Genomic DNA, 57,671 nt, shown 5'->3' with positions numbered 1-57,671 from the left:
TTTTCCCCGAACCTCCTACAACCTGGGAAGAAATCGTAGCTTTTGCCGATACGTTTAACGATCCTGATAAAAATAAATACGCCATCATGTGGGAGTTCGTCGGCTATTATACATATCCCTTCATCGGCAGCTATGGCGGCTATATGTTTGGCGACAACAATACGAACGCCTCCGATATCGGACTGAACAAGGGCGATACCGTTAAAGGATTCGAATATATGCGCACACTCAAAAAAATACTGCCAATGAATGCCGGCGACATCACGTACGATGTCAAAACACAGCTATTCAAGGAAGGCAAGCTTGCGCTCAATATAGACGGACCATGGTCGGTCGCTGCATTTAAAGACAGTATGAATCTAGGCGTGGCGCCGCTGCCGAAATTTCCTAACGGCAATGATTCTATTTCCTTCTCTGGCGTAAAATCCTACTATGTCAACTCTTATAGCGCTTATCCCGTGGCTGCCCGATTGTTTGCCAACTTCGCAAGCAGCAAGGAAAATCAACTGCTCAACTATGAGCTGACCGGTGCGATTCCAACTAACAAGCAAGCAGGCGAGGATCCTCTCATCAAAAATGATCCCATCACAAGCGGGTTCTTCCAACAGTTCAGCAATTCCGTACCTATGTCGTCCGTTCCCGGCGTCGATCTCGTATGGGAGGCCTTGAAAGCAACCTTCGTGGCGCTTTGGGATAATCCAAGCCTCGATATTAAAACTACGCTCGACAACATGGTCAAAACGATTGAAGACGGTCTAAAAGCAAGATAATCGCTGACGAGCCACTGGCAGCGAACAATAATGGACTTCACCCTCCCATCAGCGGCCCGGGTGAAGTCCCTATCTTTTGAAGAGGAGAGGTTATAACCTCATGAGCAGCAAAAGCAAAGCCGCAATCCTGTCCATCCTATTCATGGGTCTTGGTCAACTATACAACCGGCAATGGCTAAAGGGCTTGCTGTTTTTGGCGGCAGGCATGCTTGGCATCTATTTTTTTATATTTGAGCTCTACGATTATATCCATGGCCTCATAACGCTTGGCGATACGCCGAGCGGCTTTGTGAAGGTAGGCAAAATGACGAAGCTTGTTGAAGGCGACCACTCGATCTTTATGATGATTAAAGGCTTGGTCGCTCTGCTCGCTGCACTGCTTATGGCCGCTTACTACATTCTCAATATTCGAGACGCTCATATCGTAAGTGCAGAAAGAGCGCGGGGCAAGCGCCCCAATTCATTCAAACAATCGTTGGTTATGCTTGAACAGAAGCATTTTGCCTACCTCGTACTTTTGCCGCCTTTTATTGCTATCGTTTTTTTGAGCATATTGCCATTAATTTTCTCAATTCTTATCGCTTTTACCAATTACGCTGATCCCATCTTGCCTCCCGCCAATCTTGTGGACTGGGTAGCCTTTGACAATTTTTCGAAAATGATAAACATCAAGGCCTGGAGCACAACTTTCACCGGCGTCCTGCAATGGACGATCGTATGGGCAATTTTGGCTACCGTAACGACTTATATCGGTGGTGTGCTCGTTGCCATCCTCATTCATCAGCCAGCCATTCGCTTCAAAAAATTTTGGCGCACAGCGCTAATCATTCCTTTTGCCATACCGAATATGGTGTCACTGCTTGTCATGCGCAATATGTTCAACAACCAGTTTGGTCCAGTCAACAGCTATTTGAAATTCTTTGGCTTAAAAGGAATTCCATGGCTGACCGATCCCTTCTGGGCCAAGGTCACCGTTATTCTCGTCAACATGTGGATGGGTATCCCCATCACAATGATACTTGCCTTTGGTGTACTGAGTACCATTCCTCGTGATCTGTATGAAGCAGCGGATGCCGATGGTGCTGGCTCTATCCATAAGTTCCGGTACATTACGATGCCGATGGTATTATTTTCCACAGCACCACTTCTCATCATGCAATTTGCTGGCAACATCAACAATTTCAATGTCATTTATTTACTGACGAACGGAGAGCCTGTCAATATCAATTATCAATTCGCAGGACATACCGACCTGCTCGTAACATGGCTGTATAAGCTGGCACTCCTTCAGTCGCAATTCAGCTTTGCATCCGTGATCGGCATATTCATCTTCGTTATCGTAGCTACATTCTCGATCTGGAGCTACACACGGACAAGATCCTACAAAGAGGAGGACATGATCCAGTGAAAACTTCTTCGTCCAAATGGAAGCTGCGTGCAAGCTACTTCATTTTAAGCGTCCTGACCGTAATCAGCATTTTTCCTGCTTTGTGGATTATTCTGTCCTCACTCAAAACAGGGAACAGCCTTTATAGTGATACCTTCATACCACGTGAATTTACGTTTCAGCATTATGTCGATTTGTTCGAGAAAACGAAGTATCCGATATGGTTTTTAAATACGCTCAAGGTCGCATTATTTTCTACGCTTATCGGAACCTTTCTGCTTCTGTTCGCATCCTATGCGATTTCAAGATTTCGTTTTGTCGGTCGGAAGACAACACTTAAAATGTTTCTAGTGCTGCAAATGTTTCCAGGCTTTATGGCCATGATTGCAATCTTCGTCCTACTGAATGCGATGAGCCTGCTCAATTCGCATTGGGCGCTCATTCTGGTGTACAGCACGGGAGCCATCATTACGAATGTCTTTGTTGCCAAGGGCTTTTTCGATACGATTCCAAAAAGCTTGGAGGATGCTGCCAGAATTGATGGCGCCAGTCATTTAAAGGTTTTTTTCAGCATCATTATACCGCTCTCGCGGCCGATGCTCACCTATGCCAGTCTGATGATTTTTAACGGAGCGTTCGTTGATTTTATTTTCGCGGATTTAATTCTAAGAACGGAAGAACAACGGACCTTAGCTGTCGGACTTTACAAAATGGTCAGCCAGCGCAACTCCACCGAATTTACGATGTTTGCATCAGGAGCTGTCCTTGTCGCCGTACCCGTAACCTTATTATTTCTGTTCCTGCAGCGTTTTTTGATCGAAGGACTAACGGCTGGAGCAACCAAAGGATAAAACGAAGAAAGAGGCCTTCATAGGCCTCTCTTAGCTTCACGCTGCTTCAGTTCATTTTATTAACAATATCCTGCGAAATTTGCTCAAGCGTAATATCTGCGAGCTTATTCTCCATCGCCTTCTGCGCTTCGCTAAAGGCTGATTCAAGCGATGATTGAATGTGACGGCCAACCGAGCAATCCGGATTAGGCTTCTCATGTATAGCGAATAACTCGTCTTGCCCTTGATTGTGAACGGCACTGTAAATGTCCAAAAGCGTAATTTCGCTTGCCTGCCTTGTCAGCGTGGCGCCCGCTACCCCGGCGTTCGTTGCGACAAGTCCCGCCTTATTCAGTAATCCCATAATTCTACGGATAACAACAGGGTTCGTGTTTACGCTGCCAGCGATCCAGTCTGAGGTTAACCGTTCTGTCTTATTCGTCTCCAATAACGTCAATATGTGAACCGCCACTGCAAATCGGTTGCTAGTCAACGTAATTACCTCCTGTCCAATTCAATAAATATATCAAGCTTTTCTAATCATGTAAGCATTATAGTTACATGCAGGCTGCATTGTCAATGCATTTCATACGTTCTGTGCGGCAGACTCTGTAACAAAGGATACTTTACCACCATCTAATGAAGCGATTCTTGCTAAGGAGTGTACGCGATAGCCCTGCTGCAAGAGCACTTCTCGTCCAGGCTGGAAGGCTTTCTCGATGACGATGCCAATTCCTGCAACCGTCGCACCGGCTTGTGCTACAATACGTCCTAAACCCAGAGCAGCATCGCCGTTGGCAAGAAAGTCATCAATAAGCAGCACGCGGTCCTCACCATTCAAAAACTTACGCGACACCGTTACCTCGCTTTCCTCCTGCTTAGTAAACGAGAAGATCTTCTCCGTAAAAAGATCATCCTTCAACGTCAAGGATTTACGTTTGCGTGCAAAAATTAACGGTACATTCAATAAAAGTGCAGTCATCACCGCTGGTGCGATTCCTGAGGACTCCAATGTAAGCACCTTCGTAACACCTTCAGCCTCAAATAGCTGGGCAAATGTCTGTCCAATGCTATGCATAAGCTGCGGATCAACCTGATGATTAAGGAAGGAATCGACCTTTAATACATGATCACCTAGGACAATCCCCTCGTCCAAGATTTTTTGCTCTAATGGCTTCACAGCAGACCCCTCCATTTTTTATAAATAATATTGACTATCCCATCCTATTCATGATAATATATTTTTTGTTGAAAGAAATTATGCGGCCGTGGCGGAATTGGCAGACGCGCTAGATTCAGGTTCTAGTGGTGTAACAGCCGTGGAGGTTCGAGTCCTCTCGGCCGCATCCTTATTGAAGAAATATGGCTTATCCACAGGGTCAATGATTTAGTGGTCACTTGGATAACACAATACACATATGAAGCACACTAACTATTTGTTCTCAAAAACAATTGGAGGTGTGTTTTTTCGTGTGATTATAAAGATTCTGCCTTGTCGTTTACACGGAGATCTCCTTCTGAATAAATCTTAATAAGATCTAGGCAGAATATGACTCATCTACGTGCTCGACCATCTAAGCGATGCGTCGTCTATCGTGGTTGTTGCAACTTCATACTTGCCGCTCCACTACTAGCATCCCAGGATACCTTGGCTCCAAACGCTTCTGAGATAAAACACATTCGTGTGTATCATATAAAAAAAACATATACTCCTTCATGCGTTTCATATAGCATTACTTTTTTTATTTTGTTGACTCGTTCTTCAAGAATTATATATGTCCTCATAGATTTCCCCCTTGGATCGTCAACACAAAACTGAACAATAATTATTATATTAAACAAATTTAAAAGATGCGATAGATTTGTACATTGGTTTTTTTTGAAGATTGCTTTCATATAATTTCATTTCTTTAACTGACCAACTAATAACTGATTCTATAGCATCTGGAAAGTAATCCTCAATGGAAGTTTTCAACTGATCTTTCCCTTTATAGCGACGAGCTATGGTTAAATGAGGACTAAATACACGATTTTCCCTCGGGAAAAGTCCGTCCATACTATCATCTATTTTTCGATGTAATTCAGTAAGTGAATTCAAATCTCCTCCTACACTTGCCCAAAGAATATTTGGTGAAGTTTGTGAGCCAAAAGTTCCCCACCCTTTCCCTCTTAACTCAAATGGATCAGTAACTTCAGCAACGTTGTTTAATAACTTTTCTATCTGCTGTATTTTAGATACCGAGGTATCACCTAAAAATTTCAAAGTAATATGATAATCCTCTGGATGCGTCCATTTCTGAAAATGAAGGTTTGACTTGAGCAGTGTTGATTTTTCAATCAATTGCTCTCTCCATTTTTCATCGATAGGAATAGCAATGAACAACCGTAATGTTTCAGAACTCATTGATTATAAACCCCTTTTAAGTAGTTTCGATTATAGTCTCACCTAGAAATGATAAGATTAATCTTCCCACACATCATCCACCTTAACATCCTGTGAGACATCATTCCACGCTCTTTATCCTAAATTATTCACAACCTATACCATCACCGTCACGATCCAACTTGGCACTTTAATCAGGATCACCTTTGCGAATTGGAGCCTTTCCAGCCTAGACTGTACTTCGTACAGTAGAAACCTCACATGAGAGCGGTTTCTGCTGGCTACATTGTAATTTTGCAGGAGATTTAGCTCCAAGCCAACGAATATCGCCCTTGAATAGACATTCTATTGCACAAACTACAGTGTACGTATTGAGTCAGGCAAGTAACGTCAATTACGTTGTACAAACTGCAGCGTAGCCTCGTCCCTTAGCGCTATTCCCTAAGCTAACTAACCCAATTATATAAGTTGAACCAAGGAAATCGGCGGTATCCTTGACTGATTTTCCCTTCAGATAGAGATACATCGCTTGATAACGTTCATACCTGCCTCTTCGTGTTATTTGCTTTCTTATTCGACAAGCAGGTCGTTATTTCCTTACCATTGTAGATCGCTTCCAAGTTTTATTTTTACAAATCAAAAAAAGACCAATCCATCTCTGGGTCAGCCCATTTCTCAAAATATTATTGACAATAGCACTTTTTGGTTATATGGTTAGTTACATAAGTAGTTAACCAGTTTGGTGGTGATGTGAAGATGGCTTTTTTGATGGACGACAGCCGACCTATCTTTGTTCAAATTGCAGAACGAATTGAAGATGACATTATTGAGGGCGTAATGCCCGAGGAATCGCAGGTTCTTTCGACGAACCAATTTGCCGCCTTTTACAAGATAAATCCAGCAACTGCGGCCAAAGGTGTAAATAAGCTTGTTGATGAAGGTATTTTGTATAAAAAGCGGGGGATTGGCATGTTTGTAGCTGAAGGTGCTCGAACGAAAGTAATCGAGAAGCGCAAGGAGCAATTTTTTGAAGAGTTTGTCGTAACGATGGTCCGGGAAGCGAAGAAGCTGGGGATCTCAGCGGAACAGTTAACGGATATGATCAAGAGAGGGGATAATGCGTAATGGGTAAAGTAGTGGAATTGAAGCAGCTGATGAAGTCCTATGGAAATATAAAGGCAGTCAATAATGTCAGCTTCTCCATGGATGAAGCGAAAATCTACGGGCTGCTCGGCAGAAATGGCGCAGGAAAGACGACGATCATGCACATGATCACCGCTCAGCTGTTCGCTACAAGCGGGGAGCTTAAAGTATTTGGAGAATCCCCTTACGAGAATAACCGTGTACTCAGTCAAATTTGTTTTATTAAAGAAAGCCAGAAATATCCTGATATCTATCGTATTATTGACGTGCTAAACATTGCTGCTTCTTTTCACCCTAACTGGGATCACGACTATGCCCTCTCGCTCGCAGAGGAGTTTCGACTGCCGTTGAAACGGAAAATGAAGAAGCTTTCCAGAGGCATGCTCTCATCTGTCGGCATTATTGTCGGTCTTGCGAGCCGAGCACCGCTCACCATATTCGATGAGCCTTACCTAGGTCTAGATGCTGTCGCCCGCAGCTTGTTTTATGATCGACTCCTTGAGGATTATTCGTTGCATCCGCGTACGGTCATTCTGTCTACACATCTAATTGATGAAGTAAGTAGACTGCTTGAGCATGTCATCGTCATCGATAATGGATCTTTGATCATTGACGAGGAAGCTGAGGCGCTTCGCGGCCGAGCTTTTACTTTAGCAGGACCCAAGGCCTCCGTCGAATCCTTCACGGCAGGCAAGGAGGTCATCCATCACGAACCATTTGGCAGCTTGTTATCTGCAACCGTTATGGGCCATTGGGATGCTAGCGAGCACTCACAAGCAGAAGCACTAGGGCTTGAGCTTGCACCTGTATCCCTTCAGCAATTAATTATTTATCTGACAAATGGGAAAATGCAAAGAAAGGCGGTTGACGTCTGATGAATAAAATCGCAAGCGTTATAAAAATGCACCGAACGGATAAATGGACGTGGCTGTTGATCCCTTGGATGATTATGCTTTCGAGCTTTACTGTCAATTTTACGATCAGCTTTTTCGTTGATGAGCCGATGATAACCGGCGGTCTTTCCTCCATCTTCATTTATGTGTTTATAACAGGAATCATCATACTCGCTCAAACATTTCCATTCGCGCTAGGCATGAGTGTAAGCAGAACGGATTACTTTTGGGGTACCTCCGTCATGATTCTATTGTCAAGTATTGTTTCTGCCGCTCTACTGCTGCTTCTTAGACTTATCGAAACCTGGACAAACGCTTGGGGGAGTGACCTGCATTTCTTTAAACTGCCGTATCTCAGCGACGGCCCTTTACTTATTCAATTCTTCGTGCAGCTTATTCTTTTGTTGTTCATGTATTATTTTGGATTTTTGATTGCTTCTACTTACAGGCGTACAGGGCGAATTGGCCTGTTTCTCATTGCTGGCATTCTGCTGGTGCTGTTTACCGTTCTATCATTTATGGCCAACTATTTGAACTGGTATCCTGCTATCTTCGATTGGATGGTCAATCAATCCGCACTAGACTACGCCCTGTGGATGCTTCCACTAGTCCTCCTATTCTCAGCGTCATCCTATCTTCTGCTGCGCAGGGCGACGATATAGTTCTTGGCTAGATTTAGGCGTTAGCGATTAAGCAAAAATAATGTCTAAACTCATTTGCGGCAAAAGCCAGCGGCAGCCTCGGACGCGAACTCAACGTCTGACTCTGCCGCATTTCATTCATTCCTCCGCCTTTTAGCTCCCCATACAATTAATAGTAATGCCAACGTGAATCCAATAACGAGAATAAGCGGAATATACCCTCTCCACGCGGGCTCCATTAAACGATCAAGCGCCTCAATATCTGCACTTGCTTCAGATATAAGCTTATTGCCGCTGCAAAGTCCCGTTTTCTCATTACCCTCGTGATTATAGGTGTATACTAAATACTCGCTTCCTAGTTCAAATTCAGTCCCGCACATCCCAAAGAAACCACTGAACACATACCCTTCAGATAGCTTACCCTTCCATAACTTATCTACTTTGAACGTATTTCCGCCCTCTGTATCTTTACTAACCAATGCTCCCGTAAATATGACGCTAGAATCCTGAAATCTACTCTCGACGGAAGCATCCATGCAGCTGCAAGCAAAAGCTTTGTTAGAATGCAACACGCTAAGTACGCTGACGATCATAAGCATAAACATGATCATGGAAAAACTTTTTTTCATTATTTATGGCAGCCACCCTTCAGTTATAGTCATACATTCAGACGGGAAATTATGGTTTTTGTTGCACTTTATATGCGCCCCCTCTATTCTTTTGCTGGATAATTCCGTATAATGCAACATCATAACTACTTCTTCCAAGGCGAGGTCACGATGAAAAATAATCAGTCCGTAAAAGCAAGCTTAAATTACTTTTTGCTCTTCTATGCCGTCATTTATGCGGGAAACGCTGTCTATGGAACGTTCCTCCCTCTTTATTTCCAAGATATTGGCTTCACTGCTTTGCAAATTGGAACACTGCTTAGTTTAGGCCCATTCGTGGCCATCCTTGCACAGCCGATCTGGGGAGCACTCGGTGATCGTGCACGGACCAAAAATTTTATATTGCTTATTTTACTGACCGGCTGCTTGATCACCATGATTTTATATCCGTTGTCGAACCAATTTATCTATCTCTTATTGATGATTAGTATCTTCACTTTTTTCCAGACCTCCATATTTGCAATCAGCGATACCATAACACTTGAGGTATTGGATAAACACAAGACTGGCAGCTTCGGACATATTCGGATGGGCGGGACATTCGGCTTTGCCATTATGTCAATTGTATTCGGAATTATTTCCAAAGATCATATTGGTTCCTTATTTGCGGTTTACTCGTGCATTATCGTTGCCGCCTTCTTGCTCGTATTGAAGTTTCCCGCTGTAGAAGGACATCAATCACAAGGCAGAAAAATGTCTATCCGCGTGCTCTTTAAAAACCGCATGCTCATGATATATTTTGGCTTCAATTTTATACTGCAAATTACTTTAGGATATTATTACGCATTTTTCCCTATGTATTTCAGAGAGCTTGGCGGCGATAATGTTATGCTTGGCTGGTCCATGGTAATCTCGTCTTTAAGTGAGGTTCCCTTTCTATTATTTGCAGATAAAATATTCAAACGCGTGAAAATTCCGATTATATTGCTAGCTGCTGCAGCGTTTACTGCTTTGCGATGGTTTCTCTTCTCAATTATCGACTTACCTATTTGGGTACTTCCGGTACAAGCTTTGCATGGTCTCATTTTCATCGTACTTACCGTTACAATGGCTACTTACATAAATAAGGAAGTGCCTAAAGAATTGAAAGCAAGCGGTCAAACCTTAAATGGCCTTATGAATTTAGGTGTTGCAAGAATCATTGGCAGCTTCGCAGGCGGAATCGCGACTACCAGCTTTGGCATTCGTCATGTGTTTATGTACAATTCCATCATTGCCTTTCTAAGCATGGCAGGATTCGCTCTATTCTTCTTGGGTGCACGCAATCGAAAATCATCGGTTTCGAATCAAAAGCACTAGCTGTACACATAACAAAAAGGGTTGAACAGCCATATAAGCCTGTTCAACCCTTTTTGTTGGCAAATTTTCAAGACATATTGCTGTCAATCGTTGAATGGACTTACAGTAATGCTTTTAATACTAATTTCTCCATTGCCGCCCGTAAGTCTGATCCTATTATTATTTCCTGGATTTAGCGGAACAGTTATACTTGCACGGCCGGTAAAGTTTAGCGAACTTCCGGTTGACAAGGCATTGATCAAAGAATAATCACTGTCATTGACTAATAAATTTAATTTCCCCAGACGCTCAGCTGTGGCATAACAGATATGAATCGCTGCTCTTCCACCATTTTCTCCATTAATTTGATCAAACTGGCAGTAGGCGCCTTTGGAATGCAATTGGGTTACGACTTTTTCTCCATGACTCGTTATTTCAAGGACAGCTCCTCCACCAACCTCGCACGCTGCCGCGGAGTATCTGCTCTCAACTGGACTTGCCGCTGGTGGAGCACCCACAGCTTGAACGCCTTCCTTTGTCTGGATCACGGTTTGGATCGTTCCATCTTCATTGAAGTTCAAATAATCGATGCAAACGCTTCTTAAATTGCCTTCGCCTGAAATATCCTGATTATGGTAGAACATATACCATTGACCTTTGAATTCCGCCACGGAGCCATGACTGGTCGAACAGCCTGTCGGCTCAAGAAATACACCTCTATATGTCCACGGCCCTAGCGGCTGATCACTCGTTGCGTACCGCATGCGATTAAGACCATCCAAATTATCCGAGTAGGTCAAATAATAGAGTCCGTTTCTTTTGAAAGCCCATGCCGCTTCATGAAAGTCCTCCAGACCTTCCATTTCCTTAATTTCACCCTTCGTCGAAATCATATCATCGTTCAGCTCTACTCCTGCGCACTTGCCACCGCCCCCATAATACATATAGGCACGCTCATCCTCATCCACAAACACGCATGGATCAATCATGGCAAAGCCGCCAAGTCCCGTGATATAGCCCTGATCGGTGAAATCACTTGCTGGCTTTTTGCTTGTCGCAACACCAATTTCCCAAGAGTCGTTCCAATTCGAATCGCTGGGATGCGGATAATAGAAATAATAGGTTCCGTTCTTGTAAGCACAGTCGGGTGCCCACATGAAGCCTCCCTCAGGTCTGCCCCAAGTTACATCATCTGAGCGCAAAATTTCACCCTCATCTACCCAGTTCACCATATCTGCCGACGAGAACACATGATATCTGTCCATAAGGTCACAACCTCTTGCTGGATCCATATCATGTGATGCATAAATATAAACCTTGCCATCTTCCCATACATGGGCGGAGGGATCAGCTGTGAATATAGTCGTAATAAGTGGATTTTGAGAGGTTGCTTTGCCGCCTGCTGCAGAAATATTTTCATTGTTCATCATTAGAGTCCTCCTGGGGTCATTGAATTCATATATTCAGCATAACCCGAGTTAGCTACAGGCCACCATGAGACGATATTAAATAATCTAGTTGTTTCAAAAACTTAAGTCCGATAATAGGCAAGCCCTCTATTGAAGCATTTATTCTCTCTAAAATATAGCAAATAAACCTCCAGGCAGGCCTGCTTGAAAAAGGAGTCCTTTCGTCTGCACCTGAATCATTCGATTTTTATAAGAAAGCAGCAACCTATCCATTCATTATAATGTAAAATAGAACCATCACAAATCAGAGTGGAGCTGCTTACATGAAACCCAAAGCAATCACCTATTTTTTTGCCGATGATGGACGAATTCCAAATCACCCTACGTTGCCTCTACTTCTATATCCAGGTGCAGCAAAAAACGAGCCTAACCAAATAGAAGCAATATTTAATCAAAACAATTGGCGAAACAGCTGGATTAACGGCGTGTTTGATTACCATCACTACCATAGCAACGCCCATGAAGTGTTAGGTGTACAAAGCGGCTTCGCTTCTATACAAGCAGGTGGGGAAAATGGGGAGATATTAGAGCTGCGCGCTGGTGATATCATTATTTTGCCTGCTGGTACAGGACATAAACGCTTGAAAGCCAGTACAGACTTTAAAATTGTTGGAGCATATCCGAATGGCATGCATTACAATTTGAGAGTAGGCAAGCAAGATGAAAGACCGCAAGCATTAGAGGAAATCAAACATGTGCCGATCCCTGAAACCGATCCTGTTTTTGGAAGTACGGGGCCTTTATTCGATTTATGGAAATAGTCAAAAAAAGGCCGCTGATTGTCCATAATGGATAATCAGCGGCCCTTCTCTTATGACTGTGCCAGCTTTACGAGCAGATGGGCTAGATGGTGCTGCTCGTTCTCATTACCAACCTTCCAAAGCTCCTGAAGCAGCTTTTCATCGCTGTTGCGAGGCGCTTCGTTCTCAGCTAAGTAACCAGCGATCTTCTGCGCTACCAGAGCTAGCTGCTCCTCGTTTAAACCAATATTTTCAGCTAGCTCGATACGTTTAGCAAGATAGCCTTTAAACTGTTGGAAATTTTGTAAAATTTCATCCTTTTTATCGGAGTCCATACGATCCAGCGTTTGATCGATTTTGCTGAGCTCCAATTCTCCCTCTTTATCCACAACATGATTAAATTCTGCCATAAGTACTCCTCCTAGTTGAAGCTGTTATCTCATATTCTTATACCCATTCCTGTCACTAAATAAACACGATTTTCAGCAGCTGCTCAAGGAAGATAAATAGTTCGGTCATATCTTCAACTGCGCTGCCATCCTGCACTTTCGCAGGATGGCACCTGGTTTCTCGAGCGCCTGCTTCCCTATGTTGCACTCCAGCACTATAGAGAGCCTTACAGATCTGTCTTAAGCCTAATTTAGGCTATCCTAATGCTAATGTGCAGGATAGACAGCTGAGGAAGGCTGAAAAGCGCGAAGTTAGTGCTAATGTGCAGGATAGGCTGCGGAGGAGCTGCGGAGAACCTACTGTGTGCGGTAGTGGATTCTGCTGATGAAGAAGGGTCTGTTGTGTGCTGGAGAGCCTTCTGCGACCGGAAGATAGCCTACTATGTGTGAAGAAGACGAACGCTCCTGCTCTGGGCAAGTTTCCGACTTGCTAAAAACGATACGAAAAAAGCCGCTATCACTTTTGGTGGTAGCGGCTTTTTATCAAATGAAGGGCTATGTAGCATCCTCAAAAGGCTTTGCTCTTTCCTCTGATACTGGTGCATAGCTGTAGATGCGACTTAACTTAACTACTCGGCGATTAGGACGACGAATAACGACTGAGGAATCATCCCATGCAACGACAATACCATGAACATCATTGACTTCCATTTCGTCCCTTACCACTCTAATTGTCTCACCGCTAACGCGGAACTTGTCCAGCTGCTCTTCGCTAATCAATGGATTTCCCTCCTGATCTACCCAAGGTGAAACGGCTGTCGCCGTCCTTATGGCGGTGGCGCGTTTCATTCCGGGGAAATATAGAGAAAGTATGGCGAAAAGCTATACTTTCCTATATTTTGAAAAACCTCAACGGACGCTATCGCATCACATTGAGGCTCCGTTCAAAATATTAAAAATGATACAGCGAGACCTCTAGCTTGTTCATTAACCCGCATGCTCTTTCGCATCATTAGTTTCGTACCACTCATCAAGTACGCGCGATGACATCACACGTTTGCCAATATATTCGCCCTGACGCTCAGTGAACTGTTCCCGCCATTCATAAGACAGCTCTTCGCACAGCTTTACAATCGTCAGCAGCTCAGACCAAGCTACATAGCGCTTGTACCAGAAAAACTGCGGATGCTCAATCATATAAGGATACAAATCATCAAATTCCGTATGTTTACAATCCAATGCACGCTCAAAGTGGACTTTCGCGTCAGTTAGCTTCGCATACATAAACTCTGCAGACATTTCCCCCATATCTTATGCCTCCCCTAGATCACTTCTGTATTATTATAAGCGATAATGACTTTTGCGAAAAGAGCAATTGTCCTGGTATATTCTACTCGAATTTAATTTCACCATTATCAAGTGATGAAATTCGGACGAGCGGCTCCACTCGTATACCTTGCTCCCGCAATGTTTTGCCTCCAGCTTGGAACGACTTCTCGACGACGACGCCAAGTCCGATTAACGTTGCTCCGGAACGCTGAATAATTTTTATTAGTCCGCGTGCAGCATCGCCATTAGCAATAATGTCATCGATAAATAGTACCCGATCTTCTGCTGTTAGAAACTGCTTTGAGACCATGATATCCGTCACGATCCCTTTTGTAAAGGAAGGAACTCTCTCCACATACGCGTCTGGATCCGCAATTAATGTCTTCTTCCGACGTGCAAACACAAGAGGTACGCCAAGCGTATATGCCGTAGCATAGGCAGCCGGTATTCCAGATGATTCAACCGTTATGACCTTCGTTATAGACTCTTCAGAAAAGCGTCTTGCGAATTCTTGTCCCATCTCCATCGTCAATGCAGGGTCGACCTGGTGGTTGATCAAAGCATCCATCCGCAGCACATTATTCGACAATACGGATGATTCCGCTAAAATACGTTGTTTTAAGCTTTCCATCATTCATTACCTCCACCAAAATCCTTTTCGTTAACGTACCATAGGTCAGGCAAACTGTGCAACCCTCTCCGCAGCTTCAGTTAAATTCCAGAGAAAAAAACTAAGTACTTCTGAGGAAAAATTTCAAATCTACGGAAAAAAAGAGTAACTTTTTCCATGTAAAGACGTCTAATAGGTATAGCTTTACAAGTTAGATGCCCATGTTCCTCTAATATTCATAGAAACCGACGATAAATCCGATTATTCATAGATAGAAAGGAGTGCAGTCTATGTACCTCACAAGAAAAGCTACAAATAAAGCTGCATTACTAACGACCGCTTCTGCGCTCGTCATTCTCCTTGCCGGCTGTCAGAATGCGCCTCCCGCCTCAACTAATATCAGTGGCACCGACACGTCACCGTTGCAATCAGTAAAGAACATAGAGCCTGATAGTCCTCAAAAAACATACAGCGAGCAGACCGACTCTGACCTGCTAATCAAAGAACCGCATTTAAACCGTGTAGATACGACAAGCGATACGAATGCAGAAACATCCACGATACGCGAAAATGACGGTTCGAAAGCAGCTGTGAAGACAGAAAGCCAAGATTCAGAATGGTCGGATGAGCGTCCTTTGCTGCACGGCTTAGCTATTGGAGACAAAGAGACGACCGTAAATAAGCTGCATGGCTTACCGCTCGACAGCTACCGGCTCGAGGAAGCATCAGGAAGCATTAATGTGCTTGAATACGACGGCTTTGCACTCGGCATTAATCATAATCAGAAAATACAATTTATTGAGGTTTACAGCGAGCTTATCTCCCCTGGTTTAAGCGGTCTCCGGATTGGCGATACGCCCGAGACAGCGCTGCACTCACTTGGCAAGCCTGATAAACAAACCACATACCTACTAACCTATACTGCTAAAAACGCGCTGCTAAAACTCGATTTAGACCCCGAGCACAATCAAATCGTATCAATCAAGCTGCTCGCTCTCAGCTAACCATTGCTACCATTCCAGCAGCGCCGTAAAAATTATAATCCCGATTAATGAAAAAGCAGCATTCCACACAAAGTCCCCAAAATATAGGCGGAGTATAAATGTGAATCTAATACTTTCCTATATTTCAAAAAAAGTCATGCCTGTCCCTCCTCAGACATACTCTCTTAGTATAGAGAGCCATCGAACGGAGGACGGTAGACGATGTGGAAGCGTACAGGGAAAGTATTGCAGATTGCTTCAACCTACATGGGTACAATCGTAGGAGCTGGATTTGCAACCGGTCAAGAAATATTACAATTTTTCACTCGCTTCGGGTATTGGGGAACCATTACGATTGCTTTGTCCACCATTTTATTCATTTGGTTAGGCACCAAAATGATGCTTATTGCGAGCCAAATTCGGGCAAAGTCTTATGAGGACTTAAATAAAGCCTTATTTGGAGACAAGTACGGTCGCCTCATCAGCCATTTCATGCTCGTCGTGCTCCTCGGGGTAACAGCAGTTATGCTAGCTGGCGCCGGTACGATTTTCTACGAGCATTGGAACATTTCCTATCAGTCCGGCCTGCTTATTACGATGGCCGCTTGCTTTTTCTTGCTCCGCAAAGGTATGAATGCCATTCTGACCGTCAATGCGATCGTCGTCCCGATCATGCTTTTGTTTACCGTACTCATCATTATCGATACATTCAGAACGCCTGGCGCTGACAAGTTTCTAACGCTAGCAAGCGACCACTCGATCTGGGCAGCGTGGGCTGCTCCATTTTTATACACGGCTTTCAACCTATCCATGTCACAAGCGGTGCTCGTCCCGCTTGGCGCTGAAATACGCGACCGCAAGGTAATCATTGCAGGCTCTTGGGTGGGTGGTATCGGCATCGGCTTCATGCTGCTCGCTGGACACATCGCATTATCGGTTCATATGCCAGGCATCCAGCAGTTTGCTATTCCGATGGGCGGCATTGCCCGCCAGCTTGGACCAAGCGTGCAGTTCATTTATGTATTTATTATTTTTGCAGAAATCTTCACAACACTCATCGCCGATATCTACGGGCTCACCCTACAGCTTCATGAGCGATTAAAATGGGCGCGAAGCTTAATTGTGCTGCTCATCCTTGTGGTCTGCTACTTCGCCAGTCAGATTGGCTTCGGATTGCTTCTATCCACTCTTTATCCGCTGTTTGGATTAATCAGCTTCGGCTGGCTTATTTTGATCATCCGCAAACGCGTAGCTGCCAACTAAATTCACCTGGTACATAAGAAGAAACTTCTTGTCCTTGCTAAGGACAAGAAGTTTCTCACAAAAATATAGGCGGAGTATAAATGTAAAACTTATACTTTCCTATATTTCAAGCGTAAACGGCTGGCGCCGTCCTTTAAAGGCAAAGCTCATTTCGCAGTGATATATAAGCATATATAATTGAAAACTTATAAAATCTTATATATTTATTAAAGACTAAAGCTGCACGAGAGCTGCTTCATGACAATGTTCCAACAAGGCATCTCTCACATGCTCATGACAGGTCATCACAATCATTTGCCTTTCGCTGGACAGCTCTGCGAGCAGCTTCGCCACAGCATGCAGGCGGCCTTTGTCAAAATTAACAAAAACATCATCCAGCAGAAGTGGAAGCTTAGCCCCATGCGAGGCTTCCTCAGCTAGAGCGAGCCGCATAGCAAGGTAAACCTGCTCAGCGGTGCCCCTGCTCAGCATTCCGCTGTCAATTAAACGCTGCTCCGCCGTCTCAAGCTTTATGCCAGACTCTCCCGGCGTCGTCAAAACCCGAATATATTTGCCATCTGTGAGCTTAGCAATAAAACGCGAAGCATTGCGAAGTACGATTGGCTGGCGCTCTTCCTCGTATATCCGTTTCGTACGATTAATTAAAGCTGCGCTTATGGATAGAATAGCGTAGCGCTCGACTGCCTGCTCCAGCTGTGCAACCGTCATTTCCTTCTCCGAAATCAGCCTCTGCTGCTCCTCTTCCTGCAAAAGATACTCAAGCGACTGCTGAAGCCTTCCTCGCTGCTCCAACGATTCTCGCCGCTCCGTTTCCAGCTCATCGTGCTCTGCCTGCGACATGAATTGCAGAGCCTGCAGCTGCTCCTCATCCTGTGTCTCGAATAGCTGTTCCAGCTCACGAATTCGCTCTGCCGACAAACCAGCGGTTATTTCCAGCTCGGCCTTGGACACCTCAAGCTCTATATCGTGTAAGGAGCGGCGATGCGTAATTGCCAGCTCATATTCGGTTTCGCTTGAAAGCTCCGCTGCCGCAATCTGCGCGGTTATTTCGCCATTCAGCTCCTGCAGCCTCAAATCCGCGGTCTGTATCGCGAGGCTCAGCTCTTCACGGCGCGCGATAATAGCTAGCGCGTCCTGCTTGGCTGCTGCATGTCGGCGTATCTCGGCATGCAGCAGCCGCAAAGCGAGAGCAGGGTCAGCAGCGACCTGAGCAGCAGCTTCCTCGAAATACGAGCACAGCTCGGCCGCTTGCTTAGCGTAAGCGGTCACTGTACTGCCTGCGGCGGCGTGCTTCGCCGCCAGCCTGTCATAGTGCTGCAGCCGCTGCAAGGCTTGCTCGGCAAGCTCGAATGCTTCGAGCACCGCGGCCGGAGACATGCCGGCCGGCAGCGAGCGAGCTGCAAGCCAGCCGGCCCATTGCCGGGCGGTCGCTTGCCTTGTTTGCGAAGCGGCGGCCGCGGCCTCGCTGCGCCCTGCAGCGTGTGCGCGCACCCGCTCAAGGCGGTGGGCGAGCTCGCTGCAATGGTCGAGGAGGCGCTCGCTGCTTTGCAGCGCCTCGAGACGGGTCTCTACTGCGGCGCGCAGCTGTGTGCGCGCCTGTTCAGCAGCGAGCGTATGCTCATCAGCGGTGCTCTGATGCTTCGCAGCAAGCAGCGCTGCCGCTGCCTCTTCTGGCTCTCGCACTATAGCCTCCAGCGCTTGCAGCACGCGCCTCTCGTATTCTAAGAGCGCTGAAGCCGTCGTTCTGCTCGCTCTAGATGAGCTTCCGTCTCTGCTGCTGCTCCCGCGCCCTTGTTTCTTCGCGCTTCGCAGATCTCCTACGCTGCGGCTCCGAAGCATAGCAGCAGCTGCTAACGCGAGCGCTGCTCCAGCAAGCACCAGTGCTGCCGCGGTTACCTCGCCAGCACCAACAACGAGTGCCAGCGCCGCTCCTCCGGCGCCTGCCGCAGCAGCCCACAGCAGGCCGGCTCCGCTCCGGCCTGCTGCCTGTCCCCTTCCAGCCGGCTCTTCGCCGCTTCCAGAGAGGCGCACACGCCCCAGCTCCCACTCGCGGAGCGCATGATCGAGGGCGTTCCACGCCCCTCTCAGCGCTTCCCGCGAGCTTGGAAGCACCTCAAACCGCTCGCCGCTTCTTCGCTCGAGGCGAGTCTGCTCCCGTTCCGCTGCGTTCCTCGCCTCCTCCAAAGCAAGCGACGCTTCCCGCTCCTGCTGCTTTAGCGTCTCAAGCTCGGCTGCGATCCGCTCCTCCGCTCGCGTCAGCTCAAGCTCCTGCTGCCGCTCGGTGCGCACCAAATCGCGGTCAGCTACCGTCACATTCAGCTCTCGCAGCTGCCGCTCCGTCCACTCCGGCGCAATGCTGCTGACAAGCCTTGCAATTCTCTCATCCTGCTCCCTCAGCTCTAACTCCAGCTCCGTACGATCCTGATTAAGCGCACGCATACTGTCCGAGGCTTGCAGCAGCGCCTCTATTTCATCGCCCAATCGGAGGAGACGATCATCATAGCTGATTGTCTCAAGCTGCAGCTCCAACAGCATATGCTTTTGCCTATGCTTCTCCCGCTCCTCGCGCTGCTCTGTCCGCTGCCTTAACAGCTCCGCCCAGCTTCTCTCGGCATGCTCAGATAAGCGAGCTGCGTAAGCCAAAGCCTCTCTCTCCACAAGCAGCTTCTGCTTGTGAATCCATAGCGGCCGAACCGAGCAGGCTTTCCTCAGCAGTCGCTGTCGATCCGCACTTGCCGGCAGCTCCGTTTCCATGCGGCTTATCGCAGTCTCCAGCTTCTTCGTCTGTGCAACGAGATCGTTGTACGCGGCGATTGAATCTTCCCGCTTGCGCAGCAAAGCTTCAAGCTGCTCAAGCGATTTGAGCTGCTGATTCATTAGCTGATTAGAGCCTCGAGGCTTGAAGAGCGTTTCCATCTCCTGTGCTAAGCGTTTTTCCGCTGCTGCAATTTTCTTGCCGCTGTCCCAGCCTGCTTGATGCAAGTACTGCCCAAGCTCATCGCCTGATAGCGCCCCGACCTCCTGCAGCTCCGTAAGCGTGATCGCAAATAATTGGCGATACAACCTTTCACTCACACCGCCCAGAAACTGCCGCTCCCAGTCTCCTTGCAGAAGTGACGTGCCTGCTGAATAAAACAAATCATTTGCCTCAATTCCACTATGATCAAGCTGGTCATTGCCGCTTGGCACAAATGCTAATCCGCGCAGCTTCAGCTTGCCTGAGCTCTCTGATGCATAACGCTCCAGAACAAAATGCTCATTTTCCGCATTGCGAAAAAACAACCGGCCGCCATGTCGACCGCCATTTACCGGCTCCTGTCGTTCGCTTTGCTGTCCGCGCTTGGCAAACCCAAATAACATCGAGCGGATGAAGCCAAACATCGTGCTTTTGCCTGCTTCATTCGGTCCATAGACGATAACGACAGGCGCATCCAGCGAAATCTGTCGTCCATATAGCTGTCCAAATCCGTCAATTTCAGCCTTCACAAGCTTCATGCTCATCGTCATCTCCTAAAGGTGCTAGCAGCACTCTGCTGCCCCAGCCTTAGCCGTCCCGCTCATTGCTATGAATAGCTCCCAGCGTCAGCTCTCTTGCTTGCTCCAGCCAGCGCTCCGGCAGCTCGTCCCATTTGCCTTGAAGCATACGCCCCAGCTTCGCATGACCCGTCATCGCGCTTACCGCTTCCTTCGCAAAATCTCGCCAGAGCGCAGTGTCCTCTTTTAATTCAGCACTCAAACGATAGAGCTCCCCAGCAAAGCTATCCTCCGCCGCAAGCTCCTCCCAATTGATCTCAGCTCCCGTGCCTACTTCCATACTATAAACGTACAGCCAAGGCTCCCCGTTAACAAAGCCTCGTCTTTTTTGCAGCTGCTCAAGCAGCGTCCGCACGACTGCTGGCTCTGACAGCTTCTGATGGAGCGGTCCACGGTCGATCAGACTAAGGCGAAGCATGATCGACCGCTCCGCCGCCTCCGTCAGCAGCTCGTCAAGCAGCGAATCCAGCTGCTGCAAAAGCTCTTGCTCGGAGGAAGCCCCCGCAATCGAATAGCTATGCTCAAGCCAGCGTACTGCATCAAGCGGCAAAAAATTCAGCTCAATCGCTTTTGATGCAGACACATCAACAAGATAGCAGCCCTTTGCACCCGTTTCACGAGGATTTCGTCCTTGTGTGTTTCCTGCATAAATGACATGCGGGTATTCATGAAGCACTCTTCGATGATGAATATGGCCAAGTGCCCAGTAATCAAAGCCTTTTCCGCCGATCAGCTCGTCCAACGAGCAAGGCGCGTAAGGGTCATGCGCAGCATCGCCATCGACGTTTCCATGAAGCAGCGCAATGTGAAATGGAGCTTCCGGCTCGATTTGGTAAGCGGCAGCAATATTTTCGCTCATGACTCGCGTGCCATACGATCTACCGTAAACAAAAGCAGCCAGCTCACCGCCCCTGCGATAAGCCGGCCGATATTCCATCTGCCCCGCTCCAAAAACATGCACATTCGGCGGTAAGTTCAAATCTGCTCGCACACCGTTCAGCGGGTCATGATTTCCATGAATAACGTATACAGCAATGCCATGCTCACCAAGCTTCTCCCACTCGCGAACGAGCATAAGCTGCGCTCGCAGCGAGCGATCCGATTCATCGAACAAATCTCCTGCTAGCACAATGAAATCAACATGCTCGCGAATCGCAGCCCGCGTTAATTGTCGCAACGCTGCGAAGGTAGAATCGCGCAAAGCGTCCCTCACCTGTTCAGGCGCCTTCGCAAGTCCGCGGAAAGGACTATCCAGATGCAAATCCGCTGCATGAATAAATCGAAAAGATACCGACATGCTATGACCGCCTATTCTTATATTCTGCTATTACTCCGGCTTCATATCGAGATAAACCTTTTTTAACTGCGCAATAACGCGCTGCAGCGAATATACCTTTTTCGCTTTGTCCGAGCCTGCCCTAGCCAGGTTATATCGATAAGTAGGGTCGGTAACCACCTTCTCAAGAGCGTTAGCCAACTCTATTGGATTCTCTGGGGGTACTAGCAAGCCATTAACACCATCTTCAATTTGCTCAGCAATCCCGCCGACATTCGTGCCTACGAGGGCAAGCCAGCATAATGCTGCTTCCGCAAATACAGAGCCGAATGCTTCAGCACGTGAAGGCAGCACGAACACATCAAAAAATGGCATAAATTCCTCTGGATGCAGCATATAGCCATAGAAGATAATGTCATCATAAAGGTCAAGCTCTACCGCCAGCGCCTCAAGCTCTTCGCGAATCGGTCCATCTCCAATAATATGAAGGACAAACGGATGTCCTTTTTTCTTCAGCTCAGCGCAAGCATGCAGCAGGATATCGAGACCTTTTGCAGGAACAAGCCTGCACACCGTTATAAGCTGAGTTACCTCATTTTCATGGGCAATCGGTCTGAACCGTTTTTCATCAAAACCGTTTGGAATTACTTTAATTCGTTCCGGGTGCTTAATATGCGGTGCAATGTAGGTTCGAAATGATTCTGATACCGTCAGCAAATGATCAGCCTTCGCCTCAAGCTCCCCATACAAACTCATCAAAAACTGATGCTCTGGACCGCCTTCTTTAATTCTCCCATTCAAAATAAGCTCACGCTCAAAGCTGGAGTGAATCGTAACCGCCAGCGGCGTATCCGGAAATATCTGCTTCATGACTAATGCAGCAATCGGATGATGCGCATGAATGATATCATACGGCTTTGTTATCCTCAGTTTCGTCCACCATACGTAATCTTTATAGGTTTGAATATATTTATCTACCATTACATTGCCTTTGTAAACGGTATGATCAAAGGTATCAAATACGATTTCCTCTTGTCCTTTATTTCTCACACGCTTGGGCAGAGAGAATAAGTCCATCTGCCAGCCTAGCTTTATGAATCTATCCTGAATATACGGGATCATGGAAGATACGCCTCCCGGCTGCTCCGGTGGAAAAAACAATGCTTGTAAAATATTCATCTGTCCCATCCTTTCAACATAAAACATACGGCTTGACTGTTCGTTCATCGTAAAACATGATATATTAGAACGTATGTTTCTGTAAAGCGAACATACCCAATACAAACTAACGGTGGTAATCTAATGTCTATTACACAATGGCTTTCAGGCCCGACCGCTCAGCTTCTTTCTTCATCGGCAGCTATCGTCATTCTCGTCTTAATGCTCTTTATGTCGGTACGGCTTTATGTCAGCTACCGCAATAAACAAATTTACCGCTTGCTCATTACGACGATACCGCTCATTATTGCCAAACAAGGCTTGCTTGTCGTACTAGCCTATCCAGGGCATTCATTCTCCCCATGGCTTTATTTAGCTTTCACCATTTTACAGATCATTTCTTTTATTATTATAAACTTTGTTTTCATGAAATTATATACTCATCGTTCCGCACAGCTTAAAGTCATCCCCTTTATTATTATGAGTATGATGACATTTGTTATTGCAGGCATACAATTTGCGATCACTCCCTTCACGATAGAGACAGAGATTGCTCCGCAAGCCTTCACGTTTCCTGCGCTCGACTTTTATGGCTTAATTGTTATTTTTATGATCATGCTCGATACGAGAAGCGCAAATATGAGCTCAAAATATTATGCAAGCCTCGTTGTTTTCTTTGCATGTGAGGTCGCAAGACTTGCTAATGCCTATGTCTTTCACGATTCGCTAATGTGGCTCGTGTCCGTTAGTCAACTGCTGCCGATTGTGTATTACGCACTCTTATTTTTATTGCTCTTTGAATGGGTCATCGAGCGTCTTATGCATACCTACCAATCATCGATTATAGATGGCTTAACTGGACTATATAATCGTCGTCATTTTTCTTCCAAGGCCGAGCAGCTGCTCCAATCGAGCAAATCGATGGCCATTATCTTCTGTGATATTGATAACTTCAAGAAATTGAACGATACTTATGGTCATCATAGGGCCGATGGCGTACTTAAGCAGGTAGCTGAAATTATAAAAGAGGAATCCAGCGGCATTGGCTCTGCCGGCCGTTATGGCGGAGAAGAGCTGCTCAGCTGTATTAGTACGGAGCTGGTGAAGCCAGAAGTTGTTGCCGAATCCATTCGCCGCAGAGTTGAGCAAGAATCAATGGTTACGATTAGCGTTGGCTATTGCACCTCCAAGGAGAGCAAGGACATTCAAGAAATGATAAAGCTTGCAGATGAAGCAATGTACATTTCAAAAACAACAGGAAAAAACAAAGTAAGTGCAAGCAAGCCAATTACCTCGTCAAAAAAGGCAAAGGGCTAGCTTATAAAAGTCCTCTATTCTTCCTAGCGTTCGTTACGCAGGCTGAACAGGGGATTTTTTGTTACTTGACCTGTTCCATAACTGATTCCAAGTATGTAATCGATTTGTCACACCTCGTAAGTCACCATAATGCTCAACAATATTTTTCAACTGACCTCTCAATAGCAGAATTAAGTCAATAACAGATTCTCTTAAACTAATCGGAGCATTAAGGTCAATAAACAATATGACCCCATTCATTTCTATTTTCTTTGTTACAGCTAACAGTACTCCGCTGCTATCCTGCACTTTAGCAAGGTAGCAACTGTTTCTTCGAGCTCCAACGTAACTATGTTGCACTCCCGCACTATAGAGAGCCTTATAAGTGTGTCTTAAGCCTAAATCAGTCTATTCTAATGCATATCTGCAGGATAGGCTGCTCGCTAAGGCTGAAAAGCGCGAAGTTAGTGCATATGTGCAGGATAGCCTGCTGGGGAGCGGAGTCTACTGTGTAAGGTAGATATTCTACGAGCGAAGGTCAATCTACTGTGTCAGGTGAATCGTCTGCATGCGAAGGTCAATCTACTGTGTCAGGTGGATCGTCTGCAGAGCGGTGGAGAGCCTATTTTCTGAAGATGAAGCAGATGTTCGTGCTCGGAGTGAATTTACGACTATTCTAGAACTGATCCACCAATCGCTTCTCTAACTGGCTCTTCAACTAACCAACTACAGCGCTATCCTGCCTGATATCCCAATAAAAATAGCAGGCCAACTAGCGCCTGCCTAACTTTGTATGTAATTCATATATCTTAATAAACGAATGGTGTTCTTGAATCTGGTTTTATTAGAATAGACGAGCAATTGCTCCATTCGGCCATCCCCTTTCGCATCGCCTAGCTCTTGCTTCACCGTTTAGCAGAAACAGGCTTCTCCAGCGAGTATAGCTCGTCCTCCAGCGATTGCATCCGCTCCAGAACAACCTTGCGCGCATCATGGATTGCATGATTGTATACATGCGGGCCGATCTCCTTCAGCATAAAATCAAGCAGCTGCTCTGCTGCAATCGAGCCGATCGTCTCCGAACGCTCCTCCTCAAAAAACTGCTGCACCTTCGTGGTTAGCTCTTCCTTTTGTTCCTTCGGAAGCTTCAATATAAGCATAGCTTTAACCCTCCAATTGTCCCTTTAATATCGTCACAGCTTGTCCAGACAAATAAACACGATCACCCGCCGGCCGCACCTTTACGATACCGCCGCGTTCCGATGCCTGATAACCGACCAACTCATTCCTGCGCAGCCGCCTTGCCCAATAGGGCGCAAGCGCGCAATGCGCTGAACCGGTTACAGGGTCCTCATTAACACCAGTAGCAGGATAAAATGCCCGCGACACAAAATCATAAGTGGTGCCCGTAGAGCGGCTTGTTACAATGACACCGCGAGCCTCCACTCTTGCAAGGAGCCCAAAATCCGGACGAAGCGTCCGCACCGTCTCCTCGCTGTCCACCTCAACGAAATAATCCATCCGGTTGCGTCCAACGAATCTCGGAATGAGCCCAAGCCCCTGAATAAGCTCCTCTGGCGCAAGCACAGCTTCCGGCGGCTCTGCTGGAAAATCCATTTCGATCCAATCTCCGAGGAGAACAGCCGACAAGGGTCCGCTTCTGGTCATGAATCGCGCAGTCTCATCCTTTGGCAATCTGCCTGATTCCCACATCATATGAGCAGTGGCAAGCGTCGCATGTCCACACAAGTCAACCTCTGAAACCGGCGTAAACCATCTTAAATGGCAGCAGTCCGTCCCCGGCACTACAAATGCTGTCTCTGATAAATTCATTTCTGCAGCTACCTGCTGCATCCAGCCCTCCGACTGCGGCTCGTCAAGAAAACATATCGCAGCAGGATTTCCCTTGAATCGTTCCATTGAAAAAGCATCAACAATATAAAGCGGAAAACTCAACCTTCTTCTCCTCCTCTCCTTAACCAAAAAACGCCAAAGCAAGCCAGTACAGCGCCGTACAGGAAATGACCCATCAGCCACCAGAAAAGCGCCGTCAAATCACTCATGTCCGGGGTCCGCACGGACAACTGCGTAAGCGGAATCCAAGTACAGCATGCGGCAGCAATACTCATCCCAAAACTAAGTACAACTGGAGAACGCCAAATGGACAGGAGCGCTAAATAGATGATAGCAAGTGGGATAGAAACGATCAGATGCAGCGCAAACTCCAGCTGCTCATTCAGACCATCCGGAACCCACTTTACAAAATCAATATTTAGTAGCAGTACGTATACCGCTGAGCCTGTCATCTGCTCCAACAGCTTCATAGCGAAACCTAACACTGTTCCGCTAATTACGCCTGCCATCATTCCTAGAGTCAATAACATGACGATTCCTCTATGCTTCAAGCTTGAAACGCCCTTTCCCCTTGCTTTCATTTAAGCGTCCTCGCCTCATCGGCTGCTGTGGCCAAACAAAAAAAGCTTGCCCTCGCAAACCAAATCGAAGGGAATGTCATCCATTCTTACCTTCGATTTGGCTGCGCGCAAGCATATCATATAAATTATCCTTTGAGCGGAATAAGCAATTCTACCGGCTCTTCCTCCAAATGCTGTTCAATATAAAATAATTCGAGCGACACAGCGTTCTCCTGCTTCTCTAACTGCATCTCGCTAATCCAAGCATGAAGCTGCTCGTACCCTTCGCCAATTCTTTTAGTTGAGGATGCTACCATCGCGTAACGATGCTCTGGAATTGTGAACTGCACCATTCCTGGAGGCAACTCCTCCATGTGCTGCACCTCATAACAAGCCCAATAGGTAGCAAACACTTCATTTCCAAAATACGGGCTGTACAATACCGTAGATTTGGCTGCGTCATTCAACTCATGCTTGCGAGTAAGAAACTCAGCTTGCAGCCGAATAGCCTCATCTGGAAATGATGAATATGGACCGCAGTAGTTGATCCCCGCCAAATGTATCGCAGGTTTTGTTACGATTGAGCAGTTTTCCACGCGATTTCCTCCTTCGAATCTGTCCGGACTTGTGCGCTAGGATGAGCTTTCTCTGCCAATAGTGTATCATGATTTAATAGCAAATGGATAGTCGTTTACTTTTTAATCAAAGTGCCTGCTAAAATTCCAACCGTTTCATAAACTCTTCAACTGCACTATAGCCCTGCTGCTTCAAATACCAGTTGTTTGCCGCAGCTTCGATTAAGCCTGCCACATCTCTGCCTGGCTGCAGCTGAATTTCGATATGCGGGATTTGAACTCCCATGTATTCTGTGAATTTAGACTCCAGCTCCAAATCATTATTAAGCTCATTATCCCGCCATTTCGTCAGCTCAATGTCAAGCACAATTCGAGTTTCATCCTGAAACGCCTGCCGGCCATATAACCTAACGACATTTATGAGACCGATACTGCGAAGCGCAAGAAACTCCTTCGTTTTCCCGTTGTGAGTGCCAAGCAGCGTTTGCGAGCTAAGCTTCTTTAACACGACGATATCATCCGCAACGAGTCTAGAGCCTTTTCTAATCAACGTGTGGGCCGTCTCGCTCTTCCCAATCCCTGACTTGCCGCGCAGCAAAATGCCAATGCCCGATACGTTCAGGCAAATGCCGTGAATCGAGATTTCTGGAGCCAGCGTATTAAGCAAATAAGCATCAAGCATCCCCAAAAACTGTGCCGTGGCTACCTTTGTACGCAGCAAAGGGATGCCCTCTTGATCACAATATTTCGTTAAGTATTTCAGTCCTTCTTGACCTGCGGTCACGACGAAGCAAGGGGGATGATATTTAACGATATTGCCTATATGATGATTTCGCTCATCCTCACTTAAGCTGTGCAGATAATTGATTTCCTTCTTGCCCAAAATTTGTACATGCTCCTGTGGGAAAAAATCAAAGTAACCAACAAACTCCAACCCAGGGCGATAAGCCCTTGCCTTCAAAATTTTCCGATCAAGCTTATCCGCTCCAGCTAGCACCTCTAGTGAAAATCGCTCTGCAAGCTCCTGAATCACGATTGATTTCAAAGCGTTACCCCCCTTGGCTATTATTCCAAATTACGATAGTAGATTAACGAATAGTATACCATATCTTGTTGCTATAACCTGCTGTTGTAACCAAATCGTCATCATCTAGGAGCCTGTTGACCGATAATGACGAACACCAAATCGCCATACTAGCAGACACGGTATGATAAACACAATACCCGCTAGAGGCGCTAGCATATAAGGCAAATCATTACCCGACGTTTTGTCCAATAAGTAGAGCAATGGCAAATAATTCACGCAGCCAAACGGAATAATGAATGTAAAGAAGCGTGTCACCCATTTCTTATAAATATCGAGCGGATACTGCGCCATTTCCTTTCCGCCATCGGTAAATATATTCGCGATCTCCAAACCTTGTATCGTCCAAAAACACATCGCAGCAGCCAGCATGAATATACCGGTAAATATAAACACGCCGCTTATGATCATAAATAACAGGACGAGCAGCTTTAGAATGGACCACTCCACAGAAAGCTGACTAATCGCCCAAACGAGAACAATGATGCTTTGCAGCAGCCGCCCGACGCGGCTAAACTCAAATTTCGACCCTAGCACTTGTAGAACTGTGCTCTGGGGACGCACTAATACTCTGTCAAAATCTCCGTTTGCGACTAGGCTTGAGAATCCATCGAAGCCTCGTGCAAAGCATTCACTAAGTGCAAATGCCATATGAATAATGGAGAAGCAAAGTGCGACCTCTTGAAAATCCCATCCTTTGATTTGACCAAAACGATCAAACATAAAATACAGCCCTGCAAAAACAGAAAACGGAATAAGAAATTGACCGACAGCAAGCAGAATGAATGAAGTGCGATACTGCATTTGCGACTTAAACAAAATCGCTATATATTTTCCGTACAGCCACATTCCGCTCACCCCCCTTGTACCACGATTTTACGTAATGCGCTTGCCATTGCTATTCTCCCTACTCCTACTAAAACGAGCAGCCAAATAAGCTGAATGCCAATGCCGATTAGCGCTTCTTCCTTCGGAATATGACCAGAATACACTCGGAAAGGGAAGTCGGCGGACCAGCGGAAAGGGAGAATGTACACAATGTTTTGCAGCCATTGCGGCATGAGCGGTACAGGGATGACCATGCCCGCCAAAAATTCTCCGAAAACACCGAACATCAGCAGCGAGCCCGCAGGCGACAATGTAACAAAGACGGATATGTACATGAGCATCGAGAGTGAAACTACCATAAGAAGCCCAAGCAGCAGCGCGACTATAAATAACAAAAAGGAAATTAGGTCTGAAGGAAGCGGCATTCGGTATGGCTCAGGCAGACAGAAAGCGACAGCTAGAATAGGCATGCTCCGTAGAAGTGCACTTGCAAGGCGCTGTGCAAGCAGCTTCGCATACCATAAGCCATAAATCCCGCTTGGCCTGCACAGCTCATAAGCAATATTTCCGGTCGTTATGAGCTGAAACAGCTCATTATCGCGGAACCACAGCATTACAAATGCGAGAAGCGCCTGCTGCAGCCATACATAAGTAATGAGCTGCTTAAGCGAAATTGGAGGCGGTGCTGCGGCTCCGCTATAGAAGGCTTCGAATACCATAATAATGATAAAACCCCAAAAAAACTGGGTGGCTATTCCCGCAAGTGCAGCTGTTCGGTACTGCAAGCCATTGACAAGGCGCAGCTTAAACACCGATATATATGCTCTCATTATATTTGGTGCTCCTTATAAAGCTCTACAATCATATCTTCAATGGGCAGCGTATCTATCGTAATATCAACAATTTCTACCTGCTCAGAAAGGCGAATCAGTACATCCGAGATGACGACCTCCGCCGTATCGATGGTCAGAACCGCCCGCTCAGGCGACCATGATTCAACGATCACACCCTTTATTTGCAAAGGCTCAGGATGGTGTCTATATTCAACGGTCATCGTTTTTCGCGTACCGAACTGGCTGCGGATCCCGTTCAAGCTCCCATCATACAGGAGCTTTCCTTTTCCGATTAGAATGATCCGATTCGCGAGCGCCTCAATGTCATTCATGTCATGCGTGGTCAAAATAATCGTAACACCCTTCTCTTCATTAATGGTCCGTATAAATCGGCGTACAGCAATCTTGGATACCGCATCCAAACCAATCGTAGGCTCGTCCAAAAATAAAACGCTTGGACTGTGCAGCAGCGAAGCTGCGATCTCGCAGCGCATCCGCTGCCCCAGACTAAGCTGTCTGACCGGCATTTGAATAATTTCCTGCAGCTCCAGCGTTTCCGTTAGCAGTGCGAGCGTGCTTCTATACTCCTGCTCTGGCACCTTGTATATATCTCTTAGCAATTCAAAGGAATCGATAACCGGCACATCCCACCATAGCTGTGAGCGCTGACCAAAAACAACACCGATATTTTTAACATACTCCACGCGATCCTTCCAGGGGGTGAAGCCCATCACTGTACATATGCCGCTGTCTGGAACGAGAATGCCGCTCATAACCTTGATCGTAGTTGATTTGCCTGCGCCATTAGGACCGATATAACCAACGATCTCGCCTGGGGCAATCGAGAACGAAATATCGTTAAGCGCTTCTACCATCTTGTATTCCCTCTTAAATAGCGCCTTGGCTGCTTGCTTTATGCCTGCTGAGCGCTTAGCTACTTGATAAGCCTTGCTTATTCCATGAACTTTTATCAATTGTGTTACCTCCGCACAAGATTTGAGAGGAAAATACTAACATCGAATGTATAAACTGTCAATGCTAATTCCTCCTCAAATGAATTTAAGCAGCTAACGCTTCTTTACACGATGTGGCAAACAAAAATCACTCTTTGTTGCCGCGAAGGCAAAACAAAGAGTGATTTTTCGGTTTCTAGCTATACTATTTTAAAATTAGAAATTAAAAACAAAGTCATCGTCATTGAGAGGCTCAACATGAACGGTACGTATGTAGCCGTTGCCTTTTTTCGAGAAGAAGTCATGCTGCTTCGTGTGTGTACTAATGCCATTGAACACGATCGGGTTCACAGCCTCCTCAGGGAAATGAGGCTCCATCCCAAGGTTCATAAGCGCTTTGTTCGCATTGTAGCGGACATAAACATTAACTTCCTCAGTCAAGCCAAGCGGCGTATACAAATGATCAGTGTACACAAGTTCATTCTCGTAGAGCTCGTTAAGCAAGGCATACAGCTCGATCTTCAGCTGTTCTTGCTCCTCCGTGCTGAACGTCTCGAACAACTCCTGCGCAAGCACACCAACATACAAGCCATGAATACTCTCATCACGCAAAATCAAATCAATGATCTCGCCGCTGCTTGTCATTTTGCCTTGACCAGCCAAGTAAAGCGGATAGAAGAAACCGCTATAGAACAAATAACTCTCCAGAAATACGGAAGCAGCCATCGCTTTATACAGCTCTCTTGGGCCCGTAATGTTCGAGTACCAAGATGCGATTAGGTTCGCTTTCTTCTGAAGCTGTTCATTTGACTCGACCCAACGGAAAATTTCATCAATCTCTTCGCCGGATGCGAGTGTTGTGAAAATACTACTGTACGATTTGGCATGGATTTGCTCCATCATGGACATAAATGACAGCACTGCTTTACGCTGCAAGCCATCGACATGCTCCAAAATTTTCGGCATGCCGATACCGCCTTGAATCGTATCAAGCAATGTCAGACCGCCGAGCACGTTTTTGTAAAGCGTGCGCTCCTCGTCAGTCATTTCCATCCAGTCCATTTTGTCATCCGACAACGGAATTTCATCATCGGTCCAAAATTGCATTACATTTTGCTGCCAGAATGTTAATGTAAAATCGTCATCCGGGCGGTTCCAGTTAACTGCTTTCATTTGGTGAGCTCCTTCTTCGCTACTTAAGCATCAATTAAATAAAACTTAAACTGCACAGCTCGTACATTCCTCAACGGAAAGCCGCTTCGTTCTTGTATAATAGAGCGATTTGAGTCCTTTTTGAGCGGCATAAACGTAGAAGCGCGCCAGCTCACGAGTCGTCACATTACTATTTACATGCAATACCGAAGAAATACCTTGATCAATATGCTGACCAATTTCAGCGATAAGGTCAATCAGCTTGAACTGATCGATATTGTAAGCCGATTTGTAATAGAAATAATTGTCCTGCGACAAATACGGCATTGGATAATACGTTGTTGAATTCGCGTACGTACGCGTTTCAATATGCTCTACAATCGGCATAACGCTTGAAGTTGCATTTTGAATATAGGAAATGCTTTGTGTTGGCGCAATCGCAAGGCGATACGCATGGTAAAGACCGTGCTCTTGCACTTTCACTTTGAGTGCAGCCCAATCCTCAGGTGAAGGAATCTCCATGCCGTCAAACAATTCCTTAACGCGATCCGTTTTTGGACGGTAATCAATCTCCTCGTAGCGAGTGAAATAAGTACCCTTGGCATATTCGGAACGATCAAAATCTTTAAATGTAGTTCCGCGCTCTTTGGCAATTTCCATACTTTGCTCAATGGAGTAGTAGTTCATCATCATAAAAAATACGCCTGCAAAATCTTTTGCTTCTTCGCTTTCATAAGCAATTTTGTTTTTTGCCAGATAGCCGTTCAGGTTCATCGCACCAAGTCCGACAGAGTGCAGCTCGTCATTCGCCTTGCGAACGCCTGGCGCGTTGTCGATGTTGGACAAATCACTAACTGTCGTCAAAGCCTCGATGCCAACCTGTACCGATTCCTTCACTTTTTTATGCTCCATCACATTAACAATGTTAAGCGAAGCAAGGTTGCAGCTAATATCACGACGAATAACGTCATCGTAGCCATAATCTTTAATTTCAGAAGTTTCCTGCAGCTGGAATATTTCCGTGCACAGGTTGGACATTTTGATGGAGCCAATATCCTTCAAAGCGTGAACGCTGTTAGCATTCGATTTGTTCATAATGTATGGGTAGCCAGATTCAAGCTGAATCGAAGCGATTTTTGTCAGCATATCACGTGCATTCATTACTTTTTTCTTCGTAACAAGCTCGTTAGCGAGCAATTCCTCGTACATTTCATCCATATCCATGTCATCGAGATGCTTGCCGTATGCTTTCTGTACAGAATGCGGGCCAAACACGAAGAGAGGCTTGTTTTGTGCAGCTAGCTCATAAAATTTATTCGGGATAATAAGACCGATTGAAAGTGTTTTAATACGTGATTTCTCATCCGCATTAATTTTTTTGCAATCCAAGAACTCAATAATGTCCCAGCCAAAAATATTGTAATAGCCAGCTCCTGAGCCTTTGCGCTGACCCATCTGATCTGCGTAGGAGAATGCATCCTCCATCAGCTTCAATACTGGCATAATGCCTTTTGCTGCGCCCTCAACACCTTTGATCGGCTCACCGCGTCCGCGCAGCTTCGAGAGGTTGACTGCAACGCCGCCGCCAATTTTGGACAGCTGCATACAAGTGCCTAATACATAGTTGATAGAATTAAGAGAATCGTCCATTTCGAGCAGGAAGCAGGAAACCATCTCACCGCGGCGGCTCTTGCCCGCATTCAGGAAGGTTGGCGTTGCCGGCTGCAAGCGTTGGTCGATCATCGCTTCAGCAATCCGAAGTGCTCTAGCCGCATCGCCTTCGCCCAAATGCAGAGCTACAATAGCGACACGATCGGAGTATTGCTCCAAATATTGCGCTTTGTTGTTGGTCTTCATCGCGTAGTCCTTATAGAACTTCGAGGCTGCCATGTAGGATTGGAATTCGAAGCCGCTGTTCGCAGTTAGTGTAAATACAGCTTCAATCTGCTCATCTGTATACTTCTCGTATACATTATCGTAATAATCATTTTCGATTAAGTAATCCAGCTTATGTTTTAGGGAGTCGAACTTCACGCTCTTCTCGGCTACTTCTTCCATAAACGCGGCAACAGCCTCTTTATCTTTATCCAGCTGGTAAAATCCGTCAGCACCGCGCTGCATCAATTCGTTATTCAATTCAATATGCTTCAATGGTTCGCACCCTTTCGACAAAATGTTGCGTATCTTGATTTGTACCAGACAGCTCAAACTTTAAAATGACAGGAACATCGTACATTTGTGAAATCGTGTCCGCACTTTTGGCGAACCCGGCTCCCCAGTTTCGGTTGCCGCTGGCAGAGACGCCGCGGAGCATATCCGAGTTGCTCTTGAGAAACGAGCTCACCTTCTCAGGCACCTGGCCGAATCCAGTTGTGTACGTCACCAGCACGAACGGCTCCTCCAGCTCTACCTTCTCATCAATAGGCACTGCTCGCATATTCAGTTTTTTAATGAAACGCTTGACATTACCTGTTTTGGAATCATAGACAACTAGCATTACACGTTCGCTCCCCTACTGAATTTAAGCAATTAAAAAGCGCTTCTGACTAGCAATCCTGTCAGCTGCGCTTGTGCATGACCACACGAGGTTAATCATTTTAGGCACTCATCAACATCAATATGTAGTCGATGTTTTTGATTCTACATCAATATATAGGAGTAGTCAATGAAAATTATGGAGAAAATATTAATCTATTTTTTTTGGGCACTCGACTATTTTAACAGATGAGGATATGATGGGATAGTGACATTTTATTGATATTTTGGAGGGCCTGATGAATACAAAAACGACCGCCGAACAAATACGGGAAACGATAGAAAAACTGTTTAGAGATGCCGGATATACAGCGCCAGAAGTGCTGATCTACCTCCAGGAATTAGAAAATGACAATGAAAAATTAACCCAAACCGTGCAAAAAATGAAGCTCGATTCTGTACGAAAAGCATCCGCAGCAGCAGGCATGAATAGCCGGTTAAAGGATGCGCTTCGCGAATAAATGACGAGTAGGTCATACTATTAAGAGATTTGCAACCTCATAAATGAACAAAACTGATAACAGTTGTCGTTCACCAAGATGCCCCCGATAAAATATTGCAATCAGCCTCATGATACAACAAATTTCGCAGCCAACACTAAATGTAGTGGTTTAGATCATGGATGGTATTAGCTAACCATTTCCATAGAGCCTTAATTGAAGAAAAAGTATTAATTTCTGTCTTGCAGCGGAATTTGAGCAATTCGCATGTAAATTCTATAATAGTGGAAGGATAACGTTTGGTTATCATGTCAATTTATTATGGGAGGCGGATCTACATATATGTATCCAACACAACAGCATTTGGAAAATTACGCAGCGCTCGTGGTTAGCGTCGGCGTCAATGTGCAGCAGGGGCAAACGATTGTCGTGACAGCACCGATTACCTCCGCTCCTTTGGTCCGTCTTATCGCCTCAAAGGCTTATGAAGCCGGAGCGAAGAATGTGCATGTGGAATATAACGACGAGGAGCTTTCTCGCATTAAGTACAAGCAGGCTCCCGAGGAAGCTTTAACCGAATATCCGATGTGGCGCGCGAAGGCTTGGGAAGAATACGTTGAGAACGGTGCAGCCTTTATTCAAATTTATTGCCCGAATCCGGATCTCCTTAATGATGTAGATCCTGCACGGGTAGCAATAGCTACAAAGGCCGCATCCACTGCGCTTAGCGGATATCGCGGCTCTCTGATGAATCATACCAATGCTTGGTCTCTCATCTCTTATGCAACACCTGAGTGGGCAGCTAAGGTATTCCCTGACCTTCCGACAGAAGAAGCTGAACAGAAGCTTTGGGAGCGGATTATTGATGCTACTCGCATCGATTTGGAAGATCCGATTGGAGCTTGGAGAGAACATAATTCGAAGCTCCTTCAAATGGTTGAGCTGCTTAATGAAAAACGCTATAAACAACTTCAATATGAAGCACCAGGAACGAGCTTGACTGTTGAGCTTCCTGAAGGCCATATTTGGCTTGGCGGCTCCAAAGCAAATGCCAAGGGCGTCTTCTTCAATCCAAATATGCCAACCGAGGAGGTATTTACTATGCCCCATAGAGATGGGGTGAACGGAACCGTTCGCAGCACGAAGCCATTAAATTATAACGGACAAGTAATTAGCGGCTTCTCCCTCACTTTCAAGGATGGCAAAGTGGTGGATTACTCGGCTGAGCAGGGCTACGAAGCATTGTCCAATTTGTTGGAAACCGATGAAGGAGCTCGACATTTGGGAGAAATCGCTCTGGTGCCTCACGACTCGCCTATTTCCAATTCCAATGTCATTTTCTTTAACACGCTGTATGATGAAAATGCCTCCTGCCATTTAGCACTAGGTCAGGCGTATCCGGTCAATGTCGCTGGCGGTACCAAAATGACTTCTGAAGAGCTGCTCACTCACGGAGCGAACAGAAGTCTGACTCACGAAGACTTCATGATCGGCTCAGCAGATCTAAATATCGACGGTGTGACGAAGGCTGGGACTCGCGAGCCAATCTTCCGCGCTGGAAACTGGACGATCTAGACTTATTCTATTCGTATCCATTTCTGATTACTATTCTCCAAAGGGTTGTCAGCCAACGGAAACCAATCTCAAAAACCAAAAGGAAGACATACCATTCGTAAATCGAATGGTATGCCTTCCTTTTTTAATATATGAAAACTTATACTCGTATCTATTTAACAGCAGCGAAGAATAGCCGCTCCGATTCGCTGCTTGCTGGCTGCAGCTCGAAATCGGCGTAGCGATCGACGCTTTGGAAGCCAGCATGGCGCAATGCCGCTTCAATCCAGTCCGGATCATAAGCGCGCTGCACATGCGATTCCTCGAACCGCGTAAATCGTGAATCCTGATCACGGGAGAAAATCGTCAAATTATGCTCAATTTCGCAGCGCTCCTCTTCAAATTCGCATGTCCATATATAAGCGACATCACGCTCATCAAGGATGAACGGCTGCTCCTGCGCATAACGGATAAGCTGCTTAGGCGGATGCATATCGAACATAAACGTACCACCGGCGCGGAGACCTGCGTAGGTTGAACGAAAGGCAGCTTCAATATCGGACTCCTCTGTCAAATAGTTCAAGCAGTCGCAGAAAGAAATGACCGCATCTACGGGCCCCTGAAGCTCCCATTCGCACATATCCTGTTGAAGCCATCTGATTGATCCTGCACGCGGTCCTGCACGCTGCTGCGGCGTCTCATCCCATTTGCTGCGGGCAACGGTAAGCATATCTGAAGAAAGATCAATGCCATAGACCTGAAAGCCCGAGCGTGCAAGCGGTATAGATAGACTTCCTGTTCCGCACCCCAGATCTACGACTGTCGAAGGCATACCATAGCGTGACCAGCCTGCTCTTGCAAAGCCAAGCCATTCCGCGTAAGGCATATCCTCCATAAGTTGATCATAGACCGTCGCAAACTGGCCATACGAATTCGTCATTGTCCATCCGCTCCTTCAGCCGATGCGCTTTCCCCAGACGGCTCGTTAGAGACTTGCTCCAACGCTTCTGCAGCATCTGCTGCCAGATACGTCCAGCTGCCCTTCTGGGTGACTAGCCTTTCTCTCATTAGCTTACCGAGTGCACGTTTAAACGCGCCCTTGCTAATTCCGAATTTTTGTTTAATAATGTCGGCATCTGTCTGATCGGAATAAGGCATCCCGCCGCCCGGCCGTTCTTTAATGAACGCAAGAATGCGATCTGCATCCTCAATGCGCCCAACTTCCTTGCGCTGCGCCATTGAGAGATTCGCTCTGCCATCTTCACGTATAAAGGTTACTCGAGCGCTCACGCGCTCACCTAAACGCAGCGGTCTAATACGCTCAGCGCTTGGAATCAGCCCATATACGCCAAACCCAACTACACCGCCATCAATCATAACAAATGAACCGAGCTGAAGCGTCTTCGTAACCCAGCCCTCGATCCATTGGTTGTTCCAGCTCTCAGGCGCAGCGAATACGAGCTCCGACAGCTCTTCCTCGAATGCGATTTTTGCTACCAATCTGCCGATTTTATCATGCTTCATGACAACAAATACTTCATCGCCAGGGAGCGGTCTGTATTCAATGCTCTCTGGCAGCTCGGATAACGGCAGCAGCAGCTGCCTGCCGAGGCCCATTTCTAGAAAACAACCGAGTCTAGGATGTACGTCTGCGACCTGCAGGCGAGCCAGCTCCCCCAGCTGAAGAAGCGGCTTCTTCATCGTAGCTGCCAAACGATCCTCCGAGTCATAGAACAAGAATGCTTCTATTTCATCGTTGACTCTCGGCTTAGAGCCGACGAGCTCGGTATAATGCATGAGGACATCCGACTCGCCATCGCTCAAAAAATATCCGTAGGGCGACACTTCTCGCGCCACCCTTAGCGTTTGAGTGGTGCCTGCTACAAAAGTCATGCGAACTCCACAACCTTCGCATCGGACCATAGCCGCTCGATATTGTAGTATTCGCGCTCATCACGGTGGAAGACATGAACGATAACATCACCTAAATCGATGAGTACCCATCTAGCTGTATCCATTCCTTCGATTCCCCGGATGCGGTTGCCGTTCTTCTCCGCTTGCTTGCGAATTTCAGTCGCAATGGCTTGAACCTGTGTATCTGAATTCCCGCTGCAAATCACAAAATAATCTGCAACCAAGGATACCTCTTTTAAGTCTAAAGCTACAACGTTCACCGCTTTTTTGTCTTCCGCTGCTGCGACCGTAATTTGTAGCAATTGTTCCGAATGCAATGCCATAGTGTGGCCTCCTATTAATTATCTTTCTAATAACCCGTTCCGCGCTTCTACTGTCAGCGGAAATATTCGTTTATTCTTCTGCAATAAAAAGGAAATCGTAGAGGTCAGTCCTGCAATCAGCGCCTCATCCAGATCCTGCTCACTCCGCTCGCGTATAACCTCTACACCTGGAAAATCTCTTCCTGGCTCCATGTAATCAGCCAAGCATACGATTTTCTCCAGCCTCGTCATGCCCCGGCGACCTGACGTATGATAACGGATCGCATCAAGTACTTCTTGATCATCTATTCCATATTCATACTCGGCTACCCAAGCTCCGACAGGCGCATGCCATAGCTCTTTATCATACAGCAGCAGCTCTTGCGGCAATGCCTGATCTCGAATGATCTGTGCCATTCTATCTGTAGTCCAATACTTGGCTACATCATGCAATATTGCGGCAAGCTCAGAACGAACCGGGTCCTCACCAAATCTTTCTGCCAAAATAATAGCGGTTTCCATAACACCCTGTGTATGCAGCCATCTACGCTCTGGCATCTCAGCTTTTACTTTGTCAATGATTTGCTCACGATTCATAAAGCCTGTGCCTCCTTATATAGCTATTCACAGAATCCGGTACTAAATATGCAACGGATTGCCCGGCGCTTGCTCTGCTTCTAATTACGGTTGACGAAATTTCAATAGCAGGCATATGAATCAGCCGAATTCTTTCTTGCAAATAACTAGGCAGGTCAGCCATTTGGATCGGTGTTTCAGGCCGCGCTAGTCCGATAAATGTAATATGAGCAGCAAGCTGCTCAATGTTAAACCATTGTGGAAGATCATTTATACGGTCAGACCCGATAATATAGGAGAAAATGTTATGGGGATAACGTCGCTTCAGCTCCATGATCGTATCATAGGAATAACTGATTCCGCCACGCTCCAGCTCAAGATCAAGCGCGCGAAAAGCCGAATTGCTTTCGATGGCGCTGCAAACCATCTCATATCGCCGCTGTCCGCTGACGCCGGGCTCATTCGGCTTAAGCGGCGGACCATACGAGGGGATGAACCAGATCTCATCAAGCTCACATTGCTCCCGCGCTGTTTCTGCCGCTATTAGATGACCGATGTGGATGGGATCAAAGGTTCCGCCCATAATACCAATCTTACTCACGTGCCGAAAGCCCCCTTACATGCGTACTGATTATTTGCGAGCTGGTTTAGGAAGCTCAATTTGTTTGTTGTCCTTGGATTCCTTGTACAAAACGATAGTCTTGCCAATGACTTGAACCAGCTCAGCTCCAGCTGATTTTGCGACCTCTGCGCCGATTTCTTTAGGGTCGTCTAGACAGTTGTTCAGTACGGAAACTTTGATCAGCTCGCGTGACTCGATAGCTTCTACAATATGCCGAACAAGATGATCGTTCGTACCGCCCTTTCCAACCTGGAAAATAGGTGTCAAATGATGAGCGAGTGATCTTAAATAACGTTTTTGTTTGCCTGTAAGCATAATAGTTGTGCCTTCTTTCATCTCAATAATTCGTTTGTGTTAGTTTAATATAATGACAATTAGCTTTGTAATGCGGCTAGTACAGTCTCACGCATCGCTGCAACTGGCGCAGGCCGGCCTGTCCAATATTCGAAAGCGAAAGCGCCTTGATTGATAAACATGCCGAGCCCGCCATGAATACGACAGCCGCGCTGCTCCGCTTGCTGAAGGAACTTTGTTTTGAGCGGGTTGTAGATTAAATCGCTCGCTACCGCGCCTGGCTTCAGCCATTGTGCATCGATAGGAACAGCATCCATATTAGGGTACATGCCTATGGACGTCGTATTGATAACAATATCCGCTTGCTGGCAAGCATCCTGAAGCGATTCGTTTGCAACCGCCTCAATTTCTGCTTTGTCTTTGAACGTATTCGCCAGCTCCTTGGCACGATCAAGGGAACGATTGGCGATCGTAATGCGAGCCGGCTGCTCAGCTGACAGCGCATAGACGATACCTCTGGCCGCTCCCCCTGCGCCAATGACGACGATTCGTTTGCCCGCGAGCACAGGCTCTGCTTCTTCCTTTAAAGAACGAACATATCCAATACCGTCCGTATTATAGCCAATCAGCTTTCCATCATCGTTCACAATCGTATTGACTGCGCCAATTGCTTGTGCGCCAGCGTCGATATCATCTAATACAGCCATAATATCGAGCTTGTGAGGAATCGTCACGTTAATGCCGCGAATGCCCATTGCCCGAACGCCGGCAGCAAAATCCTTTATTCGGTCGCTTGTAATATGAAAAGCAGTATATACGCCGTTAATTCCCGTTTCCCGGAAGGCACGGTTCATCATAATAGGTGATTTTGAATGACGAATTGGATTACCGATTACGCCGTACAAAATCGTATTGCTGTCAATCCGATTTCCTGCTTCTACAATCGTCACAGTGGATTACCCCTTTCGAAGCCATTGAATTAAATCATGGAATCGCGAAGCATGACCTTAACGCCCTTTGGCGCATAAATGTCAATAACAGCTCCACTCGTACCATTGACCTGAATCCAGCCAAGCCCCGATATGAAGACGTCCTTGTTCAAGCCGCGCTTCACGCGAAGCGAGTGCCTTGTCCATGCTGGAATGGTTTCCAGCTCTTCAAGCGAAGGACCGCCAAGCAATTGACCTCGATGGTCCGCATAAAGCTCGTCCGCCCGCTCCAGCTTCGTACGATGCATATTCAGCGCATTCGACACATAGAACGTGAAAGACTGCCTGTCACCCTCGACAAAATCAAATCGCACGAGACTGCCGATAAACAAGGTTTGGCCTGAATTGAGCTGATAAACAAGCGGCTTGATCGGCTTGTCCGGCAATAGCGAGCTCAAAAAGCTGCGCGGCACGACCTCTGTCATCCGGGTCGTATAAACGATACCTGGCGTATCAATGATAGCCTTGTCATCATCAAGCGGGATATGAACAGCGTCTAGTGTCGTTCCCGGGTAACGGGAGGTCGTCAGCTCGCGCTCCATATCGCTATAATCACGAATTAGTCGATTGATCAGCGTAGACTTGCCCACATTCGTTGCACCTACGACGTAAACATCGCGTCCATTGCGATATTGCTCAAGCGCTTCAATGACACGCTCGAAGCCCATATTCCGTTTTGCGCTGCAAAGTACAACATCAACCGTACGCAGGCCTTCTTCCTTCGCTTGCTTTTGAACCCAATTGCGAAGACGGTTAACGTTCATCGCTTTCGGCAGCAGATCGATTTTGTTGACGACAAGCAGTACCGGATTGTTGCCCACGAATCGCTGCAGGCCAGAAATTAAGCTTCCTTCAAAATCATACAAGTCAACGATGTGAACGACGAGACTATCCGTCGTTCCAATGCTGCCAAGCAGCTTTAAGAAGTCGTCCTGATCCACGGCAACAGACGAAGCTTCATTATAATTACGAATACGGAAGCATCTCTGACAAATAACCGGGTCGCGCTCCATTGCGCCTTCCGGCAAATATCCTGGCAATTCAATATTTTCCGACTGAAGCGACACGCCGCAGCCTGCACATGAACGTGACTGACTAAGCTGTTGTTCCATCACTTTGTTTCCCCCTCATACCATAACCCTTTTTTTCTTAAACGTACTAAAGCAAACCGTTCGATCCGGCGATTGACTCTAGTCATGACTCCTTCATCTGCGGGAGAGATGGGCGTAACGAGAATCGTGAATAGTCCCATTCGATTCCCGCCCAGTACATCTGTCAGCATTTGATCGCCGATGACGACAGACTGCTCCGCAGTTAATCCAAGCAAGCTAAGCGCTTTCCTGAAAGCTTTGCCTGCTGGCTTGCGCGCAGCATGAATATATGGAATATTCAGCGGTGCGGCAAACTTGCCTACGCGTGTTTCATTATTATTAGAGACGATAACAACCTGAAAGCCTCGTGAGCGCACATAATCAAGCCACTGCACAAGTTCAGGCGTAGCTAACGCCTCCTTCGCACCGACAAGCGTATTATCCAGATCCGTAATGATGCCGCGTACGCCTCTTGCATGCAGCTCATCTAAGTTAATTTCATATACTGTATTGACGCGCATATGCGGCAACAGCCGTTCAAACATATTGGATATCCCTCTGCTTTCTGCTTGCTATCTTACGAAACTATACCATAGAAACCAAATTCGTTGCAAAAAAATACCGCTACCAATTTCTCTGGCATGCGGTATTTGTCTAATTACCTTAATTGATCAATTAATGATCTCACTTTCAATACGAATCGTTCCGCTTCCTCGGAGGTCGCCATAACCGGACTGTATTTAGCTCTCTCGAAGTCATTCAGCACTGCGCCCAAATCATTGCGAAGCCGCTTATGGCTTTGTGACCAGCGCAGAACTGCTTCTCGAATCGTTTCATGCTCTTCCCGCTCCATACCTCTCTTCTTGCAAATACGAAGCAGCTTATGCGTCTCAAGCACGATCCGATCATTCGACGTATAGGAGCCATGACGCAGCTTATGATAGGCTGTGACCAGCTTATCACGACGAAGGATCACCCATACAGCAGCAGTTACGAGCAGCAGGGAGACAGAAATCCAAGTCCAAAGCTTAGAGTTCGACGAGGACTTGGCCTTGTCAGCTACCGAAGTATCACTCTCACTCAGATCAACCTCTGGCAATACGACCTCCTCATCCTCCGCAATCGTATACGGGAACGAGAAGCCTGCCGTAGCTTCGAATGGAATCCAGCCAAAGCCTTCAAAATAAATTTCAATCCACGAATGTGCATCCGAATTCCGGACAGTATACGTGCCTGCACCGCTTGGATTTATGTTTTCATCCATAAACTCACCTGGAGGACCATAATCGTTAACAGGAAGCACACCCGGTGCGAAGCCCTTCACCCATCTCGTCGGCAGTCCTAAACTTCTAGCCATTACAGCCATGGACGTTGAAAAGTAATCACAATAGCCTTCTTTGAGCTCAAATAAAAACTTGTCGACGAAATCTGAAGTCGAACCCGTAAGCTTGGATTCATCTGGCAGGTTGTTGTAATTAAAATTCATCCGCAAATAGGTTTCCAGCAATTTCGCCCGATCATAATCATTCGTTGCCTCAGCAGTTACTTGCTCTGCCAGCTGCTTGACGCGTTCAGGCAACGAATCAGGAAGCTGCAAATAAAAAGCGTAACGTGAAGCATCAGCTGCATTTGCCCAACCAGCATTCGCTTCCCGCAAAAGAGCTTCATCCAGCACCGGCACGGATGATGTAACCGAGTAGGTTTCTGGATATTTCCGATTTTTCATATTCCAGTTTAGAAGTCTCAACTCATTTGAGCTTGGCTCCCAGACCAAGCCCGTTGGAAGGGGAGACTCATCATTATCAACCCAGTTCAACCTATTGATTGGTGCCGCTGCGAACAGGATCGGATATACATCCTTGCGAATCATCGCAACAATCTGATTGACTTCGGTAATTCCAGCTGCAGGAGGGTCGTCGAATGAGGAGAACGCCTCCCCTTTCGCAATGCGATTGAACTCTTCAAGATCCTTCTCCGCATCAGCCTCCGCCCATCCGTTTCCGGTGTACAGCGCTTTCGATTCCCCGCGCCAATAGCTGCGGTGCGAGGTCGTGACAGTCATCATCGGAGAATAATCAAATTCAAAGCCTCCACCGAGCTTTTCATCGTTTCTGCTGTAGCCAGAGCTCGCATTGCCCGTGCTGCTTGGTTTGAACGATTCCGTTCCTTTATCGCCAAGAAATACTTGCACTCGCTCTCCCTTCGCTTCCTTCCATATCGTATATGGATCCTGTAGGATTGGAGAAAGTGAAGGCATATTGATTCCAACAACCATAAGCACGGATAGCACAAGTGCGATCGGTATAATTAATTGAATAGGATATTCAACAAGTTCTCCCCAACTGCTCGGATGCTCGCGCTGCAGTCGTGATAGATGACTGGCAACGAGCCAGAGCAATCCAATAAACACAACCATGCCAACTTCATCCCACAGCCAAATCGGAGTAAAGGAGTCTGAAATCGTCAGCAGCAGTAGACTAGTCCCGACAAATCCAAACATCCGGATTCGCGACGTCGTCCATAAAGCGAACAATAAATAAAGAAAAAGCAGAGCCAGACTGATCCAAATAAACGGATTCAGCTGTACAATATGTGCTTGCAGCCACCAAACCAGCTCCTGCCAGCGCTGCGGAGGCGTAATAATCCAATCCATTACAGCCAGCTGAGTAGTAATAAATATAGCTGCTGAAACTTGTAGAAAAAGCTTAAGAAACCTCAGTTTTAGCGGCAATAGCAAGTCAATGGCCACAGCTGTGTATAAGGTGTAATACACGATGGCGAAAGTTTCTTCCCACCAGTAGCCTTCAAAAACAGAAATCGTATTCGAAAGAATAATAGCGATAAACAATAATTTCAGCTTCTCATACCAGTTGGCAGTTACATAGGTTAAAATCGATTTCGTCATCGTCTTCATGCCATACCACTCCCTTCCAGCGCGGCAGGGAGCTCTTGCAGTTGGCGAATCTCAAATACAGGCCAGCCCCGCTCTCTTATTACCTTCTTCCAAGAAGTGTTATGGCTAAGCGCATCAACGGAAGAGGAAATATGAAGCAGGCAAGGCGTAATCCCTTTACGTGAGAGAAACTCCATGCTCCGAATGACCTCCACGCCCGTTTCGGGCGTTACGACGACCGCGAAGCTTCCCGGCTCAAGCATAGCGTCCGCCCTCTTCAATGAAGAGTAAAGCGGTCGTGGTGCATCAGCATCCACAAAGGTCAGATGCTTCAATAGCAAATTTCGCTGATCCATGCCAGCTCTTGGTCCAATCATCGTCATTGCCTCGCCAATGGAGAGCAGCCCCATAGCCGTATCATCCTTTAAACCATTCTCTAATAGCGATGCGGCTGCCGATACAGCGATCTCGAAGCGTGTCGCCAGCTCTCCGCTATAGCCGCTTGGATTACGATCCAGAATGACAAGTGTACGCGGAAGCGATTCACGCTCGAAAGCCTTTGATTTCCATTCTCCCGTCTTGGCGGTTGCATTCCAGTGCACGCGCGACAAGCGATCACCATATAAATACTCTCGAACACCATTAATTTGCGTCGTTTCCTTCGCAGAACGGGAGGCAATAGCATGGGAATACGGACCGCGAATTCCACGCTGAACGCCGTTCCACTGCCTTAGCGCCACCGTTTGCGGAAGAACGCTAAATACCGACTCTGCTCCGAATTGACCCGCATGTTCAAACAATCCAAACACATCGTAGGATAAGCACTGCGTATTTGTGAAACGGTATTCTCCCCGTTGGAGAGGAGGGGTCTGATAGGCCACTTGGCCGCTTCGTTTCCAGTTCGGAACGAATGAGGTTTCGAAAGCTAATCGCTGGCCGTTATGACGCTGCAGCTGGTCTCTTACGATAACATAAGGCAATGGATAATAGCCTGGAACTTTTACTTGCAGGCTCACCTCAAGGGAGCTTCCTGCCGATAAGGAGTGATCATGCGACATCATTCCCGGCATGCTATAGATGCGGCTGCCTGTTACTTTGTTAATCCCGCTCCACTTGCCGAGCAATAAATAAACCAGCAATAAATTTAAAATCATAAAGAGCATAAATGCGGTCTTGCCGCCTTGAAATAAGAAATAACAAAGACTGGTCGTATAGATCACTGCGACAAGCTGCCAACGCAGCCTCGTGGATTTGATCGCTGTCATCAGCTTAACGCTCTAGCCGAACCGGCACTTTGGTAGACTGTATAATTTGCGAAACGATATCCTCTGCTTTAAGCCCGTTCATTCTAGCTTCCGTTCGAAGAAGCAGTCTATGGGAGAGTACATAGGGAGCCAGCTCCTTCACATCATCAGGAGTAACGAATTGGCGCTGCTGAATATAAGCACTTGCTTTAGCGGCTCTTGCAAGCGCTAATGCTGCACGAGGGCTTGCACCAAGCATAATATTAGCATGTTCTCTAGTACCTCTAACTAGGCCAACCAAGTATTTCCCAACTGCATCATCGATGTGTACCTTCAGCACCTGCTCCTGAATATGCAGCATATCTGTTATGTCAATCATCTGTTCGATCCGATCAGATGGATGTATTCCTTCATTAGATAGCACCATGCTTTGCTCATCCGATTCACTCGGATAACCGAGCGACAGCTTCATCATAAATCGGTCAAGCTGCGCTTCAGGAAGAGTATAGGTGCCTTCAAATTCTATAGGGTTTTGAGTAGCAAGCAGCACGAAAGGTCGAGGGAGCTCGTATGTATCGCCATCAACCGTTACATGTCCTTCTTCCATAGCCTCCAGCAAAGCCGACTGCGTCTTTGTAGTAGCACGATTGATTTCATCAGCTAATAAAATATTGGCCATGATCGGACCCGGTCGAAACAGGAAGGTTTCCTGCTTAGGATGATAGATGGATACGCCCGTAATATCGGTCGGAAGCAAATCCGGATTGCATTGAATCCTGCGAAATTGTCCGCCAATTGATTTTGCCAGTGCTTTCACCAGCTGTGTCTTGCCAGTGCCCGGCACATCTTCGAGCAATACATGTCCGCCTGCAATAACGGCGATGAGTAATCTCTGAATTTCCTCCTGTTTACCAAGAATACAGGATTCTAAGCTTCGTAGAATAGTAGCACATAATTGCATGTCTGCAGGACGAATATCCATTTCATTACCTCCCAATGAATGCCTAAGCTCATGTTTAATACTACTATTTTACAGTACATTCAATAGGGTATACAAACTTTTTCGCCACAAAAAAAATTGGAAGATCCCACAGGATCCTCCAGTTGAATTAATCAATTGCTAACCCTTCGGTCTAACTACAAGTGCTGCCAAAAAGGAGAAAATAATGGCAGACGATATACCGGCGCTCGTTACTTTGAAAATACCGGATATGACACCGATCCAACCTTGATCATGAAGCTCCGTCAGCGCCCCATGAACTAGCGCGTTACCAAAGCTTGTAATGGGTACAGTAGCCCCTGCTCCGGCAAACTTGACCAAAGGCTCATATAAGCCAACACCATCCACGATCGCACCAATCACGACCAGAATAGACATCGTGTGCGCTGGTGTGAGCTTAAGAACATCGAACATAAGCTGACCAATGACGCAAATCCCTCCGCCAATCAAAAACGCCCATAAAAAAATCATGGCTTACCCCTTTCCAGCGCTAATTGCCACCGCATGCGCAATACATGGAATACTCTCGCCTTGCTGATAGGAGAGCGGAGACAGCAGTGCTCCTGTAGCAACAACGAGAATTCGATTCAGTTCACCTTTTTTAATTCTTTTCAACAGATGTCCATAGGTTACTACCGCTGAACAACCGCAGCCGCTGCCGCCCGCTTGCACCTTTTGCTTCTGGACATCGTATACCATGAGACCACAATCGCCAAACACCGTATCATTCATGGGTACGCCGTTTTGCAGCAGCAGCTCCTTCGCAATGGGATGACCTACACCAGCCAAATCACCAGTAACAATAAGATCATAATCACCAGGCCTTCGACCCGTATCGTTAAAATGTGCTTGAATCGTATCGACCGCCGCTGGAGCCATTGCCGCCCCCATATTAAACGGATCCGTAATGCCTAAATCAATGACCTTGCCGATCGTCGCACATTCTACGACTGGCCCCTCCCCTTTAGCGGCAACGACAGCAGCTCCTGCTCCGGTAACCGTATATTGAGCCGTTGGCGGCTTCTGAGAGCCATACTCTGTCGGATAACGAAACTGTTTCTCCACCGTACAGTTGTGGCTGCATGTTCCGGCAAGCACATGGGTTGCTGAACCTGAGTTAACGAGCATAGATGCCAGCGCCAGCGTCTCCATCGAGGTAGAGCAAGCGCCGAACACGCCGATATACGGCACGCCAAGCGAACGGGCGGCAAAGCTGTTGCTAATAATTTGATTCATTAAATCGCCGCCGATAAAAAATTGAAGCTGATCACGCTCGATACCGGCATTTTGAACCGCAAACTCAGAAGCTTGCTCAAGGAGCAGTCTTTCGGCCTTCTCCCAGCTTTTCTGCTGCATATCCAGCTCAGGGTGGACAAGATCAAAGTCAGCAGCTAACGGCCCTTCACCTTCATCTGGTCCTACAACCGTCGCTTCGCCAATAATTACCGGTCGTTTATCAAACCACCATGTCTGTTTTCCGCGCAGCATCCTATTGACCTCCCGTGCCAAGAATGAGATGGGCGATTCCGACGAAAAAAGCAGCTACGGTACCAAATACAATGACCGAGCCAGCCAGCTTAAACATATTGGCTCCCACGCCGAGCACAAGACCTTCACTACGATGCTCCAAAGCTGCTGAACACATCGAGTTAGCAAAACCCGTTACAGGGACAGCAGAGCCTGCTCCTGCCCATTGCGCAATTTTGTCATACACGCCAAGGCTGGTCACGATAACCGACATTAGAATTAACGTCGCTACCGTTGGGTTGCTTGCCGCCTCCTCAGTCATCCCCATCCCGTGCACGTAAAGCTCCTGTATCGCTTGTCCAAGCAGGCATAATGCCCCGCCAAAGAGAAATGCCTTAACGCAATTCCAAAAAATTGATCTTGGCGGCTCCATTGCTTTTGCGAACGATTGATATTCCTTAGGTGACATTGACATTTTTTTGAATGTGTTTCTGTTTTTGCTTCTTGTCGCCATTGCTGCATCCTCCTATTCCGCTGCGGTTTCCCCTTTTGTGCCACAACAAAGTCCGCAGCCGATTTATTTCTCTTGTTCATTATTTGTAATCAAAGGTAGCAATATTCCGATATTAAAAAAGGACTGCTCAAGACTAAATTTCTAGTCCTAAGCAATCCTTTTCTTAAAAGCATATCGCTAACAATAAAATGACAAGCAATACATATAGTGCGAGCACAAATATGCTCATTAAATGACGCTGCCGCTTCCTAGACATATGCGCTGCTCCCCCCATACCGGGCTTATAACTACAGCATATGCCAAACACCCAAATTGGAAGCTTGACCTTGGCAATATCCTTAGGCAGCTGTCTTACTCCTCGATAATCATAACGCCCTTGGCAGCCAAGCTGTAAGCTCCGCTTACTTGCTCGTTTGTTAGAAGCTCATGTCGCGGCTGTGCTCCAAGCTGCAGCTCGGCAGCCTCAGTATTATGATTCAAAATAAAGGTGAACGATTTTCCATCTTTATTTCTACGCGTTACTTCAACGCCTGAAGGAGCAGCCATCAAAGGCTCGATTCCTTTGTCCTTGCAAATATTTGTAATCAGTGCTTGCAGGAAGTCCTTGTCAGGGCTTGAAGCGATATACCAAGCCTCGCCCTCGCCGAAATTGTTGACTGTTACCACTGGCATGCCTTTGTAGAAATCAGAGCCATACTCAGCTACAACTTCAGCGCCTTCGGAATGAATCAAGTCACATAGGATGCTGCAAGTATAAGTACCGCTTAAGGCACCGACTTCTTTTTTCATAACCACCTGATTTTGCTGTCCTGGCAGAAGCGAATCAATTTCCTCAGCCCAAATACCAAGTACGTTGCGAAGCTTGCCCGGGTAGCCGCCAATCGTAACCAAATCATTTTCATTGACGATTCCGCTGAAGAAGGTCGTAATAAACGTGCCTCCGCGAGCGACAAAAGCTTCTACCTTCTCCGCAAAGCCCGGCTTAATCATATACATAACCGGAGCAATGACGAGTTCATATTGCTCAAAGCTTTCCTCAACGCTGATCATATCTGTCTGAATGTTCTGCTCAAACAAGGCGTCGTAGTATTTATGAACCTCGTCTACATACTTGAGCGCAACGCTTGGTCCGCTTGAGAGCTCAACAGCCCATCTATTTTCCCAATCAAAGACGATTGCAGCCTTCGCGTCGATACGCGAATCAAGCAGCTTGTCCGAAAGCTGCGTAAGCTCATGCCCAAGCTCAGCGCATTCGCGGAATACACGAGTATGCTCGTGGCCAACATGCTCAATGACCGCACCATGATATTTCTCGCATGCTCCAATAGAGCGGCGAAGCTGGAAGAACATGACCGTGTCCGCACCATGCGCTACCGCCTGATAGCTCCATAGACGCATAACACCTGGCCGCTTCAGCGAATTATAAGCCTGCCAGTTTTGCTGGCTTGGCGTTTGCTCCATAAGCATAAACGGCTGACCGCTCTTGAGGCCCCGCATTAAGGCATGTGTCATTGCGGTATAGCTCACAGGCGTATCAATGGATGGGTAGTTATCCCATGAAACAACGTCCAGATGCTTGGCCCATTTAAAATAATCAAGCTCAGGGTAGGTACCCATCAGGTTTGTTGTAATTTGGATATTCGGCGAATGCTTGCGAACCTCTTCGTATTCAATTAAATAGCACTCAAGCAGGGCATCCGATTGGAATCTCCGATAGTCGAGGGAAATACTTTGGAAATTCGTCCGATTGCCGCCCCACTCCTCGCTTAGCGCATTTGGAGGAACGATTTCATCAAAATCATAGAACGTATGACCCCAGAAGCTCGTATACCAAGCTTTATTCAGCTGCTCGATCGTATGGTAACGTTTTTGCAGCCATACACGGAATGCGTCCGCGCAGTTGTCACAATAGCAGTAGCCGCCATATTCATTGGAAATATGCCAAGCAACAAGTGCGGGATGATCCTTGTAGCGCTCTGCTAATTTGCCGGCGATAAGCTGTGAATACTGCCGGTAGGTCGGGCTGCTTGGACATGAATTGTGGCGTCCGCCAAACTTCCGCTTGCGGCCTTCGTAATCAACACGTGTAACATCCGGATATCTTTTGGCCATCCATGCGGGATGTGCACCCGTACTTGTCGCTAGGCAAACGGAAATATTGTCGCCATGAAGCCGGTCGATTATTTTGTCCAGCTGTTCAAAATCATACGTATCTTCACTTGGTTGAATTCGAGCCCATGAGAAAACGTTGACGGTTGCGACATCAATATCCGCAAGCTTAAACATCCGGAGATCCTCCGACATCGTTTCATCGTCCCACTGCTCCGGATTGTAGTCTCCGCCGTACCATATTTTTGGAAGCTTATTATGTATCATTATTTAATCCTTCTCCCTTCGTACTTTGCAATTTAATCATAAGGGAAGAGAGCCCATGAAATGAGCTCTCTCCCTCTTGATCTTAGTTTAAACTTATTTGGACCAAAGTGCTACGCGATCTTGAACCATTTTTGTGAATTCAGCATTCAGTTTATCAACGCCAGCATCCTCGAGGTCTTTCAAGAATGCGTCGTAGATTTTGTCAAAGTCTGCCGGCTTCGCAAGAATTGCTTCAGGAATACGCTTTTTCATAATGTCTTGTGTTTTTTGGAAAATAACGTTAGCTTGTGAGCCTGTCTCGAATGGAAGCGTCCAAGCTGCGCCGTATTTGCGCTCTGGGAAAGCATCGTCCGCAGGCCACAGATCTTTATACGTTGTCGCATTGTATTTCGCAAGCGTCTTTTTGTCCTCTTCGGAATAAGCCGTTTGGATTTGCTCCGGGAATGTCGTTGTGTAGTAGTTGCCGGATGGATCCATCACACCGTCGCCGTAACGAGCGGAAATCAAGTAGTTACCGATTCCTGTCGTCTTCTTGAACGTATTGTTATCGTTCGATTTCTGAGCTTGAACGTCAGCTGGAATCACACGTTTGCCGTCTTCAATGGTGTAGTGCTTGCCTTCGATACCCCAGTTTACAAGCACTTGACCTTCATCTGAAGCCAAGTAATCTAGGAATTTGATCAATCGAACAGGATCCTTCGCAGCTGTTGTAATACCCAGTCCGTAGCCTGCAATGTATCCAGTGCCTTGGAAAGCATGATCTTGGTACGTATCGTTTAATGTTACAGGGAAACGAGCATATGTTGATTTAAATTTGCCTTCAGCTTTCAAAGCGTTTTGCGCATCGGCATAATCCCAATCTTGATCAATTAGGCCCAGTACGCGTCCAGATGCCACTTTAGCTTTGTATTGGTCGTACTTTTGAACGAAGCTTTCTTTGTCAAGCAAGCCGATATCGTTCATGTGGTTGAGCCAACGGAAATATTCTCTTTCTTCAGGACGTTGGTAATGCATGATCGCTTCATGTGTTTCTTGGTTGATATAGAACTCTCCGTCATCCGGTGCTCCAGTTGCATAGAAAGCAGGGTTCGTTACCGTAATTAGAATCTGCCATTCTCCGCCGTTAAGCGACATACCGATTGTCGGCTGGCCGTCTGCCGTTTTTGGGTTTTTCTCAATGTAAGCTTTAATCGCTGCTTCATAATCTTGAACGGTTTTGATTTCTGGGTAACCTGCTGCTTCTAGCACTTGGTGCTGAAGTTGGAAGCCGCCTCCCGATTCAAAGTAAACTTGGCCAACGCCGCCTTGCGGCAATGCGTAGATTGCATCATCATCCTCGCTCCAGCGAAGACGGTTGAAATATTCGCCGTATACCTTTTTGATGTTAGGGCCATACTCTTCGATCAATGGACGAAGGTCGACCATTGCACCAGCATCAACTAATTTACCGATGTTCCCTTTCGGCATAACGAGGTCTGGATAGTCATCGCTTGCTACCATAAGTGCGAACATATCTGCGTCAGTGCCGCCGACAGGGAATTCTTGTTTAATAGTAATGCCTGTTTTTTCTAGAAGGAATTTACCTGTTTCCGAATTCATATCATCCCAGTTCGCATTGTTATCACCTGAAGCCATTCGGATTGTAATCGGCTCAAGCACCTCATTCTCATTAGCGGAATTCGTTGCTTCATTTGTTGTACCCTTGTTCGTGTTGCCATCATTATTCGAGTTGCCGCAAGCTGTGACGAATACGAAAACAAGTGCCAGCATCAAGCTTAGTGCCATTTGCATATTTCTTTTCATTGATGGAAAGCCTCCCTTTTTTTCTTGTGCATGATGTGCTTGTATATAACAGGAAATCTGCTATTACCGAAATTAACTTTTTACTGCTCCAAGCGTCATACCCTTCACAAAATACTTTTGAAGGAACGGATATACCATGAGAATTGGAATGGTAACAACAATCGTAATCGCCATCTTAATGGATTCCGGCGAAACAGAAGCAATAGCCTGTTGTGCGTTCGGATCGCGATAGTTGTTGCCCGTTTGCGTCGACAACAGTACCTTCATTAGCTCGTACTGAAGCGTCGTATTCTCAGGACTCCGGTTGTTGAACAGATAAGTGTCGAACCATGAGTTCCAATGTCCGACTGCAATAAACAAAGCGATCGTTGCAAGGACTGGCTGGCAAAGCGGAAGAATAACCTTCCAGAATATGGTCCAATCGTTGGCGCCGTCGATTTTGGCCGATTCCTGCAGCGCATAAGGAAGTCCGTCAATATAGGAGCGGACGACGAACACGTTCCAAACACTGAGCAGAGCAGGAATAATGTAAACCGAGAACGTGCCGATCAAACCTAGGTTTTTCATCAGGAGAAAGCCTGGAATCAGGCCGCCTGTGAAATACATCGTTAGAGCGAACACAACGGACATCCATCTTCTTGCCTGGAAATCAGGGCGGCTAAGTGTGTATGCCATCATGGAAGCGGACAACACACCGATTGCCGTACCAATTACTGTACGCAGCACTGAGTTTTTAAAGCCAACCAGCAAGCCATCGAAACCGAATATCGTCTCGTAGTTTTTCAGCGTAAATTGACGAGGGTATATAGTTAGGCCGCCTCTTACCGTATCCACAGAATCATTGAATGATATAGCGAGTACGTTAAGAAACGGATATAACGTCACAATGGCAACAACCGTCATAAAAATGTAAACGAAGGTATCAAATATTTTATCGCCTGTATTTCTTCTCATTGTTCCTTGCATATGCGTTTCCTCCTATATGATTGATTCTTTGGTGACTCGTTTGTATATGCCGTTCGCTACAAACACGAGCAGGATGCTGACGACGGAGTTAAATATGCCGATTGCCGTACCATACGAATATCGACTCATTTGAATACCGTACTTGAGCGCATATAGATCGAGCACCTCTGAGTAATCAGATACGAGAGGATTGCCTAGCAAAAATTGCTTTTCGAAGCCTATGCTGACCAAATGCCCTATCGAGAGTATGAATAAAACCATGAAGGTTGTCCGAATTCCCGGAAGCGTAATATGCCACATTTTGCGGAAGCGTCCTGCGCCATCAACCGTTGAAGCCTCATAAAGCTCAGGATCGATTCCTGACATGGCAGCAAGGAAGATAATCGAATTCCATCCCATCTCTTTCCACAGGTCGGACAAGGTTACTATGCCCCAAAACCATTCGCCCTTTGCCATAAATTGAATCGGAGCGTCTATAATATGAAGGTACATTAGCAATTGATTGATTGCACCGCCATCGGTCGACAGCATCTTCGATACGAGCCCAGCTACAACAACCCAGGATACAAAGTGAGGCAAGTAAGAAATGGTTTGAACAGAGCGCTTGAAGAACTGTCCTCTCATCTCATTTAACAGCAATGCAAAAATGACAGGAACGGTAAAGCTGACAATCAAACCCATCGTACTCATAGCGAGTGTGTTTCGCAAGACGATATAAAACCTTTCATCTTGAAACAGCTCAATAAAGTTATCGAAGCCTACCCATTTTTGATTCAAAATCGAGTTTTTAGGTTTGTAATTTTGAAATGCTGTCAACCAGCCCCATACCGGAACGTAGCTGAATATAAAAATCCAGATGACGAACGGCAATGACATCATATACAAGTAACGCTGCTGAATAAATTTGGACCAAAAACGGTTCCGTTTGTTCGTCGTCCCAAGTGATTGGGTAGGTTCTGTTAGCGGTTTCATGGTTGTTCCTCCTAATGTTAATGCCACGGGGCAAAAACGGCTTAGTAAGCTCACTCTCTTTGTCTGTGCTGCTTACCCTCTCTTATCTGTACTAATCATAAACGATAGGATGCCCTCCCTTGCACCCGATAAATTAGACTTAAAATCATATCAAAATACGCACTTTCAAGCGCTTTCATTTTGAATGAGTATCATTTGTCACAAGGTGAACCGGCTGGCGCCGCCCTTGGCTAAGGACAAGATGTTTCTTGCAAAAAAATAACGCCTTAATCGAATCGGCTCCATAAGCCGTCGATCAAGACGTTATTCCTTACTGCTATATAAGTTGAACTTAAAAATAATGGTTTAACGAAGGAACAAAATCACCCTTACGGGTGATTGGAAATCGCGGTCGCGTCAGCTCACACTTCTAACGGAAACCATAGACGCTAACCCAAAATGCAACTTTAGCGTCTCTGGTTTCCGTTAGCTTTCTTTATCTGCTCTCCGCCCTCCGGCTTCTGGCGCAGCATCGGTAGCAACAGGTTCGGAGAATCCATAGATTCATATACAACGAGAAGATCGTTTCTCCAGAAACGAAGTGTTCGCCTTTGCAGCCTTATTCTTACCTTTAAATGTTTAACAAAATCAAAGAATCTGGCTGCAACCGCGACCCATCAGAATGATCTTCTCACGCAGCGTTCAAAACGCAAATGTTTAGTTCAATTTATATAGAGGTTTAATTTCCTCTTACTCCGAGACTGGTTTTCCCGATGCACTTTTGAAGGAAGAGGGCGATACGCCCTTGTATTTTTTGAATTTGCTATGAAAATAATCTACATTGGCATAGCCTACCCGCTCCGAAACCTGATGTACTTTCAGACCCTCCTGAAGCAGCTCGATCGCATGCTGAATCCGAACCTGATCCAAATAGGTGTTGAAATGCTCACCGGTATAGCTTTTGAACATTTTGCCCAAATAACCGCTGTTATAATTGAAAAGCTCCGCGAGTGTTTCCAGCTTAATATTCTCGCTATAATGACGCTCAATGAAATCGGTTATTTGCTTCATCACTGTCAGGCTGTCTGTTTTCCCAATTTTTTCTGATAAATCGAGTAATCGCTTTTTCAGTTGAACAATCATCTCGTCATAGTGATGTGCTAAATAAAGAGCCGTAATGATCGATAAATCCTCCTGTATAGAAACCTGGGGATTGCTGATGCTCGCTTTATTCAGCACATTCGTAAGCAGCTGTGCCCAGCTGGATTTGACGAACGACTCTGAAGTATCGACAGCACAAATGCTTTCGGAGGCTTCCTGTACAGATTTCTCTACACCAGCCTTATTTCCGATGTCGAGCATGTAAAATAGCTTTTGAGCTAGACTATCTATGGATAGCTCTTCGTTTGCAGAGGCTTCCTCTGGCTTGCTGCTTTCCGCTAGGGAAGCTAAGTGAATCTGCTGGCCTTGCAGCATAAACCTTTGCTTCAATAAGCCGCTTACCGCAAACGACCATCTTTGCAGCTCTAATGGCTCGCGAACCGCCTCGCTAGCTGCTCCTACGAATCTGACTCTCGTTCCGCAGCAAGCTTCGATCCATTGCCTCATTTGCTCGCGAGATCCATTTTGCAGCAAATAATCCTTTAATAGAACCCCTACGAAAGGCTCTGCGGAAAATACGAAGCCTAGCTGCTTTTGCTCGATAATTTCGCCAAGCTTTTTCTTAAGTGTAGCATTCAACGTAAGCGAATGTTCTCTGCTATACAGCTCGATAAGGAGCAGCTGATAATATTTCGCAGGCGGGCCTAAGAGTGTCTTCAGCTCCACCGAGCTTGAGGCTTCCGTTGCCAGCTTGCCTGCGGCAAGCTGTTGAAGCAGCTCCTCGCGCAGCAGCTGTGTCGTCTGCTCCGTGTTCAACTGCTGCTCCGATCTATGCTTAAGCTGCTCACTAACCCGCTCGACGTAGCTCTCCAGCTCATCCTCATCGATCGGCTTTAAGATGTAGCCGTCAACCTGATGCGCAATCGCTTGCTTCGCATAATTGAATTCGGCATAGCCGCTTAATATTAAGAAATGGCAGACGGTATCTGTTTTCCTAATTTCCTCAATCGCTTGAAGCCCATCCATGCCCGGCATGCGAATATCGATTAATATTAAATCAGGAAGGAGTACAGCATGCTTCTCCACAGCCTCACGGCCATTTGATGCGGTTCCCGCAACGACAAACCCGTATTTGTTCCAGTCGACTAGAGTTTGCAGAC

General features: G+C 46.5%; 56 protein-coding genes and 1 tRNA gene (2 of these 57 only partly in view). 14 read left to right on the top strand and 43 right to left on the bottom strand.

Features of this window, described 5'->3' with window-relative positions:
* The 3 genes from MHI37_RS12620 to MHI37_RS12610 all read left to right on the top strand — a co-directional run.
* Nucleotides 1-770: the 3' portion of a maltose ABC transporter substrate-binding protein gene (locus MHI37_RS12620; protein WP_076335850.1), read on the top strand. 523 nt of this gene lie to the left of the window's left edge; 770 of the gene's 1,293 nt are visible here — the last part of the coding sequence; the start codon falls outside the window, past its left edge; it ends in the stop codon at nt 768-770.
* 100 nt (nt 771-870) lie between these two features.
* Nucleotides 871-2,178, top strand: a complete 1,308-nt coding sequence (locus MHI37_RS12615) for a sugar ABC transporter permease (protein WP_076335759.1) — start codon at nt 871-873, stop codon at nt 2,176-2,178.
* Nucleotides 2,175-3,008, top strand: a complete 834-nt coding sequence (locus tag MHI37_RS12610; protein ID WP_076335760.1) for a sugar ABC transporter permease — start codon at nt 2,175-2,177, stop codon at nt 3,006-3,008. Before MHI37_RS12615 ends, MHI37_RS12610 begins: the two co-directional genes overlap by 4 nt.
* 46 nt (nt 3,009-3,054) lie before the next feature.
* On the opposite strand, the gene MHI37_RS12605 is transcribed toward MHI37_RS12610, so the two are convergent.
* Both MHI37_RS12605 and MHI37_RS12600 read right to left on the bottom strand, forming a co-directional pair.
* A complete protein-coding gene (locus MHI37_RS12605; protein ID WP_076335761.1) occupies nt 3,055-3,480 on the bottom strand; it encodes an Rrf2 family transcriptional regulator in 426 nt (141 codons plus the stop codon).
* Between the two features lie 93 nt (nt 3,481-3,573).
* The gene (locus MHI37_RS12600) at nt 3,574-4,167 is read right to left on the bottom strand and encodes a xanthine phosphoribosyltransferase (RefSeq protein ID WP_076335762.1); all 594 of its coding nucleotides are present in this window, start codon (nt 4,165-4,167) and stop codon (nt 3,574-3,576) included.
* Nucleotides 4,168-4,249: 82 nt separating this feature from the next.
* Here MHI37_RS12600 and MHI37_RS12595 point away from each other — a divergent pair.
* A tRNA-Leu gene (locus MHI37_RS12595) sits at nt 4,250-4,333 on the top strand.
* A gap of 488 nt (nt 4,334-4,821) precedes the next feature.
* Here the strand turns inward: MHI37_RS12595 and thpR are convergent.
* Nucleotides 4,822-5,391, bottom strand: a complete 570-nt coding sequence (thpR, locus tag MHI37_RS12590) for an RNA 2',3'-cyclic phosphodiesterase (protein WP_076335763.1) — start codon at nt 5,389-5,391, stop codon at nt 4,822-4,824.
* A 735-nt stretch (nt 5,392-6,126) separates the two neighbouring features.
* Here thpR and MHI37_RS12585 point away from each other — a divergent pair.
* Genes MHI37_RS12585 through MHI37_RS12575 form a run of 3 tightly spaced genes read left to right on the top strand, consistent with a single transcriptional unit; the run spans nt 6,127 to nt 8,068 of the window.
* Nucleotides 6,127-6,495, top strand: coding sequence for a GntR family transcriptional regulator (locus MHI37_RS12585; protein WP_076335764.1), 369 nt, complete (start codon nt 6,127-6,129; stop codon nt 6,493-6,495).
* The gene (locus MHI37_RS12580) at nt 6,495-7,388 is read left to right on the top strand and encodes an ABC transporter ATP-binding protein (protein WP_076335765.1); all 894 of its coding nucleotides are present in this window, start codon (nt 6,495-6,497) and stop codon (nt 7,386-7,388) included. Before MHI37_RS12585 ends, MHI37_RS12580 begins: the two co-directional genes overlap by 1 nt.
* On the top strand, nt 7,388-8,068 hold the full coding sequence (locus MHI37_RS12575) for a hypothetical protein (protein WP_076335766.1): 681 nt from the start codon (nt 7,388-7,390) through the stop codon (nt 8,066-8,068). The genes MHI37_RS12580 and MHI37_RS12575 overlap by 1 nt, the downstream gene beginning before the upstream one ends.
* A gap of 113 nt (nt 8,069-8,181) precedes the next feature.
* Here the strand turns inward: MHI37_RS12575 and MHI37_RS12570 are convergent, their stop codons facing one another.
* Entirely contained in the window at nt 8,182-8,676 is a 495-nt protein-coding gene (locus MHI37_RS12570) for a hypothetical protein (protein WP_076335767.1), read from the bottom strand.
* Nucleotides 8,677-8,826: 150 nt separating this feature from the next.
* On the opposite strand from MHI37_RS12570, the gene MHI37_RS12565 reads away from it, so the two are divergent.
* Nucleotides 8,827-10,014, top strand: a complete 1,188-nt coding sequence (locus MHI37_RS12565; protein ID WP_076335768.1) for an MFS transporter — start codon at nt 8,827-8,829, stop codon at nt 10,012-10,014.
* An 83-nt stretch (nt 10,015-10,097) separates the two neighbouring features.
* On the opposite strand, the gene MHI37_RS12560 is transcribed toward MHI37_RS12565, so the two are convergent.
* Nucleotides 10,098-11,423: a family 43 glycosylhydrolase gene (locus MHI37_RS12560; protein ID WP_076335769.1), complete on the bottom strand. Its 1,326-nt coding sequence runs from the start codon at nt 11,421-11,423 to the stop codon at nt 10,098-10,100.
* Nucleotides 11,424-11,725: 302 nt separating this feature from the next.
* Between MHI37_RS12560 and MHI37_RS12555 the strand changes: the two genes are divergently transcribed.
* Nucleotides 11,726-12,223, top strand: a complete 498-nt coding sequence (locus MHI37_RS12555) for a hypothetical protein (RefSeq protein WP_076335770.1) — start codon at nt 11,726-11,728, stop codon at nt 12,221-12,223.
* Nucleotides 12,224-12,273: 50 nt separating this feature from the next.
* Here MHI37_RS12555 and MHI37_RS12550 read toward each other — a convergent pair whose 3' ends face one another.
* From MHI37_RS12550 to MHI37_RS12535, 4 genes are all read right to left on the bottom strand, one after another.
* On the bottom strand, nt 12,274-12,612 hold the full coding sequence (locus MHI37_RS12550) for a DUF3243 domain-containing protein (RefSeq protein WP_076335771.1): 339 nt from the start codon (nt 12,610-12,612) through the stop codon (nt 12,274-12,276).
* A 534-nt stretch (nt 12,613-13,146) separates the two neighbouring features.
* On the bottom strand, nt 13,147-13,371 hold the full coding sequence (locus tag MHI37_RS12545; protein ID WP_076335772.1) for a hypothetical protein: 225 nt from the start codon (nt 13,369-13,371) through the stop codon (nt 13,147-13,149).
* A 207-nt stretch (nt 13,372-13,578) separates the two neighbouring features.
* Complete coding sequence (locus tag MHI37_RS12540; RefSeq protein WP_076335773.1) at nt 13,579-13,899, bottom strand: hypothetical protein; 321 nt, start codon at nt 13,897-13,899, stop codon at nt 13,579-13,581.
* 82 nt (nt 13,900-13,981) lie between these two features.
* Nucleotides 13,982-14,551 carry a xanthine phosphoribosyltransferase gene (locus tag MHI37_RS12535; RefSeq protein WP_076335774.1) on the bottom strand — a complete coding sequence of 190 codons (570 nt, stop codon included), beginning with the start codon at nt 14,549-14,551 and terminating at the stop codon, nt 13,982-13,984.
* 269 nt (nt 14,552-14,820) lie between these two features.
* Here MHI37_RS12535 and MHI37_RS12530 point away from each other — a divergent pair, with 269 nt between their 5' ends.
* Nucleotides 14,821-15,534, top strand: a complete 714-nt coding sequence (locus tag MHI37_RS12530; protein WP_076335775.1) for a hypothetical protein — start codon at nt 14,821-14,823, stop codon at nt 15,532-15,534.
* A 201-nt stretch (nt 15,535-15,735) separates the two neighbouring features.
* Nucleotides 15,736-16,776: a hypothetical protein gene (locus MHI37_RS12525; protein WP_076335776.1), complete on the top strand. Its 1,041-nt coding sequence runs from the start codon at nt 15,736-15,738 to the stop codon at nt 16,774-16,776.
* A 213-nt stretch (nt 16,777-16,989) separates the two neighbouring features.
* Here the strand turns inward: MHI37_RS12525 and MHI37_RS12520 are convergent, their stop codons facing one another.
* From MHI37_RS12520 to MHI37_RS12510, 3 genes are read right to left on the bottom strand one after another with little or no spacing between them, the layout of a single operon-like run.
* A complete protein-coding gene (locus MHI37_RS12520) occupies nt 16,990-20,277 on the bottom strand; it encodes an AAA family ATPase (RefSeq protein WP_076335777.1) in 3,288 nt (1,095 codons plus the stop codon).
* Nucleotides 20,278-20,320: 43 nt separating this feature from the next.
* Complete coding sequence (locus tag MHI37_RS12515) at nt 20,321-21,607, bottom strand: DNA repair exonuclease (RefSeq protein WP_076335778.1); 1,287 nt, start codon at nt 21,605-21,607, stop codon at nt 20,321-20,323.
* 30 nt (nt 21,608-21,637) lie between these two features.
* Nucleotides 21,638-22,765, bottom strand: coding sequence for a glycosyltransferase family 4 protein (locus MHI37_RS12510; RefSeq protein WP_076335779.1), 1,128 nt, complete (start codon nt 22,763-22,765; stop codon nt 21,638-21,640).
* Between the two features lie 123 nt (nt 22,766-22,888).
* Here MHI37_RS12510 and MHI37_RS12505 point away from each other — a divergent pair, with 123 nt between their 5' ends.
* Complete coding sequence (locus MHI37_RS12505; RefSeq protein ID WP_076335780.1) at nt 22,889-24,061, top strand: GGDEF domain-containing protein; 1,173 nt, start codon at nt 22,889-22,891, stop codon at nt 24,059-24,061.
* Between the two features lie 884 nt (nt 24,062-24,945).
* Here MHI37_RS12505 and MHI37_RS12500 read toward each other — a convergent pair.
* From MHI37_RS12500 to nrdI, 11 genes are all read right to left on the bottom strand, one after another.
* Nucleotides 24,946-25,200, bottom strand: coding sequence for a DUF2164 domain-containing protein (locus MHI37_RS12500; protein WP_076335781.1), 255 nt, complete (start codon nt 25,198-25,200; stop codon nt 24,946-24,948).
* A 4-nt stretch (nt 25,201-25,204) separates the two neighbouring features.
* A complete protein-coding gene (locus tag MHI37_RS12495) occupies nt 25,205-25,996 on the bottom strand; it encodes a PhzF family phenazine biosynthesis protein (protein WP_076335782.1) in 792 nt (263 codons plus the stop codon).
* Nucleotides 25,993-26,475 (bottom strand): hypothetical protein, encoded by a 483-nt coding sequence (locus MHI37_RS12490; RefSeq protein ID WP_083676132.1) that lies wholly within the window; start codon nt 26,473-26,475, stop codon nt 25,993-25,995. Before MHI37_RS12490 ends, MHI37_RS12495 begins: the two co-directional genes overlap by 4 nt.
* A gap of 125 nt (nt 26,476-26,600) precedes the next feature.
* Nucleotides 26,601-27,050, bottom strand: coding sequence for a GyrI-like domain-containing protein (locus MHI37_RS12485; RefSeq protein ID WP_076335783.1), 450 nt, complete (start codon nt 27,048-27,050; stop codon nt 26,601-26,603).
* A 118-nt stretch (nt 27,051-27,168) separates the two neighbouring features.
* A complete protein-coding gene (gene hprK, locus MHI37_RS12480; protein WP_076335784.1) occupies nt 27,169-28,074 on the bottom strand; it encodes an HPr(Ser) kinase/phosphatase in 906 nt (301 codons plus the stop codon).
* A 105-nt stretch (nt 28,075-28,179) separates the two neighbouring features.
* Complete coding sequence (locus MHI37_RS12475; protein ID WP_076335785.1) at nt 28,180-28,962, bottom strand: ABC-2 family transporter protein; 783 nt, start codon at nt 28,960-28,962, stop codon at nt 28,180-28,182.
* A gap of 5 nt (nt 28,963-28,967) precedes the next feature.
* Complete coding sequence (locus tag MHI37_RS12470) at nt 28,968-29,771, bottom strand: ABC transporter permease (RefSeq protein WP_076335786.1); 804 nt, start codon at nt 29,769-29,771, stop codon at nt 28,968-28,970.
* A complete protein-coding gene (locus MHI37_RS12465) occupies nt 29,771-30,748 on the bottom strand; it encodes an ATP-binding cassette domain-containing protein (RefSeq protein ID WP_076335787.1) in 978 nt (325 codons plus the stop codon). The genes MHI37_RS12470 and MHI37_RS12465 overlap by 1 nt, the downstream gene beginning before the upstream one ends.
* A 195-nt stretch (nt 30,749-30,943) precedes the next feature.
* On the bottom strand, nt 30,944-31,900 hold the full coding sequence (nrdF, locus tag MHI37_RS12460) for a class 1b ribonucleoside-diphosphate reductase subunit beta (protein ID WP_076335788.1): 957 nt from the start codon (nt 31,898-31,900) through the stop codon (nt 30,944-30,946).
* A gap of 45 nt (nt 31,901-31,945) precedes the next feature.
* On the bottom strand, nt 31,946-34,030 hold the full coding sequence (gene nrdE / locus MHI37_RS12455) for a class 1b ribonucleoside-diphosphate reductase subunit alpha (RefSeq protein WP_076335789.1): 2,085 nt from the start codon (nt 34,028-34,030) through the stop codon (nt 31,946-31,948).
* On the bottom strand, nt 34,017-34,376 hold the full coding sequence (gene nrdI / locus MHI37_RS12450) for a class Ib ribonucleoside-diphosphate reductase assembly flavoprotein NrdI (RefSeq protein ID WP_076335790.1): 360 nt from the start codon (nt 34,374-34,376) through the stop codon (nt 34,017-34,019). Before nrdI ends, nrdE begins: the two co-directional genes overlap by 14 nt.
* Nucleotides 34,377-34,653: 277 nt before the next feature.
* Here nrdI and MHI37_RS12445 point away from each other — a divergent pair, with 277 nt between their 5' ends.
* Complete coding sequence (locus MHI37_RS12445; RefSeq protein WP_076335791.1) at nt 34,654-34,875, top strand: hypothetical protein; 222 nt, start codon at nt 34,654-34,656, stop codon at nt 34,873-34,875.
* Nucleotides 34,876-35,196: 321 nt separating this feature from the next.
* A complete protein-coding gene (locus MHI37_RS12440; protein WP_076335792.1) occupies nt 35,197-36,429 on the top strand; it encodes an aminopeptidase in 1,233 nt (410 codons plus the stop codon).
* 151 nt (nt 36,430-36,580) lie between these two features.
* On the opposite strand, the gene MHI37_RS12435 is transcribed toward MHI37_RS12440, so the two are convergent.
* The 20 genes from MHI37_RS12435 to MHI37_RS12340 all read right to left on the bottom strand — a co-directional run.
* A complete protein-coding gene (locus MHI37_RS12435) occupies nt 36,581-37,348 on the bottom strand; it encodes a class I SAM-dependent methyltransferase (RefSeq protein WP_076335793.1) in 768 nt (255 codons plus the stop codon).
* Entirely contained in the window at nt 37,345-38,301 is a 957-nt protein-coding gene (locus MHI37_RS12430) for a S1-like domain-containing RNA-binding protein (RefSeq protein WP_076335794.1), read from the bottom strand. Before MHI37_RS12430 ends, MHI37_RS12435 begins: the two co-directional genes overlap by 4 nt.
* Entirely contained in the window at nt 38,298-38,645 is a 348-nt protein-coding gene (gene rsfS, locus MHI37_RS12425; protein WP_076335795.1) for a ribosome silencing factor, read from the bottom strand. The genes MHI37_RS12430 and rsfS overlap by 4 nt, the downstream gene beginning before the upstream one ends.
* Before the next feature lie 18 nt (nt 38,646-38,663).
* Nucleotides 38,664-39,221, bottom strand: coding sequence for a bis(5'-nucleosyl)-tetraphosphatase (symmetrical) YqeK (gene yqeK, locus MHI37_RS12420; protein ID WP_076335796.1), 558 nt, complete (start codon nt 39,219-39,221; stop codon nt 38,664-38,666).
* Nucleotides 39,211-39,801, bottom strand: a complete 591-nt coding sequence (gene nadD / locus MHI37_RS12415) for a nicotinate-nucleotide adenylyltransferase (protein WP_076335797.1) — start codon at nt 39,799-39,801, stop codon at nt 39,211-39,213. The genes yqeK and nadD overlap by 11 nt, the downstream gene beginning before the upstream one ends.
* A gap of 30 nt (nt 39,802-39,831) precedes the next feature.
* Nucleotides 39,832-40,137: a ribosome assembly RNA-binding protein YhbY gene (yhbY, locus tag MHI37_RS12410; RefSeq protein ID WP_076335798.1), complete on the bottom strand. Its 306-nt coding sequence runs from the start codon at nt 40,135-40,137 to the stop codon at nt 39,832-39,834.
* 59 nt (nt 40,138-40,196) lie between these two features.
* A complete protein-coding gene (gene aroE / locus MHI37_RS12405; RefSeq protein WP_256710189.1) occupies nt 40,197-41,066 on the bottom strand; it encodes a shikimate dehydrogenase in 870 nt (289 codons plus the stop codon).
* A 29-nt stretch (nt 41,067-41,095) separates the two neighbouring features.
* Nucleotides 41,096-42,217, bottom strand: a complete 1,122-nt coding sequence (yqeH, locus tag MHI37_RS12400; RefSeq protein ID WP_076335799.1) for a ribosome biogenesis GTPase YqeH — start codon at nt 42,215-42,217, stop codon at nt 41,096-41,098.
* Nucleotides 42,217-42,741 carry a YqeG family HAD IIIA-type phosphatase gene (locus tag MHI37_RS12395; protein WP_076335800.1) on the bottom strand — a complete coding sequence of 175 codons (525 nt, stop codon included), beginning with the start codon at nt 42,739-42,741 and terminating at the stop codon, nt 42,217-42,219. The genes yqeH and MHI37_RS12395 overlap by 1 nt, the downstream gene beginning before the upstream one ends.
* 113 nt (nt 42,742-42,854) lie before the next feature.
* Complete coding sequence (locus tag MHI37_RS12390; RefSeq protein ID WP_076335801.1) at nt 42,855-45,110, bottom strand: transglutaminase domain-containing protein; 2,256 nt, start codon at nt 45,108-45,110, stop codon at nt 42,855-42,857.
* On the bottom strand, nt 45,107-46,354 hold the full coding sequence (locus MHI37_RS12385) for a DUF58 domain-containing protein (RefSeq protein WP_076335802.1): 1,248 nt from the start codon (nt 46,352-46,354) through the stop codon (nt 45,107-45,109). Before MHI37_RS12385 ends, MHI37_RS12390 begins: the two co-directional genes overlap by 4 nt.
* A 4-nt stretch (nt 46,355-46,358) precedes the next feature.
* Nucleotides 46,359-47,315, bottom strand: coding sequence for a MoxR family ATPase (locus MHI37_RS12380; protein WP_076335803.1), 957 nt, complete (start codon nt 47,313-47,315; stop codon nt 46,359-46,361).
* 138 nt (nt 47,316-47,453) lie between these two features.
* Complete coding sequence (gene spoVAE, locus MHI37_RS12375) at nt 47,454-47,804, bottom strand: stage V sporulation protein AE (protein WP_076335804.1); 351 nt, start codon at nt 47,802-47,804, stop codon at nt 47,454-47,456.
* A 3-nt stretch (nt 47,805-47,807) separates the two neighbouring features.
* Nucleotides 47,808-48,821 carry a stage V sporulation protein AD gene (gene spoVAD, locus MHI37_RS12370; RefSeq protein ID WP_076335805.1) on the bottom strand — a complete coding sequence of 338 codons (1,014 nt, stop codon included), beginning with the start codon at nt 48,819-48,821 and terminating at the stop codon, nt 47,808-47,810.
* 1 nt (nt 48,822) lies between these two features.
* Nucleotides 48,823-49,314, bottom strand: a complete 492-nt coding sequence (gene spoVAC, locus MHI37_RS12365) for a stage V sporulation protein AC (protein WP_076335806.1) — start codon at nt 49,312-49,314, stop codon at nt 48,823-48,825.
* A gap of 351 nt (nt 49,315-49,665) precedes the next feature.
* Nucleotides 49,666-51,690 (bottom strand): beta-galactosidase, encoded by a 2,025-nt coding sequence (locus MHI37_RS12360; protein ID WP_076335807.1) that lies wholly within the window; start codon nt 51,688-51,690, stop codon nt 49,666-49,668.
* Nucleotides 51,691-51,783: 93 nt separating this feature from the next.
* A complete protein-coding gene (locus MHI37_RS12355; RefSeq protein ID WP_076335808.1) occupies nt 51,784-53,493 on the bottom strand; it encodes an ABC transporter substrate-binding protein in 1,710 nt (569 codons plus the stop codon).
* Between the two features lie 72 nt (nt 53,494-53,565).
* A complete protein-coding gene (locus MHI37_RS12350) occupies nt 53,566-54,459 on the bottom strand; it encodes a carbohydrate ABC transporter permease (RefSeq protein WP_076335809.1) in 894 nt (297 codons plus the stop codon).
* Between the two features lie 12 nt (nt 54,460-54,471).
* Nucleotides 54,472-55,431, bottom strand: coding sequence for an ABC transporter permease subunit (locus tag MHI37_RS12345; protein ID WP_076335810.1), 960 nt, complete (start codon nt 55,429-55,431; stop codon nt 54,472-54,474).
* A gap of 729 nt (nt 55,432-56,160) precedes the next feature.
* Nucleotides 56,161-57,671: the 3' portion of a response regulator gene (locus MHI37_RS12340; RefSeq protein WP_256710216.1), read on the bottom strand. Its footprint extends 37 nt past the window's final position; only the last 1,511 of its 1,548 coding nucleotides appear in the window; its start codon lies beyond the right edge, outside the window; its stop codon occupies nt 56,161-56,163.

This window comes from Paenibacillus sp. FSL H8-0548, from assembly GCF_038630985.1.
Taxonomy (GTDB): Bacteria; Bacillota; Bacilli; order Paenibacillales; family Paenibacillaceae; genus Pristimantibacillus.
The sequence above is the reverse complement of the archived record's forward strand: the minus strand, read 5'-3'. Positions and strand labels throughout refer to the sequence as shown.

Bases quoted from the DNA above. Each gene is read 5' to 3' on its own strand.
- MHI37_RS12615 (WP_076335759.1), top strand. From the start codon at position 871: ATGAGCAGCAAAAGCAAAGCCGCAATCCTGTCCATCCTATTCATGGGT.
- thpR (WP_076335763.1), bottom strand. From the start codon at position 5,391: ATGAGTTCTGAAACATTACGGTTGTTCATTGCTATTCCTATCGATGAA.
- MHI37_RS12585 (WP_076335764.1), top strand. From the start codon at position 6,127: ATGGCTTTTTTGATGGACGACAGCCGACCTATCTTTGTTCAAATTGCA.
- MHI37_RS12580 (WP_076335765.1), top strand. From the start codon at position 6,495: ATGGGTAAAGTAGTGGAATTGAAGCAGCTGATGAAGTCCTATGGAAAT.
- MHI37_RS12575 (WP_076335766.1), top strand. From the start codon at position 7,388: ATGAATAAAATCGCAAGCGTTATAAAAATGCACCGAACGGATAAATGG.
- MHI37_RS12570 (WP_076335767.1), bottom strand. From the start codon at position 8,676: ATGAAAAAAAGTTTTTCCATGATCATGTTTATGCTTATGATCGTCAGC.
- MHI37_RS12565 (WP_076335768.1), top strand. From the start codon at position 8,827: ATGAAAAATAATCAGTCCGTAAAAGCAAGCTTAAATTACTTTTTGCTC.
- MHI37_RS12560 (WP_076335769.1), bottom strand. From the start codon at position 11,423: ATGATGAACAATGAAAATATTTCTGCAGCAGGCGGCAAAGCAACCTCT.
- MHI37_RS12555 (WP_076335770.1), top strand. From the start codon at position 11,726: ATGAAACCCAAAGCAATCACCTATTTTTTTGCCGATGATGGACGAATT.
- MHI37_RS12550 (WP_076335771.1), bottom strand. From the start codon at position 12,612: ATGGCAGAATTTAATCATGTTGTGGATAAAGAGGGAGAATTGGAGCTC.
- MHI37_RS12540 (WP_076335773.1), bottom strand. From the start codon at position 13,899: ATGGGGGAAATGTCTGCAGAGTTTATGTATGCGAAGCTAACTGACGCG.
- MHI37_RS12535 (WP_076335774.1), bottom strand. From the start codon at position 14,551: ATGGAAAGCTTAAAACAACGTATTTTAGCGGAATCATCCGTATTGTCG.
- MHI37_RS12530 (WP_076335775.1), top strand. From the start codon at position 14,821: ATGTACCTCACAAGAAAAGCTACAAATAAAGCTGCATTACTAACGACC.
- MHI37_RS12525 (WP_076335776.1), top strand. From the start codon at position 15,736: ATGTGGAAGCGTACAGGGAAAGTATTGCAGATTGCTTCAACCTACATG.
- MHI37_RS12520 (WP_076335777.1), bottom strand. From the start codon at position 20,277: ATGAGCATGAAGCTTGTGAAGGCTGAAATTGACGGATTTGGACAGCTA.
- MHI37_RS12515 (WP_076335778.1), bottom strand. From the start codon at position 21,607: ATGTCGGTATCTTTTCGATTTATTCATGCAGCGGATTTGCATCTGGAT.
- MHI37_RS12510 (WP_076335779.1), bottom strand. From the start codon at position 22,765: ATGAATATTTTACAAGCATTGTTTTTTCCACCGGAGCAGCCGGGAGGC.
- MHI37_RS12505 (WP_076335780.1), top strand. From the start codon at position 22,889: ATGTCTATTACACAATGGCTTTCAGGCCCGACCGCTCAGCTTCTTTCT.
- MHI37_RS12500 (WP_076335781.1), bottom strand. From the start codon at position 25,200: ATGCTTATATTGAAGCTTCCGAAGGAACAAAAGGAAGAGCTAACCACG.
- MHI37_RS12490 (WP_083676132.1), bottom strand. From the start codon at position 26,475: ATGAAAGCAAGGGGAAAGGGCGTTTCAAGCTTGAAGCATAGAGGAATC.
- MHI37_RS12475 (WP_076335785.1), bottom strand. From the start codon at position 28,962: ATGTGGCTGTACGGAAAATATATAGCGATTTTGTTTAAGTCGCAAATG.
- MHI37_RS12470 (WP_076335786.1), bottom strand. From the start codon at position 29,771: ATGAGAGCATATATATCGGTGTTTAAGCTGCGCCTTGTCAATGGCTTG.
- nrdF (WP_076335788.1), bottom strand. From the start codon at position 31,900: ATGAAAGCAGTTAACTGGAACCGCCCGGATGACGATTTTACATTAACA.
- nrdI (WP_076335790.1), bottom strand. From the start codon at position 34,376: ATGCTAGTTGTCTATGATTCCAAAACAGGTAATGTCAAGCGTTTCATT.
- MHI37_RS12445 (WP_076335791.1), top strand. From the start codon at position 34,654: ATGAATACAAAAACGACCGCCGAACAAATACGGGAAACGATAGAAAAA.
- MHI37_RS12440 (WP_076335792.1), top strand. From the start codon at position 35,197: ATGTATCCAACACAACAGCATTTGGAAAATTACGCAGCGCTCGTGGTT.
- MHI37_RS12435 (WP_076335793.1), bottom strand. From the start codon at position 37,348: ATGACGAATTCGTATGGCCAGTTTGCGACGGTCTATGATCAACTTATG.
- MHI37_RS12430 (WP_076335794.1), bottom strand. From the start codon at position 38,301: ATGACTTTTGTAGCAGGCACCACTCAAACGCTAAGGGTGGCGCGAGAA.
- rsfS (WP_076335795.1), bottom strand. From the start codon at position 38,645: ATGGCATTGCATTCGGAACAATTGCTACAAATTACGGTCGCAGCAGCG.
- yqeK (WP_076335796.1), bottom strand. From the start codon at position 39,221: ATGAATCGTGAGCAAATCATTGACAAAGTAAAAGCTGAGATGCCAGAG.
- yhbY (WP_076335798.1), bottom strand. From the start codon at position 40,137: ATGCTTACAGGCAAACAAAAACGTTATTTAAGATCACTCGCTCATCAT.
- yqeH (WP_076335799.1), bottom strand. From the start codon at position 42,217: ATGGAACAACAGCTTAGTCAGTCACGTTCATGTGCAGGCTGCGGCGTG.
- MHI37_RS12395 (WP_076335800.1), bottom strand. From the start codon at position 42,741: ATGTTTGAACGGCTGTTGCCGCATATGCGCGTCAATACAGTATATGAA.
- MHI37_RS12390 (WP_076335801.1), bottom strand. From the start codon at position 45,110: ATGAAGACGATGACGAAATCGATTTTAACCTATGTAACTGCCAACTGG.
- MHI37_RS12385 (WP_076335802.1), bottom strand. From the start codon at position 46,354: ATGACAGCGATCAAATCCACGAGGCTGCGTTGGCAGCTTGTCGCAGTG.
- MHI37_RS12380 (WP_076335803.1), bottom strand. From the start codon at position 47,315: ATGGATATTCGTCCTGCAGACATGCAATTATGTGCTACTATTCTACGA.
- spoVAE (WP_076335804.1), bottom strand. From the start codon at position 47,804: ATGATTTTTTTATGGGCGTTTTTGATTGGCGGAGGGATTTGCGTCATT.
- spoVAD (WP_076335805.1), bottom strand. From the start codon at position 48,821: ATGCTGCGCGGAAAACAGACATGGTGGTTTGATAAACGACCGGTAATT.
- spoVAC (WP_076335806.1), bottom strand. From the start codon at position 49,314: ATGGCGACAAGAAGCAAAAACAGAAACACATTCAAAAAAATGTCAATG.
- MHI37_RS12360 (WP_076335807.1), bottom strand. From the start codon at position 51,690: ATGATACATAATAAGCTTCCAAAAATATGGTACGGCGGAGACTACAAT.
- MHI37_RS12355 (WP_076335808.1), bottom strand. From the start codon at position 53,493: ATGAAAAGAAATATGCAAATGGCACTAAGCTTGATGCTGGCACTTGTT.
- MHI37_RS12350 (WP_076335809.1), bottom strand. From the start codon at position 54,459: ATGCAAGGAACAATGAGAAGAAATACAGGCGATAAAATATTTGATACC.
- MHI37_RS12345 (WP_076335810.1), bottom strand. From the start codon at position 55,431: ATGAAACCGCTAACAGAACCTACCCAATCACTTGGGACGACGAACAAA.